The following is a 42,873-nucleotide window of genomic DNA, read 5'->3' as shown; positions in this document are numbered from 1 at the left end:
AAACGGTCAACTCTATTTAGGGAAGTACAATTCCTCAAGCTGAACTTGATGCAGCTTCACATAACAGTAAGAAATAACAAATACGTTTTAAACTATTTTAATTTAAAAACTGTCTGAAAAAACAAAAACTCCAACACTGAGTAGCATTGGAGTTTTGTATTTTGAGTACATTATTATTTTTTATGTTTCGCTAAAATTTCCTCTTCAAAAAACTCGCGTTGTTCTTTTGGGAGTTCATATAGTGCTTGCTTTTCTCCTTGTAAAATTACTTTTCGGTAGGTTTTAAGATAGAGATAGTTCGTCTTTAACTCCTCAGGTTTGCTTAAGTTTATAGATATTGCTTTTTCTAATTTTAAACATTTTTCAACATCTAAAAAGCTCTTACTAAATAACATCAATAAAATTGTAACATTGATAAAATCAAAATCTATAAAATTTCCTTTTTGCATTGAAATAAAATAATTTAAAAATAACTTTAAATATTTCACTTTTATTTTTTCAGATTTTTCAAACTTATTTGAAATTAGAATTGCAGTCGCTAGTCCTAATAAATAGTCAGGTTCATTAGGGGAGGTTTTTATTAAAAACTCAAATTTTTTGATAGCTATATCTAATGTGTTTTTGTCATTAGTCATATCTCCTAAAGTGATCAGAGCTACAGCTAATTCATAAATATAAAAATTATTTTCCGGGCTTATTTCAACTGCTTTTTTAAATTTTTCAATAGCTAAATTAATTAGTTTTTTACTATTATTTATTCTAGATAAGCCAACTAATGTTTTTCCCCAATAAGAAAATAAATATTCATCATTAGAGTTTATTTCAACTGCTTTTTCGAATTTTTCATTGGCTAACTTTAATATTTTTTCATTATTAGCAAATTTTACTGACTCTCCTAAAAGTTTACCCCAAAATATGTAGAATAACCAACTTTTCTTATATTGTTTTTCCTCTAATTCAAGAGTTTCTATTGCTTTTTCATAATTACCATTTTTTGTTAATTTATTGACTTTTTCAAATAAATTATCAGAATATTTATTTTTTGATTCGTTAACCAAATTCTTCTGAATCTCCAATGCCCGTTCTCTAGCATCAATTTCATATTGATATTTACGTAAATCAGCATCATTCACACATTTCAGCAACATCTCCGAAAAACGATTCTTTTGAATCTCTAATTCTTCATTTTCATAATACAAAGCCAAAAAGTCTATAAATAATGCATTGACTCCTTCTTTGTGTTCGCCAATTTCAATGCTTAAACGTAATAAAGGTTCGGAAATATCATAGAGTTTGTTGCGCTTATCGGTTACGTCAACAATAGCCTCTACAAGTTTCTTTTTGGTCAATTCACTAAGTTGTTTTGATAATGATTTTTGGTCAATAAAACATTGTCGTGCAATTTCTTTTCCGAGTTGCGGAATTTTCGCCATGGCAATAAAACGTAGAATTTTTTGCTGTTGTGGAGGCAAATAACGAATGTAGGTTTCGTAATAGGGTTTTAAATCATTCAATGTTTTTATGAATGTGACGGATAAGTCAGATAGTAAATCTGCTTTTAGGAATTCATAGAAAGTAACTAACAATCTGTGGTTTCCTTTTACCAAACGATGAATGGCTTTTACCTGTGCCAATCCTTTTGTATTTAAATGTTCTAAAACATCTTCACGTTTTTCAATATTGGCTAAAGACTTTAACAATTCATAGGATTGATCAAAGTCTAAACGTTGCAAATGTATTTCTTCAAAGAAACCGTAAAACGGACGATCTTCTCTTCCAATATCATCGCTTAACGCTTGTGCTGTGGCAATAATACTAGTGCGTTCGTTTCTATATAGCCAAGCCCTTAATTTAGATTGCCCTTTGTTTTTTAATGTTTCCAAAATATCATTGAAATTTTCGGCTAAAATTAATAAAGGTCTTCCTTCTAAATAGGATTTTATAATTCTCTCCACAGTTTCTTCTTGATGCGAACTAGGAGTTTCTTGTAGAATAGTCATTTGTTCTTTTAAGAAATCCGCATCTTCTTCATTCCAACGAATAAATGCATTGAGAATACGTACCATAAAGTCTAAGTAATCAGCGATTCCATATTCTTCTTCTGCAAAATAAGCAACGACAATTTTGTTCTTTTTTATATATGGTTGCGCTCTGTGATATAAAATTCGTAACAAATGTGTTTTTCCAGTTCCTCTAGCGCCAACGACAATTACTTGATGATTTAAACCATCTTTTGCTATATTTTTTACTTTCTTTTCGAGTGTTTTGGCAATTTTTTCTCGTCCAACTAAAAGTTTTTCTAAAATTTCTGGTTGTACACTTTTTGCTCCAAAGGATAAAAAAGAGCTTACGCCATGTTGATGTTCCACCATTTTTTTACAATTTGATATTTGAATGAGAATTGCTTTTTAGTACCATTTAATTCACGAATTAAATAGTTCTCTGAGAGTAATGTATGAAGGCATTCTTTTATAATATCTTCTTTAAAATTAATTTCTTTTAGGATCTTTTTTTGGGAAGTTTTCTTCTCTCTTTCAGAAATAAACGATAAGATTGCTTTCATGCAATTTGCTTCTTCTTCATGATAATAGGTTGTAATACGATCTTCTAATTGTTTTAAAACTTTACTTTCTTGTGGATCATTGAGTAGTATGTTATAGGATGACTCTATATTTTTTATACTTAATACATCATCAAATTTATTTCTAATTATACTAAACAAACGATTGATGTAGAAAGGAAGATTTTCAGCATAGTTACAAACGCTTTTTAGAAGTTCTTCTTTATTTTCTTCAGATTCAATTATAAAATCATCAAGAAATAAACATTCACATAAAAAACAAGCTTCTTCATCTGACATAGCTCCAATACTATAGCGAGCAGTATCATTAAAAGGTTCTCCGGTATATGAAAATTCGTCCTTTAATCTTTTCAAAACCACTCGCATTCCAATGGATCCACAAACAACAAAACGTACACTTCCAGTGCTTTCAAGTAACTGTCTATGTTTACGTAATACATCTAAAAACTCTTTGGCTTGTTCGGCTTTTCCATTCACAATCCAATTCCAAATCATAATAGGAAGCTCATCAAGAATAATGACAAGTGTTTCTTTATCTTTTTTCTTTCTGTGTGCTATATCTTGAAGACAAGCCGCAAGAGCATCTTTCCACTTTCGCTCAAATTCGGGTAATTTAAATGTAATGTCTCCAATATCAATATCAGGTTTTGTAGAATTGTATATTTTAAGAATTTTGTCCCAAGCAATTTTTAATCCTTTGTATGATTGTTCGTTTCTTAGTTCGGTAATGAGTATATCAATAAGTTCATTTACGCTTGTAACTCCTTGAAGTGTAAAATATAGTACATGTCGATTTTCTTTAGCTAAAGCACTATATTTTTGTAGAAATAATGTTTTTCCCATGCGTCGTATTTCTTCAATAACAACACTTTGTGACTCAAGCATTTTTTCCAATTTTTGAATATCTTTTTTTCTGCCAACGACTTTATCAGCAGGAATAGTGCCTTGTGTTGGAGATAACTTATACGTCTTCATTTCTTTAACAATTTCATCAAATATACGATAAATTTATCGTAAGATGAAAATGTCGCACGTTAAAAATATCTTACAAGGAGTTTTTTAAGTTTAAAATTGTTCATAAAAACAAAAACTCCAATACTTTGAAAGCATTGGAGTTTTTATATATTTTAAGAAAATTCTTTTTTTAGCGTTTAATAAATTTCTGCGTGTGTACTTTTCCATTAGATTCTAAACGTAAGATATAGTTTCCTTGGCGTAAGTTTGATACATCAATGGTATGTTCTTTTAGCTTTAAGTTCATCACACGTTTTCCTTCAATATTGAAAATGGTTGCAATTTTCCCAGATAAATTCACAGGACTGTTAATCGTCATAATATCTCCAACAGGATTTGGATGAATGACAATATTTTCAAATAAAGTTTCATCTTCTACACTTAACGCTTGTCCTTCTGTAATGATGTGGTGCGTGTTAATTGCTGGATTTTGAACATTGTCTACAGTTCCTGATGGCCAGTAAATCAAAATATTTGTAATTGCTGTATCCGAACCAATTCCAAAATGTGTGTTTAGTGTACTCATATATCGGAAACCTTCTCCACTACGAACATCGCGAATTTGAACTCCTGAAGCAGTGTAAATTTCTACTCGAGCGCCAATTCCGTTAATGTTACTTGCAACTCCAGTCGTTGTAATTTTGATCCAATTGTTGCTGTTGGTTGTGTTTGTATATAAGGTTGTTCCTGAAATTGCATCAATGAATCCATCATTATTTAAATCTCCAAAAGAACCATTGTTTCCAGAAAGTACATTGTCATAAACTGTAAACGTTAAATCGCCGTTTCCGAAAAGAATACTTCCGTTAGATGCAATATCTAAATTTCCGTCGTTATCAAAATCGTACGTAGCATTTTCAATTCCTGTATTTGTTAAGTTTGGCAATATTCCTGAAGCAGCCGTCACATCTGTAAATGTACTATTTCCATTGTTTCGCATGAGTTTGTGTGTTCCGTTAGCTGTAGAACTTGCGCCTACAAAAACGTCCATATCACCATCATTGTCAAAATCTCCCCAAGCAGATGACCATGTTTGTATCGGATCTGCCAAACCTAGTGCAGAAGCAACTTCGGTAAAGCTTCCTGTTCCATCATTTTCGTGCATTTCATTGATATTGATGGTTGATGATCCTCCACGACATTTTGCGATGAACATGTCCATATCTCTATCGTTATCATAATCAATCCAGATAGAACCGTAGTTTCCTCCACCAGCAATGTCTCCCAATCCACCTTGATTAAAGGTTAGGTTTCCGCTTCCATCGTTCATGTAATATACATTTGGATCTACATCGTGACATACAAAAGCATCTAAGTGTCCATCTTGATTTAAATCTACAAAGTTTGAACGTTGTGAGAATACATATTCTGGTCCTGAAATTTCTGTAAATCCTGTTCCTGTACCGTTTGCTCTCATAAAGGTAACTCCGTTTCCTCCACCGTATAATAAATCTGTAAATCCATTTCTATCATAATCTGCGGCGGCCAAACTCCAAGAAGGCGAATTGTCAGCACTTGTAGTGGTAATATTGGTCGCCGTGCTACCTAGTCCACCAGAAGCTTGTTGGTAAAATATATTGATATTGGTGTTTCCGATAGAAACGACATCATCTAAAAAGTCGCCATTCATATCAACAGCAGCTCTTTGGCTTCCTGTTGTTGAAACCGTAGACGTTGTAAAATCTGCAGGTGGCGGCGGTGCTAAAGTTGAGAAGGTTAAAGGTCCGCCCCAAATACTACTATCCAATCCGCAAATGGCACGAACGTATACTTCATAGCTAGCTCCAGCAGTTAAAGTAGTTGCGTTTATCGTTGTTGTGTTTGCAGCAGTTCCTGCGCCTGTAGGCGTTCCTGTTCCTGCTGGTTGTAAAACGTATTCCCAAGCAGTTTCTCCACTATTAGCTGTCCAAGAAATTGTTGCTGAGGTTTGTGTAATTGCAGATGCTGTGATACTTGAAGGTGCAATACAGAACGATCCGCATGTTTCTACGCGAACTAAATCTATAGACATATCGCCTTCAAAACCAGTTCCAGTTCCTGTATGACTAAATTCTAAATAGATAACTTGTCCTAAGTATGCATCTAAGTTAACTCCGACAGGAATCCAAGCTTCAGCACCACTCACTTGTAGTTCTCCTACTTGTGTAAATACTGTTGTGAAAGGTCCAGAAACTGAGGTACCGACATTTACGTTTAATGTTCCCATGTCTTCTCCATACGCATGCATGTAGAATGAAAGTTCAGCGCCATCTGTTGCTGTTGATAAATCGATTGCTGGACTTACCGCAGAAGCTGTAGCCGTTGTGTTTCCAGATGCTTCAAAGTTCATAAAGTTTGAACCACTAAAAGCAGCATCAGGTCCAGTTCCAGAAGATCCTGATGCATCAGGAATTTCCCAAGAACCATTTCCACTATTTAAATCTCCTGTCCAACCTGAAGCAAGATCAAATTCTTCTGTAAAGATAAAAGTTGACGAACCTGAACCACAGGTAACTCCAACGGGTGCTGGTGGTGGACAGATACTTTGTGTTAATGCACTACTACTTATATTACAATTTATATCTTGATCATTTAAAACAGAAATGACAACATTTGTTCCGTTGGTGAAAGGTCCAAATTGAACAGATCCTGCTGCAGTTAATGGTTGGCTTGCACTTCCCTGATTGTCAGAAATTGTCAGTGATGTAGCTGATCCTATATCGGAAACATTTACATCAACTAAAAAACCACCACTTGTTGCGCAGTCGTTTACAATGGCATAAGCAACTGTTGGATTTGTACATGTTGAACATGCTACATCAAAATCCCATGGTGTATATCCGTTAGCATTACAATTGACTGTGTTATCAGAATCAATAGAAACGGTAATGGTATCTCCAGTAGACACAAATGTAAGTCCTGTTAAATCTCCAGCATTTCCATATCCATTGTACATTTCCGTTCCGTCAGAATCGAGTACAATTAATTCGTCCCAAGTATTTTCTACTTGTCCTGCATTGAAGGTAACTTGTAAGCCTGATCCGTCAGAACTTACAAAAACGAAGCTCGTAGTATCATCATTGGAATAACAATAGGTTGTATTTACGGCTCCTGCAGTACAATCAACTGTAGTTTGTGCAGTTGCAAAAAAGCAGGAAGCAATAAGGCACATTAGTAAGGTAATTTTTTTCATAGGCTAGTTTTTTTTACTAAGAAGTATTAAAAAATAATTCAAAGTGTTGGTTGTGTTGTTAGTTTATTCACATTCGTTGGTCAATCCATCAATCCACTGTCCGATAAGATCTACAGCTTCTTCATGAATAATGCTTCTACCAAGTAATGGCATTCTAAATTCTTCGGCTTCTGTATTTATTCTGTAATACATTACGGAACGTTCTTTTAGTCCTGGTGTTACAACTTTGATCATTCCTGAAATTTCAGTATCAGGATCTACGCAAATTCCTAAATTTGTTTCGTCTGCTGATTCGTCAAAGGCAAAACGTACAGGTCTGTAATCACAATGCGATAATTCTTGATGGCAGTGTGCACAATTAATATCAATATATGAACGTACACGTAAATCGATTGGTTGTGTTTCATCGCTCCATTTTACAACAGTATTGATTGTTGCAGGCAAGTTGTCTTCTAAATAGCCTTCATCAATTAGTTTTTGTAGTTGATTTTCAGTTCCATCAACATAATCGTACATACTGTTTAAGTTTTGCGGCTTCATTCCGATAGGCACAGAAGCTGTTCCACTTTTGTGACAGGTAAAGCATTCTACTTCTGAAGGAATTCTGTAATTGGTACTTTTTGCCACACCATTTTCCATGAAATCGACATTTGTAAACGAACCGTCTAAGCTAAATGTAGCTTCTGTTTGCTCATCATTCCAAATGTAATCCGCAAAATACCAATCGTCCGCTTTTTTTAACATTAAGCGTGTTTCTATGATACGTGGTGTATTGCTTGGTTGTACACTTTCGTAATAAAATGTTTTTATTAAAAATGTTCCTACAGGCATATCAATCAATTCGGTATCGCCAGCATAGGTTGCTTGTACATCACTTGGCATCCAAATGAAACGCTTCTTTTTGGCGTAATCGGTAAATAATGTTGAAATTGGCTCGTAAGGAATAACACCTAATACAGGTGCTTGATCTTTTAGGTCTCCGTCAAAAAAATTGTATTCTGATAATGTATTAAAAGGAAAGTTGTCCATATCTAATACAACTGGTGACGTTGGAATTGGAATATAATCGTCATCTACAGAACTTGGCGGATTCGCAGGGTCATTATCGTCTGAACAAGAAAAGAAAATAGCAGAAAGCACTGCTAATATAGCAATTTTACGTAGTTTTTTGATCATGTTTTAGTTTAGTTAGAGCACTAATATAACAAAAATATCGCATGTAATAATTGATTATTAGTGAGTTACTCGTATAATAAAACAACTCAAAGTCTTTTTGTCCTACCTTTTGATATGAATTATTTTGATTTTAGATATAAGATTTACGAATTGTATGATCTAGTGTGAAAGAAAAGGAATTATTATTTAAAAATCTTCAACCCAATCTCAACTCCATTTTCTAACAATTCCAAACTCTCAAAAAACACTTCAAATTCATCATATTTCGCAACAACTAAATAATTATGTCCTTTGAAATAACTTTGTTGTACAATGACTTTAAAATCTGAGTTTTTAGAAACCTTCAATTGATGCGGATAGACTAAAATAGTTTCTTGTGAAGTTTCTATGTTTGGAAATAAGTTTGCAGGCAATTCGTTGACTTCACCAAATAATGAAGCCACATATTTGTTTGGTGGATTTTGATATAATTCCTTAGAATTGCTTTTCGCGATACATTTTCCGCGTTGCAATACAATGGTCGTATCTGCAAAGGAAAGTGCGTCCGTTTTGTCATGTGTCGCTACAATACACGTAATGTTTTCCTTTTTGAGATAGTTGAATAGGTTTCTGCGTAGTTTATTTTTTCGGAAGTTGTCAATATGACTAAATGGTTCATCCAGCAATAAAACTTCAGGTTCGCGTGCTAAAGCTTTTGCTAAAGCGACACGTTGCTGTTGTCCGCCACTTAGGAGTTTTGGTTTTACATTCGCAAATGCGGTCATTTCTACCATTGCTAACAATTCTTGGATGCGTGCTTTTTTCTCTTCAGGATAGAAATTAGACAAGTACGTTCCAATGTTTTCTGAAACAGTACTGAATGGCATTAAACCAAAATCTTGTGCGAGGTATTTCATGCGTTCATGACCTGGCACTAAGTTGTAGGCTGGTCCCAAAACTTGTTCTTCTTTCCAAAATATTTCGCCAGCATCCAAATCATGTAAACCATAAATGAGTTTCAGCAAGGTACTTTTTCCACAACCACTTTCGCCAATAATAGATACATGCGTTCCTTGTGGAATTTCAAAAGAAATATTGTCTAAAATCGGAGTGTTTTCTAGGTATGAAAAAGAAACGTTTTGAACGCGAAGCATAGTTGTTTTTTAGCGTTGTAAAAATACGGAGATAATTGAAAATTACTGCTATTGCGGTGTCTAAAATTGATTCTTTAGAGTTTAGGAAGGATAAAGCTATAAACTAGCAAACCGTCAAATTAATTGCAACTTGACGGTTTGTATATTGTTATTTTTTAAAAAATATGCTCTTGATATTGAATCAAGTTTAGCACAAGCTTTTCAAAATAAAATTTCACTAATCTTTAAACTTTTCTAAGATTGCTTTGTTTGGCAATTCTTTAAAGCCCATATTGTATAAGGTAAATCCAAACATATCAGCATATTGCTCAATAGTTTTTGTAATTGGCGTTCCAGCTCCGTGACCTGCGTCCGTTTCTATACGAATTAACGTAGGATTGTTTCCAGCTTGTTTTGCTTGCAGTTCGGCAGCAAATTTGAAACTATGCGCTGGCACCACTCGGTCGTCATGATCGCCTGTAGTAACCATTGTTGCAGGATATTCCACACCTTCTTTTACATTGTGCACTGGCGAATATCCTTTTAGGTATTCAAACATTTCTTTGCTGTCTTCGGCAGTTCCGTAGTCGTACGCCCAACCTGCACCTGCAGTAAATGTATGGTAACGTAACATGTCTAGTACACCAACAGCTGGCAAAGCAACTTTCATTAAGTCTGGACGTTGCGTCATGGTTGCACCAACTAACAATCCTCCATTTGATCCACCACGAATGGCTAAAAAGTCGCTCGATGTGTAGTTTTCCGCAATTAAATATTCTGCAGCAGCGATAAAATCATCAAATACATTTTGCTTTTGCATTTTTGTTCCAGCATTGTGCCACTTTTTACCATATTCGCCACCTCCACGAAGGTTTGGTACTGCGTAAATTCCGCCTTGTTCCATCCAAACGACATTTGCTACACTAAATGATGGACGTAATGAAACATTGAATCCACCATAACCATAAAGAATTGTTGGGTTTTTCCCGTTCATTTCGATTCCTTTTTTGTGCGTAATAATCATTGGAACTTTTGTACCATCTTTAGATGTGTAAAAAACTTGCTTACTTTCATACTCGTCAGGATTGAAGTCAATACCTGGTTTTCTGTATATTTTAGATGTTCCGTCTTTTGGATTGTATGCATGCGTTGTACTTGGCGTTTTGTAGTTGGAGAACGAATAGTATAATACTTCATCTTCCTTTTCGCCACCAAATCCGCCAGCAGTTCCAACACCTGGCAATTTTACTTCGCGTACTAGTTTTCCATCATAATCGTATTGCAAAACTTTTGAAACGGCATCTACCATGTAGGTTGCAAAGAAATAGTTGGAACCTGTGTTGATACTTAATACGTTTTCTGTTTCAGGAATAAAATCTACCCAGTTTTCTGGCGCAGGATTAGACGCATCAACCGTAACTACTTTTTGGTTTGGTGCGTTCATGTTAGTCATGATATACAGTTTAGAACCTTCATTTTCAATAACATATGAATCTGTATCTGTATGATCTAAAATGGTTACAATTTTACTATTTGGTTTCGATAAATCCTTCATTAATAATTTGCTACCAGAAGTAGAAATTCTAGGATAAATAAATAGGTATTTTCCATCTTCGGTAACGCCACCACCAACATAGCGATGTTTTTCTTCTGGTGTTCCACCAAAAACTAATGCATCATCTTTTTGCGATGTTCCTAATTTGTGGTAGTACAATTTGTGTTGATCTGTCTTTGCAGAAAGTTCACTTCCTTTTGGTTTGTCGTAACTAGAATAGTAGAATCCGTCATTTTCTTTCCAAGAAATTCCAGAAAATTTGATGTCTACCAATGTATCTTCAACAACTTGTTTTGAAGCAACATCCATGATAATTACTTTTCGCCAGTCGCTTCCACCAATGGAAATAGGATACGCAACAATTTTTTTATCTTTAGAAAAACTCAATCCACCACCAAGTGAAACGGTTCCATCTTCTGAGAATTTGTTTGGATCTAAGAATACTTCTGGTTCACCATTTCCTTTTTGTCTGTAGATTACAGATTGGTTTTGCAAACCATCGTTTTTATAGAAATATGTAAACTCTCCTTCTTTAAAAGGTGCGCTTATTTTTTCATAATTCATTAATTGTGTATAACGCTTTTTGATAGCATCGCGAAAAGGAATTTCGTCTAAATAACCAAATGTTGCCTTATTTTGTTCTTTTACCCAAGATTCCGTTTCTTCAGAACGATCATCTTCAAGCCAACGATATGGATCTTTAACTTCGGTATCAAAATAGGTATCTACAACTTCTTTTTGTTGCGTTTCAGGATATGTCACTTTAATTTCTGTTTTTTTAGATTCTTGTCCGCAAGAAAAGAAAAGTATTGCAAGACAACTCATTTTTAACAACTGTTTCATTTGTGCTTATAGGATTGGTTTTGTTCAAATTTAGGCTAAAAAAAAACCACTTCGGAAAATTAGAAGCGGTTTTAACATAATGATAAGATTTTTTATTAGTAAAACAAGGGTTTAAATTGTGACCAATGTTTGTATATTAAAATGATGTTTAACACGGTTACAATCAGGGCACCAATGATTCCACCAGAGAGATCGAGAAACATGTGAAATAGTAAAATGTTTACAGAAATTGGTGCTAATAAGGTAAGTGCAAACGGCACCCATTTTTTTAAGATTAGTAGAATTCCGATATATACTTCCAAAGCGCCAACAATAGGTAAAATATATCCTGTGGCACCTAAAGACGTCATAAAACTGCTTGCTTCTGTGGGCAATGATGGCGGCGGAATAAAGCCAGTTTCATTGATAATCATGACCAATTTGTTGGCTCCAAATACAATGAGAATTAATCCTAATGCGAAGCGAATAATTTTAGTAAATTTAGAGTTCATACACGAGGTTTTTTAGGTTAGTTTACTATCAAGGTATGAAAAAGATCGAAATTTTGCTAACTATTTTTAGAATAGAAATAATTCTTACGCAACAATAAGAGGTTGATTTATAGTATTTTGAAAATAAAAAAGGCGCTTCAATTGTGAGAAGCACCTTTTCCAAGTTATGATATGTTGCACTTTAAAAAAAGTGCTGTGTTTTTTGAAATCTATGTTGTTACACAAGATTATTTTGTACTAAGTGTTGTGCAATTTGAACTGCATTTGTTGCGGCTCCTTTGCGTAAATTATCAGACACAATCCACATATTTAGTGTGTTTCGTTGTGAACCATCTCGACGAATTCTTCCAACAAATACTTCATCTTTTCCTTCTGCATAAATTGGCATTGGATATACATTTGCATCAGGATTATCTTGTACAATAATTCCTGGCGATTCGTGTAATAGTTTGCGAACTTCGTCAACGTCAAAATCATTTTCAAACTCCACATTTACACTTTCCGAATGTCCACCAACAACAGGAATACGAATTGCAGTTGCAGTGATAGCAATAGTTTTATCGTTTAAAATTTTCTGCGTTTCACGAACCAATTTCATTTCTTCTTTGGTGTATCCGTTTTCTTCAAATACATCACAATGTGGCAATGCATTTCTGTGAATTGGATACGGATATGCCATTTCTCCTTTTTCACCAACATATTCACTTTCTAACTGTCGAACTGCTTTTACGCCAGTTCCTGTAATAGATTGATAGGTAGAAACTACGATACGTTTTATCTTGTATTTTTTGTGTAATGGTGCTAAGGCAACCACCATTTGTATGGTAGAACAATTTGGATTGGCAATAATTTTGTCTGTTGCAGTTAATTCGGTTGCATTGATTTCTGGAACCACTAATTTCTTAGATTGATCCATTCGCCACGCAGAAGAGTTGTCAATTACTGTTGTGCCAGCTGCTTCAAACTTTGGAGCCCATTCCAATGAAGTATTTCCTCCAGCAGAAAATAACGCAATGTCTGGTTTTGCGTCAATAGCATCTTGCATGCTTACAATGGGATATGCGTTTCCTTGATATGTGATTTCTTTTCCGATAGACCTTTCAGAAGCTACGGGAATTAATGTAGACACAGGAAATTGCTGTTCTGCTAATACTTTTAGCATGACAGTTCCTACCATTCCTGTTGCGCCAACGACTGCTACTTTCATGAGTTTTTTATCTTTTTAAGGACATTCAAGTTGTATTGATGAATGTATATGTTTACTTACAAACAAAATTAGGAATAATTATAGCGCGATGTATATAAAAAATGTGAATTATCAAAAATTTCACAAAAAGTTATATATAACACAAAAGCCATTCCGTTAAGAATGGCTTTTTGAGTATGTACTATATCAAAAAACTACTTTTTCAATAAGTCTCTGATTTGTATTAATAATTCTTCTTGTGTTGGTCCTGCTGGAGCAGCTGGCGCTTCTTCTTTTTTCTTTTTAGTTTTGTTATATGCTTTTACAATCATAAACATTACGAAACCTACAATAATTAAGTTTACAATAGTATTAATCCAACTTCCCCACATGATGGCATTTTCGGGAGTGGTTACATTTCCAGCAGCATCTACTACTGCTTCACTTAAAATTATTTTCTTATCAGCAAAGTCTGTTCCGCCTGAAAAATATCCGACAACAGGCATTACAATGTTGGTTACAAATCCTTTTACAACTGCGCCAATAGCACCAGCCATGATGACGGCAACAGCAAGATCTACGACATTGCCTGTCATGATAAATTCTTTAAATTCTTTCAACATAATATTTGATTGTTAGTTAGTATTTGAATCTAAATGTAGTAAAAAATAGTACAACTTTAACATTTATTAACATTATGCATCTGACTATTATCGAAGAAATACACGTTTTACTCGTTGAGAAACAGCGGTAAGCAATTCATACGAAATGGTATTTATTTTGGAAGCCAATTCTTCGGTGGTTTGTCCTTCTCCAAAAATGATGACTTCATCGCCTTCGTTGCAGCGAATTCCTGTAATATCAATCATAATCATATCCATACACACATTACCAATAATTGGTGCTAGTTTTCCGTTGACGACAACACTTCCAACACTATTTCCAAATTGTCGGCTAATTCCGTCAGCATGTCCTAGAGGAAGTGTAGCAATCGTTTTATAATCATCAGCAATATAGGCTCTGTTATAGCCAACGCTTTCTCCTTTTTCGATCCGATGAATTTGTGAGATAACAGATTTTAAGGAAGCTACAGGTTGTAATTGTTTGTCAAACTTTGTTTCGTTTCCAAAACCATACAAACCAATTCCTGTACGAACCATGTCAAAATGTGCTTCTGGATAGTTGAAAATTCCAGAAGTATTGGTCATGTGTAGCGTAGGTTTGTACTTCATTTCTTTTTCAAACGTAGTACAGATTTTTTTGAATGTATTGATTTGTGTTGTTGTAAATTCTTTTTCGTTAGGATCTTCCGAAGCTGCCATGTGTGAAAACAAAGAAACTGCTTTGAGTTGTTTCAAGGTTTTTAGTTTGCTCACAACGAAGTCAATATCAGATTCAAAGAACCCAAGTCGATTTAAACCTGTATTAAATTTTATATGCACAGGATATTCTTTTTTTCCTTGTTTTGCGGCTTCTTTCGCGAAAGCGGTAAAAATACGATCGTTGTACAAACTCGGTTCTAAATTGTAGGCAATAGCATGTTTTAGGTTGACAACTTGTGGATGCAATACTAAGATGGGTTTTGTAATGCCGCCGGCTCTTAAATATGCACCTTCGCGGATGTACGCCACGGCAAAATAATCAACATCGAGTTCGTCTTGAAGATATTTGGCAACTTCAACAGCATCACTACCATATCCAAATGCTTTGACAACGGCTAATATTTTAGTTCCTGCTTTTGTGTTAGATTTTATGAATGTGTAGTTGTGCGCTAATGCCTTAAAATTGATCTCTAAGACAGATTCTTGATTGTGTAACATTATGGTAGTTAATTGTCTGATTGTTCATTGGGAATGATTTCATGAGCATCATCAACTTCAATCTCTTTCACAGATTCTTTTAGCATTGCTTTGTAGTAAGCAGCGCGACTCAGTGGTTCGTATTCATCAGTTTCTCCAAGCAATACAAGATCATCACTTTTAGATTTTCTGAAACTATATTGTGCTAAATTTCCTGTACGTGTACATACAGCATGTACTTTGGTTACATATTCGGCAGTTGCCATAAGTGCGGGCATTGGACCAAAAGGATTTCCTTTAAAATCCATATCGAGTCCAGCAACAATAACGCGAATTCCTTTATTGGCAAGATCATTACAAACGGCAATAATTCCATCATCAAAAAACTGAGCTTCATCAATTCCGACAACATCACAATTATCAGCTAATAATCGAATATTTGCGGCTGCAGGCACTGGTGTAGAACGAATTTCATTCGCATCGTGCGATACTACTTTTTCATCATCATATCGAATGTCTACAGCAGGTTTGAAGATCTCTACTTTCTGCTTTGCAAATTGGGCTCTTTTGAGTCTGCGGATCAGTTCTTCGGTTTTTCCAGAGAACATTGAACCACAAATAACTTCAATCCAACCAAATTGTTCTTTATGATTTACTGTATTTTCGAGAAACATTTTGTAATTTTCAAGTCGAAAACGAATTTATACTCGTTTTTGTAAAGGTGGAACAAATTTACTAAAAAACCAAAGGTAAACAACGACATTTAGTTTAAAAATTATGAAGAAAAAATTAGAAGGAGATTTAATAAGTATCGCACATCGAATCCTAAAGTTAAAGGGCAAAGAAGATGTAGTTGCATTACATAAAGAAGCGAAGGAAGTTTTTGAAAAATTGTCAGTAATGTTATTTTTTGAAGAACAATTTAAAGATACGGTGCCCGATTATGCGGATTCTTCTTTCTTTCAAACCTTAGAAAATGTGTACAATCATGATAAGGTAGAAAAGAATGCCGAAGAAGATGATATTATTCGTCATCATTTGGTAGCCGAAGATCCTGAACAAGATGATTTAATAGAACCGTTGATGGAAACTATTAAAGATATGGTTGCCGAAATGCCTGAAGATAAAGAGCAAGAAACACTTGAAGATATTTTAGCAGATGTATTGCCACAACCTACATTTGTACAGCGTGAAGAAGTTGCTAAAGAAGTAGCAAAAGAAACCATTGCCAATGCGGTAGCTCCAAAAGTTGAGGTGGTTGCTAAAAAAGTAGAAGAGAAGCCAAAGTCGTTAAATGACCGATTGAACACAGGAATTTCTATTGGTTTAAATGACCGAATTGCGTTTACGAAACATTTGTTTGCCAATAATCAAGAAGATTATAATAGAGTGATTTCACAATTGAATACGAAAGTTTCTGAATCGGAAGCCAAAGATTTTATCCATAATATGATAAAGCCTGATTATAACAATTGGGAAGGAAAAGAAGAATACGAAACGCGTTTTATGGAGATTATTGAGCGTAAGTTCGCGTAGCTTGCTAGTGAGCGTTATGCTGAGCTTCATTTAGCACCTCACAAATACTTGTGATTGTCATTCCGCACTTGATGCGGAATCTCATCTGTTTTGATTGTGTTAATTTGGATTCCTGCCTACGCAGGAATGACAAAGAGATCTTGATTCAGCATCTTACAAATACTAATGATTGTCATTCCGCACTTGATGCGGAATCTCACATGTTTTGATTGTGTTAATTTGGATTCCTGCCTACGCAGGAATGACAAAGAGCGTCTAATGATCTAACAGCGCAGCGGTCAAAAATTCTAATAATTAATATACACCCAACCCGTTTTTTCAATAGTGTTTCCTTGTAATTTTAGGAGGTAAAAGTATGTACCAACAGGTAATTGCTGGTTTTTCTTAAAAATAACAGTTCCTTGATTGGAAGTTCCGTTCCAGTCATTTGCGTAGTTTCTAGCTTTGTAAATTACCGTTCCCCAACGGTTAAAAATGATTAGTTCATTGTCTGAGAAATTGTCTATACATGCAATTTCCCAAACATCATTCACACTGTCGTCATTTGGCGAAAAACCACTCGGAATTTGTAAACAATCAGGAAGTGTAATGGCTTGTGCAGTGTTATTTGCCGTGTTCAAGTCAATTTCAGCTTGACTGATAACCTGAACAATATTTGCATAATCGTCTCCTTCAATAACAGTTACCGTTAGACTTAATGTTGCCGAACTTCCGCCAGAAAGCGTTGAAATTGTCCATAATTGTGATATTGCATCATAAAGTCCCAAACTTGTACTATGCGAAAGGTATTCGTACCCATTTGGAAGCAATTCTTCAATGACAATATTGGTGGCGTCATCTGCGCTGTTATTGGTTATTGTAATGGTAAATGTAACTGTTTCGTCAATGGAAGGCATTTCAGTATCTACCGTTTTTTCTAAGCTTAGATCAACACAGTTTACCGTAGTAATATTTACAAGAGCTCTGCTAATTCCAGGACAGTTATTTTGGTTGATGACTTCTATTTCATAGGAAGTATTTGTACTTAAATCTGGTGTTTCAAATGCAGTTCCTGTAAAGATAATTTGCGTAGGGTTTGAAGTTTCATACCAATTGTAAGTATAGGCAACATTTGGATTGTTAATAGTTACTATTGTGGAGCTTCCATTACAAATTTCAACATCATCAACGGCAATATTTACATCGTTGTGAATTTCAAAAACGGTAACTTGTAATGTCGTTTCATCGTCATCGGCAAGTCCGTCACCTAAATCATCAATGTTAAAACTTGTAGTAACATCGCTATCTAAATCTGTAATATTTGTAGCGGTAATTTCTGCGGTACTTTCATGCTGATTTGGCAATGTTGCATCTACATTTAGAATAGTAGCGACCACTTCTGCGGAGAACGTGTTGTTTCCCGCTGTAGCGGAAATAGAAATGTTAGAAAGTTCTAAAATTCCAGTTGTAGTATCAAACATTCCGCTTGCATTGTCAGACATATAGGTAAAACCATCAGGATTTATGTAGTGTGCAATGGTAACATTTGCAACAGCATCAGGTCCGTTATTGGTAACTGTTAACGTGAATGTAATTTCATCGCCTTCACAATAATCAGTTTGATTTGGCATAAGCGAAATTTCTAAATCAGCGCTTGGTGGTAATGGCAATACATTTAAGGTTGCAAAAGCATTCGTTGCATCAATGTTATTGAGGTTTGAAAAGTTTGTAAACTCGTTTGTATATAAATCGTTCGTTGCTGAAGTGACCAAGACGGCAAAGGTACATTCGGCAACGCCATTTGGGAATATCAAATTGGTAATTCCGACAAAATCATCATTTGTCAAACCAACAAAATCTGCGGTACAACCATTGCTATTTACCCAATAAGGATCGCCCGCTAAGCTAATGCCGTTTGGTAAATTGTCAGTAAACGAAATTCCTGTTTGCGCGGCATTTCCAGGAATATTGGTAATGGTAAACGTAAGTAATGATGTTTGTGTGGCAAGAATTTCGTCGGGCACAAAACTTTTTTCCACGCGTGGAGAAATTACTTGAATACTCGATATTGAAATATTGGTACTTGGATCAAATTCTCCATTATTTGCAGGATCGGGTTGCACTTCGGCAATATTATTAAATGAGCCACCATAATTTGGAGCACTTACAGGAACGCGAATTTGTATGGTAGCATCTGCGTCTATTAATGGAATGATTCCGTCAATTGTATTTCCATTTACGTTAAATGTAGTGATACACGTTGCATTTCCACTGGTTACGGTACATGTTGGTGTTCCTGTGATGGTAAATGCGTTATTTATTGCTGTTGTAAATGCGGCATCTGTTGCGGTAGAACTGATAACACTGTTTGTGATGTCAATAACCCATTCAAAATTATCATTAATTGGAATGGTTGGTACTGAAGGAAATGTTTGTATAATTAGATCAACGCAAGGTGTTAGGTAGCTTGTTTGAGAAGCGGTTCGTTCAATATTTTCATTAGCTACAAAACAACTTACCACATTGGATACTCTGGTTGCTTCAATGGAACATTCAGGTGTCCAGTTGACCACAACTTCAAATGTAATAGAACTTTCAGCGGCTAACTCCCAGTTTTCAGCAGTGGTAATTTCCCAGAAAATATCACTTTCATTCGTAAGCGGAATACCAATATTGGCGTTTGTAATAGTGATACAATCTGCAGTTCCGGTAGTTCCAATACAATTAATAGATTGCAAAATAGCCGTTACAGTATTTGTTTGCGTTGATGGAGTTGGTCCATAAAAGTCTATCATCGTAAACGGAACAGCAACTAAATTTTCATTTGTAAGTGTAATATGATAGGTAATATCGCCCCAAGGAATTGGTTGATTGGCAGAACTTCCAAGTGGAAGTACAGGATCTACTTGTGTTTTGGTAATAATAATATCTTCATCATTTACACAATTGCTATTTCCTACCGATTGCGGCACAAAAATACTTCCAAACTGATTGTTATCATCAGGAAAACAATCGAGATGTTGTAGCATATTTACCGTACTTCTATACGCAGCAGGAATGATACTATCTGATGGACAATCGGGTTCAATATACCGAACTACTGTCCGTGTTATAAATTGCGCTCCAACAGGAATCATAAAGTTTGGTATTTCCCAAAACTGTCCTGAAGCCCCAATTTCATAGGTAAAATCTCCACAGTTAAGTCCGCCAGTAGCGCCAATACATTCTACGGAAATAATTTCCCATGGCGGACCAAGATTTTGAAAAAACACTAAAATATTCGTGTCTAAAGGACCATTATTGATTACTGTAGTTTCGTAAGTTACTGTTTGACTGTAATCTGTAATAATGGCACCACCAGCAGGATCGGTTTGAATGGTAGAAATACTCACATCAGTACACGGACATTGTGTAGAAAAAAGTAAATCGGTCAATACTATGTTAGAAGTAATAGGTGGAACATTGGCATTTTCAAAATCTATAGAAGCAAAACTTCTTCCAATAATTAAATCTGAAATTTCCCCACAACTTCCTTCAAAATACGCATAGGTAACACTGAACGTAATACTTGATTGCGACGGAAATACAATTTCTCCGATGTTATACAAGGTTTGTGTAGGAACTACAGGTGTTGGGTTTCCGCTGGTTAGTCCTAAATCTGTTGGACATTGCGCACCATTGGTACTTGCGATACATGCTACCGAAATTAATTGTACTTGAGGAACACCATTCAGCGAACTTGATTGAATTCCTTGTAATAAATTCAAATTACTTGTGGGATATTCAATGGTGCTATTATTGGTAATGGTCACTTCAAAAGTAACTTGATCGCCCCAAGCGGAAATTCCCGTTCCAGCTGTTGGAGTAACTTGTTGATAATCTATAGAAAAATTCAACGGAACATCATTTACATCCATAGATACAATAGCAATATTACTATCGAGCATTGTATCGGTTGTTCCAGTTGGTGGAAATACTTCAGCGGTTGTTGAAATGCCGCCTAATTCTGTTGGCGCTCGTAAATTTATACGTATTTGCACACTAGCATTGTTGGGCATGTTTGGCAAAACGCCAGTTACGGTATTGGAAACTGCATCGTATATTAAATTTGTAGCCAAGTCTGCGCCACCTAGTGGATTGATGCTTTCCACAGAAACAAACGTTACATCAGGAGCTACTTGTTGTGAAAATGTAGCATTGCTTACTGCATTTCCTGAATTACTTATAGTTGTTATGTAACTAAATTCTTGAAATAAAAATACATTTGAAACGGTACTTCCAGCATCATCTACAACTTCAATACTTACGGATAAGTCTGTAGTTTGACTCCATAACGGAGAAAATATTAATAAGAAAAATAGGTAAAAAAAGTGGTTCATATATTATAAATGATACACAAATCGGTAAAAGGTTGCGTATGTACAACAATAAAGATAAGGTAATTATGACTTATATGTTTTAATAGTTACTTTTGAACTCAGAAATAAAGACGATTTTTCAACCTCTAAATACAGTATTGATGAAACTTTATATTGTTCCCACACCTATCGGAAATCTTCAAGATATGACTTTTAGAGCTGTTGAGGTTTTAAAAAGTGTGGATGTAATTTTGGCAGAAGATACGCGTACAAGTGGAAAATTATTGAAGCATTTTGAAATTGGTACACATATGCAAAGTCATCACATGCACAACGAACATAAAACAACGGAAACGTTGATAAAACGGATGCAAGCAGGCGAAACTTTTGCATTAATTAGTGATGCAGGAACGCCCGCAATTTCAGATCCAGGGTTTTTATTAACACGTGCATGTATTGCAAATGATATTCCTGTAGAATGTTTGCCAGGCGCAACGGCTTTTGTGCCAGCTCTAGTGAATAGCGGATTGCCAAATGATAAATTTGTCTTTGAAGGTTTTTTGCCTGTGAAGAAAGGAAGACAAACCCGTTTTAAAATTTTAGCAGAAGAAACGCGCACGATGATTTTTTACGAATCGCCACACAAGTTGGTAAAAACATTGGGACATTTCTGTGAATATTTCGGCGAAGACCGACAAGTCTCCGTTTCCAGAGAATTGACAAAACTCTACGAAGAAACCATTCGTGGAACGGCAAAAGAAGTCTTAGCATATTATCAAAACAAACCACCAAAAGGCGAAATTGTGGTTGTTGTTGATGGAAGGAAATAGTGGCGTTTACGTCATGCTGAACTTGATTCAGCATCTCATAACAGTAAGTGCTCATTTTGTGAGATTCCTGCCTTCGCAGGAATGACAATGACATTTGAATCTTCCAATAATCTAAAACCCAACACCCAAAAGCAAAGGAATACGCTAGCGCAGTTTATAACTCGTGCTTAAAAACTCAACTCGCTTTCTCCAAAATGCCACGCAACGAAAACACATTCTTGTGAACCATTCGTTTGGGTTTTTTTAGCAAACTTTTCAGGATATCTTTTTCTTGTTGTATTGTATGAAATACCTTTTCAAGTATTTTAAAATCGTTAGCAGTATACTTAGGCAAGCATAAAATATACGGTAACTCATTTACACTTGTCAAATACCGAACACCAGCTTTTATAGCCGCATGATGTCCACGATCTTTTTTTACATCAATGATTGAAATTTGAATACTTGCTTCTTCTTGAATTTCTTTCAACAATTCAAATGTCTTATCCGTACTTCCGTTATTTACAAAGCACACATTTAGCTTTGTTTTTTCGGCAAATAAATCAATAAATTGCTGTACTTCAACTTTTCTTTCGGCATTACGGAACACAATTAAAATTCCAATCTTCATATATAGTAGGTTTAGGGGAATATAGTTAACAATTAAGTATTTTAAGTTTCATAGGTTTTCATTCCGCATTTATTGCGGAGTCTAATTTGAAGCGTTATAAATTCCTGCCTGCGCAGGAACGACAATAGAAATCGAATTATCCTAAATAACAACTTTTGCTTCTATAGTAGCTAAAGCTTTATTTTTACCTCGATACGACCAAGCAATTTGACCTAACTGACCAATAATTTTGATAGAATCTTTCATAGACAATTTTGAACCATCTGCATGAATCCAACGTTTCAAAGGCTTTTCACACATCATTGCTCTTGCTTTGTCCAATCCGAAATGTCTACGCATGCGCATGAAAATTTCCACATCAAACAACCACTTTGTGATAAATTTTTGATCAAAAGCCAAATTGATCACATCTTTATGGAAAATCTTTGCACCACATTGTGTGTCTTTAAAGTTCATTGATAAAATATTACGAATAATCAAATTGATCGTTAAACTAATAATTTTACGAGCAGATTCTTTCGTAATATTTGCGCCCATTCGGCTAATTCTTGAACCACTTACAATCTTAAAATCAGAACCTTCAATCGTGGAAACTAAATCGTCAAAATCAGCTAAATCGGTTGATAAATCAGCATCTAAAAAACCTATATAATCTAAATCGTCTTGTTGTGCCATATGTAACATTCCAAGTCGAACAGCTTCTGCTTTTCCACCATTTTGTTCACAATCATATACGGTAATAAAATCTTCTCTACCGTTCTGTAAATTGTGTAAAACTTCCAACGTTGCATCGGTACTTCCGTCATTTACAAAACACAAATGATATCCTGAATTACGATCAATAAAATCTGTAAACTCTGTACTCAACAAACGTTCTGCTTCGTTATAACAAGGAATCACCACACCAACACATCGTTGCTGAATCATCACAGTATGTGTAGTGGCAATTGTGGTCGTTTTTGGCACACCAATCAATCGTTTTACGCGCGCACAAACTTCATTTAAACTCAACGGTTTCTTCATATAATCATTCACACCTAAATCAAAACCTTTTGTAATCATTTTATCATCGGTATTTCCAGATAATATCATAATTGGCGTGTCATCTTTCTTATCTCTGCGAATATGTTGTACGATTTCCATTCCTGAAACCGTTGGCATATTCATATCTACAATGACCAAATCTGGTTGAAACGAATCGTATACTTCCATTCCTTTCAAAGCGTTTGTTTCGGTTAACACTTCATATCCTAATTCAGCCAATCTGCTTTCTAAAGGAATCAAAACTAATTTTTGGTCGTCAATAGCTAAAATTTTCATCGTATCGTATTTTTAATTAGAGTATTTTTTAAGTGGCATTCATGTGATTTTCTGAATGACTTACAGGTCAAAAGTAGGTTGGATTCGCTGAGAATTTTGCCAGAAGGACTCAAAACGGAACTATCTTTAGACGAAATGCAATTTCCTTTAGTCCAATTAAAAATTACACCGTTTATCTTTAACATAATGAAATTCAATAACGAAAAGTTATATGAAAGCGTCATTCTGAATTTGATTTGGTTTGACGAAGGAGTATTATATATGTCACACTAAAAAAGATGAAACAAACCACAAATAAACTATTACTATTAGCACTACTTCTTGGAGTCGTGTTTCACGGTACGGCTATCTTTTTTACGTTGGAAACTACCTATGATGCATTAATTCATTTGTTCTTTGCCGATCATTACGCCAACAGTTGGTTTGAACCATGGAACTATAAATGGTACACAGGATTTACCGTAATGAGTTATCCGCCATTAGTACATCAATCAATTGGCGCATTGTCTTTATTGGGCGGATTAAAATTTGGATTGTTTACGGTTGCTATTATTGCCATCATACTATTCATTACAGGTACGTATCGTTTCTCATTACTCATGTCAGGAAACAAAAGAGTTGCGGGTTATGCGGCAATTCTGGCGGTTTTTTCATCATCGTTTGTAGAAACCTTACACATCTTTGGTCAATTGCCAAGTATTGTTGGAATTTCAGTGTTGATGCATGCCCTTCCGGAGATTTACCTCTGGTTAAAAACTGGCAAATACAAATACCTTCTTACGTCGCTTTCGCTGATTGCCGTTACGGTAACTTCACATCATGTGACGCCAATTTTTGGAATGATCTTTTTCATATTTCCATTAATCGGAATGGTCATTATGGATGCTTCTCGCGAAAGTGTACACTCGATGAAAGAAGTTACATTTTTAGTATTTTGGAAAAACTTTTGGAAGCTTTTTAAGCGTATTGTTGGTTTCGGAATATTGTCGTTGGTCATCATTGTTGGATGTATTTTACCATATTGGATCAACTCCAAAAACAATCCAATCACGCAAGTGCCAATTCCACATGGCTCACGTGATCATTTCTTAGAAATCACATCATCAGGATTGGTGTTTTTTCTAATTCCTTGGGGAATATTACTATTCTTGTTACCATACATATTTTACAGATATTATAGCAAACGCTACTTATTTTTTGGCTTGTCCATCACACTATTATTCATCTTAGGAACTGGTGGCACAACGCCAATTCCACGTATGATTTTGGGCGAAACCGCTTTCAATATTTTAACTTTAGACCGTTTCACATTGTGGGCTTCCATTATGTCATTGCCATTATTTGGAGAATTTGTCTATCGCTTTTCAGAAGCAGATTTAAAAACATTTTTTCAAGAAAAATTTGGCGCCATGTATCACCGAATCATTGGTGGCGGATTGGCAATTTTATTTGTTTTCATGACTATTTTCACAATGAGTTTGGGATATTTCAGACCTTCGCAACCGCAAAAAATAAACATGTTGCCCATTGTGAACTTTCTCAACCAAGATCAACACGATCAATGGCGCTATTTAACCTTAGGTTTTGGCGATCAAATGGCTTGGTTATCAGCACAAACAAATGCACTAACCGTTGATGGAAACTATCATTCTGCACGTCGTTTGCCAGAACTCACCACACGACCAATAGAGCGTTTGGAAAACTCTAAATTCAAAGGAGTTGCCGGAATAGGTTCATTGCAACAATTCTTGACAACTCCAGAAAAATATAATTTAAAATACATCTTTTCCAACGATAAATTCTACGATCCAATTCTCTATTTCTGTGGTTGGCAACGATTGTCACCATTGGAAAATGGTATCATGGTTTGGGAAAAACTAAATGTGCCGCCACTTTCTTCTATTTTACCAAAAGATGAAGTATCAACTTGGCAAAAACTCTTATGGGGAATCATGCCGTTTCTTACCGTAATTCTAGCATTTTTATGCAACATTCAACCTATATTTCTGAGGTACATTCGGCGAAAGCGAACTGACGCAAATCAATATTTACAATTCAATACCAACTACACGAAATTCTCAAAAAATCTTGTAAAAGCAAGTCACGTTTGGGCAATGATCTTGATTGGAATTTTAGCCTTTGGAACGTATCAATTCTATATTAAAAATGATGCACAACGTTCGCCAGAAAATGTCGTAAAAGCCTATTATGATGCACTCGATTTCAAGCAGTTTGAAACTGCACATAGTTTCATCAATCCAGAAAGTAACCTAACAATTGCGCAATACATGTTAGAAATTTCATCAACAGATGGATTGTTGAGTTCATACGCAAAACTAGATGCAATTACGACCGAAATCACAACGGAAACAGACAGTTTAGCAACACTAAAAATTAGCACAAAGTGGATTACACCATTAGAAAAAATTGAAAAAACAGACTATAAAACAGTCGTAAAACGCAACGAAAAATGGTTTTTAGAAGCCGAAAAAGTTACTGCCGATTTACCGCCAGATCAACTATTTTCTAATAACAAAACCGCCTATTTCAATCACGGAAGAAGACGCATTACTACGGAACAAACCTATCATGAAGATGTATTAAAACAACCCGTTTTAGAAATTATTTCTGCAAAATTGGTACAACGAAATGGACATTACGCGTTGGTAGGCGAAGTGCAAAATATTGACAATGTGCCAGCCGATGTTGTCCTCAAAGGAACGTTATACAATGATGAAAATGTAGCATTGGCAACCTACAACGCAAAATATCATATGAAGCACAAACTCATGCCAAAAGAAGTGACTTCATTCCGAATCAACTTTGAAGGTATTGCGTGGTCCAAAACACAAGATTCCATTCCAGAAACCTTCAATCCTGATGAATTTACGCCCGTAGAATTGACAGACATTCCAACGAAATTCAACTTGCAAGCCGCAGGAAATGTTTCAGGTTCCGATTTATACAAAAACATCGTGTTGAGCGATCTCAATATCAATTCAAAAAACATTAGCGGAAACCTCTTTAATAGTGGATTGCAAGAAATTACAGTTCCACAGTTATTGATTTCGTATTATGATGAAAACAAGCAATTAGTATGGGTAGATCATCAGTTTTTAAACAAAGGAATTCGACAACAACGAAAACAATCGTTTACCTATGAAATCTTGCAAAATGAAGCTATAAAAATCATCAATTCTAACATGAAAAACTGTTACGTAAACGGTTTGCCAAATGAAGATATCTCTAGTAAAATTATCCCAAATAGAAAAAATTACAACGTGTTGCAGCAAATTTCACATCCAATTTATAGTTATGTAAAAATTGAAATGAACGCCTATATCGGAAATCCAAAATGATGAACTTACACTACATATTCTACTTTTTATTAGTTGCGTCAAGCGCGGATGGATTCAGCATGAATGTTACCGAAACGATTCAGTTGGAAACTTCTAAACGTGAATTCACGGCTGGCGAAATAATTGTGTTGACATTCTCGGGAACGCAAGATGCTTCCATTCAACTATATTGTGCCAACAGTTACGGGACGACTTTAGTGTCTCCAAAACTTGAAAAAAATCAACTGCAATACACAATTCCAACGCAGCTTTGTAGCAAAATTGGTGTGGTAAACTGGAAACTTTTACACAAAAACAACTCGCTTTCAGGAACCTTCAACATAGTTGCGCAAAAAACGCCTGTTGCTATGGAAACCTATGTTGGACCACCAAGTATTGCGGCTGGCGAAAACGATTATACAATGTTGGTTGTCATTCCAACAGACGCTTTGGACAATCCAATACAGGAAAACACGGAAGTTGCGTTGAAACGTCAATTTTTGGCAAACGAACAACAAGAAACAATATTGACAAAAAACTTAATCGCGTATCAAAATATCTATTCGCCTTCAGAAAGTGGTAGAATGTTATTGGCAACCGAATGTTTAGGCTTGAATTCTAAAGAATATACCGTAAATGTTTTGCCTGCAATTTCCACAGATTTTGAAATATTTGCGAAACGACCACATGAATATGCGGATGGAAATCAAATCACAACGTTTACGACTTCCATTTTAAAAGATAAAAACGATAACATTATTAGCGATGGTACTTTCGTAGCATTCTTCATCACAAACATCAACGGAAATCTACTCAAAACTTCAGGAATGACGATTGATGGCGTTGCCACAGCAAAAATGATACATCCAGATCATCAAGAAACCTGGAGTGTAAAAGCCATTGTTGCTGGAATTTCAGAAAGCAATAAGATCTCTTTACGCTATAAAAAAGTTATTGAAGATTTTACAATTACATTCTCAGAAAAGAATAGAAATATTGAAGTTGGACCTTTAAAAAGCTTTATGAATCAATTAATTCCAGATGGCTTGCAAGTCAAATTGATTGTTTCTCAAAGCGGAAAAATTATTGAAACCGCTATCAAAGAATCGCGTGATGGTTTTGTGAATTTTGAATTAAACCCGAACATTTTAAGCAATGGAAATTATGATTTAGAAATTACTACCGCAGGAATAACAAAAACAATTCAAGCAAAAAAACTATGGTAAAAGCAGACAAAAATATCATGCGTGGATTTTTGGTACTAACTTATATCATCATCATTTCGATGCTGATTTTCGTCATTGGAAGTTCGTTTAGTTACCTAAATACAGGCGCTGACAGAAGTAGCATGTTGCATACAGAAGTGAAAAAAGCGACAGTATATTTACCAAAACTAACTTGGACAACTGATGGAAATGAAGGTAGAAAGCTCGATGCACAAACCTTGGCAAAAATTGAATCTGATTATTTGGACGCTTGGTATGTAAAACAAGTTGTGTACAAAACCAATCAAACGACAGGAATTGATGATTTTTATACGGAAAGCGCACGTAAAAATATCGTTGCGTTTATCACGCAAAATAAAGCAGAAAACATTTCAATACAGGCAACAACACTTTCGCATCAACCAAATATTGAATTCTTTAGTGAAGATGGACAACTCATCGTGTTGAAAGACGAAAATGTAGTGGAATACAAGCAACTCTATAAAGATGAAAAGTTTGTCATGGAAACTACGGAAACAGCAACTTACAAAGTGATATTATTGTTGGAAGATGGTTTTTGGCGTGTGCGTCATTTGGTAAAAGAACGTGTGAAATCAGTTGAAACTGCTACGGAAAAACAAGCAGTTCCTAACTTAAACATGAAAGGAATCAATTACTATCCGCAAGCAACGCCTTGGGACATGTTTGGCGATCAATTTGATATTGAAATCATCAAAAATGATTTTGACATCATCAAAGATGCAGGTTTAAATACCATTCGAATCTTTGTACAATATGAAGATTTCGGCAAAGCGAATGTAAACGAAGAAAAACTTGAAAAATTGCAACAGGTTTTAGACGCTGCTGCAACTAAAAAACTCCAAGTGGTGTTGACACTTTTCGACTTTTATGGAAACTATGAAATCTTAGACTGGACATTGACGCAACGACATGCAGAAACGATTGTTTCTCGATTTAAAAATCATACTGCAATTGTAGCTTGGGACATTAAAAACGAACCAAATTTAGACTTTGAATCGCGTGGCAAACAAAACGTATTGGCTTGGTTGGAAAGTATGATTTCGCTAATAAAATCAATTGATTCTACACATTTGGTGACCATTGGATGGTCCAATACGGAAAGCGCACATTTACTGCAAGACAAGGTAGATTTTGTGTCTTTTCACTATTATAACGCTGCCGCAGATTTTATGCGGCACTATGCGAATCTGAAAGCAAAAATAACAGACAAACCTATTGTTTTGGGCGAATTTGGACAATCGTCTTACGGTGGATTTTGGAAGCCATTTTCAGGTTCGGAACAAAAACAAGCAACTTATTTCAAAGAAATGCAAGCCATGCTAAAAGCGGAAAACATCTCATTCTTATCCTGGACATTATACGATTTTGAAGAGATTCCAAGTTCAGTTGTCGGAAATCGTCCATGGCGTACAAATCCTCAGAAAAAGTTTGGTTTTATTGATAAAGATGGGAAGCGGAAATTGGCTTTTGAGTTTATGGTGGAGTGATTGAAAGTTAACATGCTAAAAATCTAACTTCCTGTGTGCGTATTTATTTCGTTTATAGTTTTAATTAGTAACTTTATAGCTTTTAAGCTTAATGAATGGGGAAAATAGCGATAAGTATAGAAGATCAGATAAGTAAATTGAAAGATCGAGGAATGATAATGGATTTAGATAATGAAAAAGTCAAAGAAATCTTATTAGATATTGGATATTATCGTTTGGATTTTTATTGGAATCCCTTTGAAATTGACGAAAATCATACTTTAAAAGAAGGAACTAAATTTTCAGATGTGGTCAAATTGTATTATTTAGATACAGATTTAAAACATATTCTGTCAAAAGCGATCAATAGAATTGAGATTAATTTTAAAACGCAACTCATTTATTTTGCTTCTATGAAATATAATAATAATCCTACATGGTTTGCAAACGATAAGATAGTTGCTAAAAAATATGTGGATAATTTTCCAAAATATTATGATAGAAAATTTAAATCAGATAACAAGCCTATCAAGAGCCACCATAAAAAATACCCTAATGAAATATATGCTCCAGCATGGAAAACATTAGAGTTTTTAACTTTCGGAAGTGTTATAACACTATATATTTCTCTACAAAATAGGGCGTTAAAAGAAACTATAGCAAATCGGTATAACATTAAAAGTATCGCCGTATTTGAAAACTTCTTACTAACGATTCTTTTCATTCGAAATATATGTGCACATAGTGATTTATTATTTGATTCTAATACTCCGAAAGAAATACGAACTACACCTTTAATACAATTTAATAACAACAATCGTCATTGTTTAGATTCTTCTGTAAAAGTGATACTATTTTTTCTAAAACAAATATCAACAAATAGACATAATATTATTTATAATGAAATTAAAGAATTATTTAGTCAGTTTGATAGTAATAGGGTTATCAAGGATATAATATCCAATAAAATAGGATATTTAAATACTCAAGAATAAACATATTATATTATCATTGGTATAATTTTTGTATATTTGTACATGTACAGTGCCCAACCAATCATTATGCATTGGTGCTGCACTTAAAAATATTGAAAAATATAGAAACCTAGACAAGCTCTAGGTTTTTTTATACAGAATGTTTTTAGGCACTAAAAATCCACCAACTCCTTCAAAGAAACTTCTAAAGCAATAGCAATTTCCAACAATGAATAAATTGTAGGATTCACCTTTCCGTTTTCTAGTTTTTCCATTGCTTGTCTGTCTTTATTACAAGCGCGAGCCAAATCAGATTGATTCCAACCTTTCTGACTTCGTAATTCAACAATACGTTGACCGATTTTCTTTTTAAGCTCTTCTTTATTCACAAAACAAATGTCAACTAATTATACGACAATTTTGTCATATAAAAGTTTGACAATTCAGTAATTCATATTATATTCGTCATATAATAATATGACAAAACTATGAAGAAGCATCGAATTTTAAAAATACATAACAAGTTTCAGTTAAGAGCTTGGAACAATTCCAAAATTGTACCTGAAATTAGATTGGAAGGAAAATGGTTGGAGGAATTAGGTTTTACATCAGGAAATAAAGTAGTGATTGAGCAACAACAAAAGAAGTTAGTCATTACGTTATAGAAGTGATTTTAGTTTTCTGACGTCATTCCTGTGTAGACAGGAATCCATAATATTTCAAAGTGGATTCCGCATCAAGTGCGGAATGACAAAATTTCGTTGTAATTAACCAGAATGCTAGCGCGAGTTTCCGAACTCGTGCCGACAAACAAGCTAAAACATTCGTGAATTCGTGACAGAAAAAATCTTGAAGTATTTTTAAATGGATTTCGCATCAAGTGTGGAATGACAAACTTAAAAATATGAACCTTTCGTCATACTGAACTTGATTCAGTATCACATATCAGTGAGATTACTGTTTTCTCAGGAATGACAAAATACACAAGTAATATTTGTGAAATTGATCTTAAAAGATGTAAAAAATCAAAAATAATTTGTAAATTACAATCAATTGATAAAGTATATTATCAAATGAAAGAAAAAGAACGAGTAAAAGATCATTTAAACGAACTACAGGAAGTTTTGGGAAAGGAATATCTCAAAGAAAATGTAGCAAGTCCGTATGATTATATTTCTATCGCAACCGAAGGACTTAATGCAAATGTGATTAAAAATTTTAGAGGATATTTTGATCTTTCCCTAAATGAAACGGCTGATATGCTCAATGTTTCCGAACCTTCTATTTACAGATGGACAAAAGCCAATAAAACTTTAGAACGAAATGTATCTATCAAATTATTTGAAATTTCAGAATTATTTTTGCTAGGAACAGAAATTTTTGGAAGTAAAGACAACTTTTTCAAATGGCTAAATTTGCCAAACACCGCTTTGGGCGGCATGGAACCGCAAGAACTGATCGAAATTCCTGAAGGTGTTTCTAAAGTTCGTGATATTTTGGGCAGAATAGAACATGGAGTTTACAGCTAGTTTCCGATGAAAGTGTATCGAATTACAAGCAAAAAATTTGCACACGATATCTCTGGAACTGGCGCAGCAATTTACGGTGGTCGTTGGAATAAAAAAGGAAGTGCAGTTTTATATACAGGAGAAAGTAAGGAAATTGCATTGCTTGAAACCATTGTTCACATACCGCCAATGTTGATTCCAGACTTGGATATTTTGACATTTGAAATCCCAGACGATTCTATTACAACGTTAAATAGAAGTGATTTACCTTCCAATTGGAAAGATTATCCAGCACCAACAATTTTAGCACAATTAGGAGAATATTGGTTTTTAAATCAAGAAACGATTGCGCTTAAAGTCCCAAGTTGTATTATTCAAACGTCACACAATTACATTCTGAATTGTCAACATAAAGAGTATAACAAAGTAAAATTGATTTCACATGAAGATTTTCACTTTGATGCACGATTGAATTCGTAATACTATAGATTTTAGTATTTAGAATTGAGTACTTTCTAAGAAATGTATTATTAATATTGAAATCGAAGAGTAATTCAGTATCACATAAGAGTGAGATTTCTGCTTGCGCAGGAACAAGTCTAACATCTAACAGCAGAGCGATCTAATAGCTTTCTTTCAATAATCGCTTCAAATTCTTCCAAATACATATCCGTAATGCGTTCCATAGGAAAAGCCGTAGCAGCTTTGTAATTGGTCTTTCCAAGTGAAATTCTATACGCATCATTCGTTACAATCGCTTCAATAGCATTTGCCAAACTGTCTACATTTGTAGGTTCAAAAAATTCGCCTCTATAGCCTTCATCTTTTACCAACAACGCTAAATCGCCCAAATCTGGCATCACAACAGCTTTTCCATAACTTCCTGCTTGGTGCAACACACCTGAACTTCCAGTAGTAGACGTATATGGAAAAACCACAACCGCACTTTCGTTAAATAACGGTGCCACATCAGCTTCTTCCACATAACCTGTAAATGTCAATTGTGGAACATGTTTGTATTGTTCTTGTACAGTTGCTAAATACTCAGGCACATTTGGATTGTCCGTTCCTGCAATAACGATTTCCAAATCGAGATCTGAAGTCTTTCGAACTTTCTCAACGGCTTCTATCATGCTTTCTACTTTTTTGTAGGTTCCAAACTTACCAAACGTCATTATTTTAAACGCGCCATTTGGTAAATCATACGAAGGACTTTCCGCAATTTCAAAAGTTCCGTGTGGAATCACGGTGATGTTATCGGCTAGATATTTTTGTTCTAAAACAGTCACATATTTTTGCATCGTAACGGCAACTTTATCTGCTTTCAGTAACAATTTCGTCAAACTCGTTCCGATGAAATTATAAGCTTTTTGTAAGAGTTTATTTGAGGTAAATCCTGCGCTTTTTAAATCAACTTCTTCTAGGATATTGTGTAATAAAACAATGTTTGGAATATTCTTCATAGAACAAATCCAAGGAAGCATCAAACCTAACGCGGCAGCCACTTTTTTATCGCCAAACTTCATGAATTGCAAATTGAATAAAACAGCATCAGGTTTTGTTTGATTGATGGCTTTGGCTACCGAAAAAATATTTTTATAACTGTTAAACTTCCAGCATTCCTTTACGGTAATTTTGCAACCAGCTTCCGAAAAATTCAAGTCTTTTGCTTCAGGAGTTTCGTCCGTTAACAAAATGATTTCCGTAATATTTTCCTTCTGGCGAAAGCTTTTCACTAAGTGATATGCGTATTCGTTTAAAGTGACTTTGCTTGGTGGATAGGCAGTTACAATTGCGAGTTTCATAAGAGTTGATTTTTAATTACAAGACAAATTTGCACTTTACACCTCTGAAAAATAGACGCCTTGTGCCGAAATGCAAGTATGTTTAGATGAAAGGAAAAAAGGTTTAGATTTGTTTTTTTAAGAGTGAAGAATATAGAATCAAGAATTAAGATTTTTTCTGATGGCACTCTTTTCTTTAGAAGAATATATAGTGTCTCGAAGTAGATCTCGATACAATTTTTTATTGATCTCGACTGCGTTCGATATGACAGAAAATCACTCGATCGGACGATTTGGGAATACAACAATTTACGTCATACCGAACCATGTACTGAACTTGATTCAGTATCACATAAGGATGAGATTCCTGCCTTCGCAGGAATGAAAAACTAGTTGTTTTTCAAGAAAAAAGACAACTGAACAATCAATAGCAAAACCATCGCAATGATTTGTACATGAACAACTTGTGCTAAGCTCTCATGAAAGAATACAACCAATACAATTTGCAGCATTCCGAAAATTCCAGAAAGGACTACGGGAATGTATTTGTCTAAGGATAAATAGTAATATGCGAAGATATTTGAGATGGCAAAAATTCCGGTTGCCAACGCATATTTCCATAGTAATGGAGCAATTTCTAAATAGCTTTCGCCGAATAAAATATGTATAATTTGTGTTGGAAAGAAAACACAACTAATGATAATTACTGCAGCAATTCCTCCAATATATGTTACGTATTTTAATAAGATAGGAACCGTATTTTTTCCTTCTTTTTGGAGTTTTACAACGGTTGGTAATAGCAACATGACAAACATCCAAGCAATGAAATATACCACACGACCAATTAACGCCAACGAAGCATACAAACCTGCATCGTAGGATTCAAAATAGTGTTTAACAAGTAAAATATCACTGTTGTTTATGATGATTTGCGTGAGTTCATAAAAAGCAGTAATGATAAAAAAATTGCGAACCAACTTACTTTGTGTTTTGCTTAATACGTTTGTACTTTTCCAAGCTATATTTTTGAAGTCAAAAGGAAGCAATCCGCACAAAAAGGAAGCTAATATTCCGAAAGAAATGATCAAAGAAGATTCAATTTGTAAAAAGTATAACAACGCTAAAGTGATGAGTAATCGACTGATCATTTCGGCTTGATACGTTACCGAAAGTGATACCAATTGTTGTTTTCCTTGAAAAATTCCTCGGTTGACACTCATGATGAAATAGAGTGGAATTCCAATTCCAAACGCAACAAACATACTTGATGTTGAGGTTTTGAAAAATAATTGTAATTCTGTTGCGAAGAAAATAATGAAACAACCTAAAACGATTCCTGTCAACACGGATTTCTTATACATATTGGAAGCAAATGCTTTGAAAACACTCGTTTCAAATAGTACTGAGAATTTGGCAGTAACCAATTGAAATGTCATCGCCACAAAGGATAACACCAATAAAAAAGTAACCAATACGGCAGCATCTGCAAACTTTTCAGGCCCTAAAAATCGACCTAAGAGTAAGTTATAGACATAGTTTCCACCATTTACCAATAGTCCACTGAGCATAAATACATGTGTTGTAGTAAGGTTACTTTTTATTTTTTTTGTGATTGCGATCATCATGATTTCTTTTAATGTATACGTATGTTTTTATCTCAATACTTATGACTCAATACACACTACTTTTAATACGTTTTTGTGATTATATCTGCTACAAATATCTCTGAAATGCTACCAAAAAAGGGTCGTTGTCGGCGAGATTCAGTTTTCTTACGATGAATGAAGCGTAGTTGATGCTTACCTTACAATTGTCTAAAATCAAGGATTATGAACACAAAATATATACTACTTTTCGCGTTTCTATTTATAGGTGTTTTTTGTTATTCTCAGAATATGAAGGAAGGATTTTCATATTTGGAAAACGGAAAGTATCAAGAAGCAGAAACATTTTTTAAAACGATTTTACAAGAATATCCAAACAGTAAAACAGCTCGTTTGTGTTACGGTCGTGCAGTTGGTTTGAATGGCAAATCTGCGGAAGCGAAAACAATCTTTTCAAGTTTATTAAATGATTTTCCAAACGATTTTGAAGTGCAATTAAATTATGGCGAATCGTTGTTATGGAACCAAGAGTTCAATCTCGCGAAAGCGTACTACCAAAAATTAGTCAATACAAACGCTAAAAGTTTCCCAGCGTTGTTAGGCTTTGCCAATACCTTATCCAATATACAAGAATATGACGAAGCGTTACTATATGTAAATAAAGCATTGGAAGTTTCACCCGAAAATCCGAATGCGTTGACGTCTAAAAAATATATCTACCTAGGTTTTGCGTATCAAAAACAGCAATTACAACAATATATTGAAGCAGAAAAATTGCTCAAAAAATGTTTGTCGCTTTTCGCGAATGATACAAATGCGCTGTTAAATTTGGCGAATTTGTATTTAATCATGAATGAATTTGAAAAAGCGGAAGAAACGTATGTGATGTTAGCAAAAAATGTTTCCAATGCATTGGAATCGCTCAATGGTTTATCGTTGGTTGCACATTTAAAAGGAAAGGAAAAGCAGGCATTACAGACAAGTCAAAAAGCATACGATCTTTTGTTTGGTGTGAATGATGCAGCTCGAAAACAACAAACGACAGAACGTTATATTCAAGCTTTGATTTGGAATAAAAAGTACGCAAAAGCAACACGTTTGATTGATGAAATCATCATAAAAGAGCCAAATAAAAATTGGATTTTAGCCTTACGCGCAACCTTGAATGTGTACAAAAGTAATTTTAAACAGAGTTTGGCAGATTACGATCAGATTTTAGTCAATGATTCTACGTCTTTCGATGGAAATTTAGGAAAAGCCAATGTTTTAAAAGCGTTGGGAAAATATGACGAAGCATTCGCTGCCGCAGAAAAGACGCTGACGCTTTACAATAATCAGAAAGATGCGACCAACTTTATTAAAGAATTGAAAACGAAATTTACACCTTTTTACGAAGGAAAAGCGTCGTACAGTTTTGATAATGGCGATAACGAAGCGTTTTCGGTTCAAAATACAGTTGCGTTTCCGTTTTCAACACGTTTGAAATTGCTTGGAAATTATAATTACCGAACGACAAACAATACGGTTACGAATAATAAAGCGACTTCACATGCACTTTCGGCTGGTTTGAAATATCAATTGTTGCCAACGGTAACCTTTAAAGGAACTTTCGGTGTGACAGCTGCCACAGCAGAAACCAACGATTTTACGCAGGTAATAGCGGATGTTTCATTGAATATAAAATCTTTTAAACTACAAACCTTGGATATTGGTTACAACCGTGAAATACAGAGTTTCAATGCGGATTTGTTAGATCGTGAAATTGTTCAAAACAACTTTTATGCGAATTATAATGTGAGTACTAATTTTAATTTGGGTTGGTTTACACAATACTATTACACGTCGCAGAATGATGATAATTCCAGACATTTATTATTTACATCTTTGTATTATAACATTTTGAGCAAACCTTCTTTAAAAGTAGGGTTTAATTACCAATATATAACCTTTGAAAAGCAAGTACCAAGCATTTATTTCAGTCCTTCTAATTTCAATGCAGGTGAAGTTTTCTTAAACTTGATTAAAGATGAAAACGTGACCAAACCAAAGGAATGGTTTTACGAATTGACGGCGGCTACAGGTTTGCAATATATTGAAAATCAAGAAAGTCAAAGTACGTATCGTTTTCAAGGAAAGTTAGGCTATAAATTCTCGGATCGCTGTTTGGCAAATGTATTTGGAACACGCAGTAATATTGCTTCTGCCACTGCTGCAGGATTTACCTTTACGGAAGTTGGTGTGCGATTGAAGTGGGTTTTTGGTGGGAAAAGTATTCTAAAGACAGGAAATTAAGAATCATTTATAATTTCGTTTCGTTTATTTCGTTTATATTTGTATTGTACTGCAATACAATACAAATGGAATATCTCAACGACATAAAAAAACCTTCTAAGAAAGAACAGCGTATAGCAATGGAATCCTACAGTGCGCTTGCTGCAACGTTGCAAGAGTTGCATTCTGAAAATCCAGAAATTGAAATTGAAGAAACGACAGAGAAAATTAAAATTCCTCTAAAAGCACTTAAACTTCTAGCTAAAATATTAAAAGCAACAAGTCAAGGAAAACCAATTTCTGTAGTTCCTATTGCCACAGAGATGACTACACAAGCTGCTGCAGAATTGTTAGGTTGCTCACGTCCGCATTTAGTAAAACTACTAGAAAGTGGCGAAATTCCATTTACCAAAGTTGGAAGACATCGAAGAGTGATGTTTGAAGATGTCATGAATTATAAGAACGCTAAAAAGCAAGAGCAAGAGCAATTGCTTATTGACATGATGAAGTCTGATGAAGAATTAGGTTTATATGATTCATAGTGTTCGTTTTACGGCGGTTTTAGATACCAATGTTATCTATCCTATTGAAATTAGAGATTTACTTTTTTGGTTTGCACATTTTGATTTATTTACTGTGAAATGGAGTCAACACATTTTTGACGAATGGAAAAGTGTGATGGAGCGTAAAAATATCCCTAAATCAGAGATTATAAAGCGTACTCGTTTTGCTGACTTAGCTTTTCCCGATGCTTTGGTCACAAATTACGAATCATTAATTGATGCTTTATCATTACCAGATGAAAAGGATCGTCATGTACTTGCCGCAGCTATTAAAACAAATGCGAATGTGATTGTTACTAATAACTTGAGAGATTTTCCTAATGATTATTTAGCAACTTTTGGATTGTCTGCAAAATCTGCTGATGATTTTATTGCAGATATAATTGACTTAAATCACAAAAAAGCGGTTAAAGCTTTTAGAAAACTAGTATTAAACAGAACGAATCCTGACTTAGACGAATATCAAGTTTTAGATAACCTACGAAAAAACGGTTTAATAAAATCAGCTGATTATTTACATTCCTTGATTTAAACAAACAAAAAGACAAAAGAATCCAATCTTTTGCCTTTTCTAATCAACCAATTTTAAAAATTACTATGAAGAAAAACTATTTACTATTTCACTATGAGTTTTAAGGTTTTATAGGTTTGGGTTTTGCTTTGTATTTTACAGAAATACAATCCAGGACGCAGGTTATTTCGGTTTAGGGGGATTTTATTCTGACCGTTTTCAGTGCTAACCTTCATTGTATAAACTACTTTACCTACTTGGTCATAAACAGATAACTGTGCGTCCTCAGATTGCTTTGCAGTAAATAGGATGTTTGTATGTGATGTCATCGGATTTGGAATTGCCGATATGCTTTTTATTTCGTTTTCAAGCTCAACAACACTCAATGTACTTTCATTTGAGAAATGTACATGTGATATATTCATTGTCTTTGTCACCACTTGCCCGTTTTCTGAAGTCATTGTAAATACAATGGTAACGACATCATTTAATTGAATTTCTTCGCCTGATGTTGAACTAAAACTAGCCAATGGAATGTTGAATTCTTGTTCAGTTTCCGTAAGTGTAATTGTTGTTTTGTATTGTGCTTCCCAATCGCTAATACTTTGTTTTACGAAGGTAATTTCTAACGTTCCATTTCCGCTTGCCAACAGATTAAATGTATTGTATCCTGTAAGATCAACAGCTTTAAATCGTGGAGTTAAGGCTCTGTACGCTGCAACATATGTACTTGTTGTTGCTTGAAGTGAAACGTTTCTTTCTATCGGAAATACATCTGAATCGTACGAAAAATCATTTGGAGAAACGTTATAGTTTACAATTGTTGTACTTGCTTCCGAATCGTCAATTCCCCATGGGCCATCAGACATAAATAAATCATCAGGTGTGGCAATTCCATCGCCAATTCTGAATCCGATATCAAATAAGTTTCCTGTTGGGACTTGTAAATTTGTGATATAGTTACCGTTTAAATCCAATGTTGAGGTTGTATTGTCAAAATCACTGGTTTCTGTGGTTCTAAAACCTGCATCAAAAGCTACGTTTCCAGTTGCATTTGTGTTTACGATTTGCAACTCTAACGCGCCGTTTTCATACATTCCTTTTCGTACAAAAACTGTTGGTGGTGTTGATATATCATATGCTGAAATTGGTTTTTGAACGTTCAATAATCGTACGACTTCTTCTCCTAAAAGGTATAAATCGTCTAAAGAATTTGACCAAATTTGAAAGTTGTAAAACGTCATATTTTCTTCATATTTATCTAAATTCCAGTGACTTTCAATTTCAAAATTTGCATCGTTATTGATTGTTTTCGCCGAAAGGCTTAATACAAATTCTACGGTATTGTCTGTATTTCTAATTAATGATTTTATAAATTGTTGTCCGTTGATATCAATCGTTGAAACTGAAATTAATTCTGCGCCCAACAAACGATCACAAATGTATTTTGTGTGTTCGTATACGCCATTTTCAGTTTTGAGTGCTAAAATTGAAGCGACAGCATTGTTATTTCGCATATAATCAACCGAATAAATTTCAGTAGCATTTGTAATGGACACCAAATCTGACGGCGTCGATTCTATAGCAGCTTCTTCGTTGATAATGTCTAAAGGAATAAAATCTTGCAATGTGAAACCATTCTCACTTGTTTCTGCATAAAATTGTGAACGTGTTACACGTGGCGCACTGTTTTTATCGAATGTAAAATTTGTTTTTGCACGATTGTAATTACGTTTGTTGATTGCATCAGATAATCGTCCGTTACTTTCCAATCCGCCTTCGTTTCCGCTTGACGATTCTGGATCAATCACATCACATTCGCCATAACCTGAACAAGAAGGATCTTGACAGTCTATCAAACCATCGCCATCATCATCAATGCCATTGTCACAAATTTCTTGTAATACTGGCGCCGTAGGACAACGCGCTCCGTCATTACTCGCACTTGAAGGTCCAAACGCAAACAGATTGGAAACCATTCCATTACTACCATTTAAATCTTGTACCGCTTGAATGACATAAATGGTTCCCGTTTGATTGGCAGACACATAAAAACGACCTGAAAGATCAAAATATACGGCACCGTAGGTATAATTTAACCCAGATAGAATTGGAACAACACCAAGCGATTGCACACTGTTCGTCGTAGGATCTATTCGATATAATCGATTTGTGCCTTTTTCAACCGTATATAGTTTGTTATCAACGGCATTAAACGCCCAATCGTGAATGTTTATATTTTGAGATAAATTCTCAGTTCCTATATGTTGTGTATACGTTGCAGAATTAGGATTTACGTCTATTTTATAATATGTGGTTCCGCCACCTTTTAAATGATAAATTCCGTTAGCACTGATATCGCCCACATACCTGTTGGAAGAAGGCAATTCGTCCACATAAAAAGAAGTTGTTTGAAAATCTTGCCCAATACGCACAATTGTTTTTGCTGGAGTGCTTAATGATCCCCAAATAAAACCATCTGCAGGATTGTAAGCGGCTGCATTAATGCTTCCTGGCGTGACATCTTCCGCCACTAAATATGAATTTCCAGAAGCCAAATCAATAGAGTAGACATCATTGTATTGAAACAAATAGGCATCATACACACAATTGAATGGGTCGTTTTGAGCGCTGGCAATTATCGTAGTACAGATGCTTAAAATTAGTAGTATTTTCTTCATGACATTTATTATTTATGTCACAAATCTAGGAAGTGAAAAAAGGTAAAATCGCCATCGTCGGCACGATCAGTTTAACTGTAGACGAAATGCAATTTTCTGTTGACAAACATATTTTATCGAACAGCAACATTTGATGCTTTTCCGTATATTTATCAAGTATGAAACAGCAACATTCAGATAAAAAAGTAAAGAAACCTTGGGCTACAAAAGCTGTAATGGAACAGATTTACGAGTTAAATTTTTGGGGAACTAATGATACAGATTTTTATTCTGGAGATGGATCACATCATGCAGAAATTGTAAATCCGTATGTGGCAATTGTTCGTTCGTTTTTGACATCTTTTGATAAAAAATTGACGGTTTGCGATTTGGGTTGTGGCGATTTTAATGTTGGAAAGCAATTGACAGCATATGCTCAAAAGTATATTGCAGTTGATATTGTGGAAGCTTTAATTGCGAGGAATAGGAAGAAATTTCAAGTAGAGAATTTAGAATTTCATTGTTTGAATCTTACAGAAGATAGTTTGCCTGTGGGCGATTGTGCTTTGGTGCGTCAAGTATTGCAACATTTATCAAATGCAGAGATAGAACGCATTGTGCGAAAGTTAGAAAAGTACCACTATGTGATTCTTACCGAACATCTTCCTGTTGGAGATTTTATCCCGAACAAAGACATTATTTCTGGACGCGGTATCCGATTGAAACAACAGAGTGGAATTGACTTGTTGGCCGCGCCGTTTTATTTGAAGGTAAAAGAAGCAACACCATTCTTGTCCGTTGTGCCAAACGATGGAAAAGGTGTGATTGTGACAACCTTATATAAGACGCTTTAGACTTGCTCCGCGCTTAGATTTTTAGATAGTTGGATTTCTTATCAAGCAAGGAATGACGTAGAAGTGCAAGAGTTATAAATTTGCGTTAGCTGTGTGAACCGTGTTTTATTTTTTCCACTTTCAATTTTAAACTCACAGCTTGCGCATATTCCAATTAGTATGAATAGTAGTATTTTTATTATAGTATGTTTCTACCGTCATTAGTAATTTGTACTTTGTCATTTTGTGACAATAGACAGCCAACTTCTACCAATCTTTGAATTACTTTCTGAACTTCATTTTCAGAAATAACATTATTGTAATTTTCGATTACTTTATTGATGTCACACTTGCCCTTACATTTGTAATTGATATATCTAAGAATTGAATCATCTCTTTTGGTAATATCTTTTAGACCAAATAGTTTATATGGATCTCCTTTAGTTATTGCTTTTTGATAAGCATTATAATTGGATATTAAGTGTATTAAATCGCTATCAAAGTGAATGTATAATTCATAGTTGACTTCTTTATAATTAACAGTAGTCGTGC

Annotated in this window: 32 protein-coding genes; 13 read left to right on the top strand and 19 right to left on the bottom strand. The window is 34.7% G+C overall.

Annotated features, from left to right (window positions below):
• Nucleotides 1–173: 173 nt before the first annotated feature.
• The 11 genes from AA089_RS19215 to AA089_RS19165 all read right to left on the bottom strand — a co-directional run bounded on the left by AA089_RS19215 (nucleotide 174) and on the right by AA089_RS19165 (nucleotide 15,603).
• Nucleotides 174–2,372 (bottom strand): AAA family ATPase, encoded by a 2,199-nt coding sequence (locus AA089_RS19215; protein ID WP_046758624.1) that lies wholly within the window; start codon nucleotides 2,370–2,372, stop codon nucleotides 174–176.
• Nucleotides 2,348–3,556 (bottom strand): ATP-binding protein, encoded by a 1,209-nt coding sequence (locus tag AA089_RS19210; RefSeq protein WP_046758623.1) that lies wholly within the window; start codon nucleotides 3,554–3,556, stop codon nucleotides 2,348–2,350. Before AA089_RS19210 ends, AA089_RS19215 begins: the two co-directional genes overlap by 25 nt.
• Nucleotides 3,557–3,725: 169 nt before the next feature.
• Nucleotides 3,726–6,767, bottom strand: coding sequence for an FG-GAP-like repeat-containing protein (locus AA089_RS23910; RefSeq protein WP_053002589.1), 3,042 nt, complete (start codon nucleotides 6,765–6,767; stop codon nucleotides 3,726–3,728).
• A 63-nt stretch (nucleotides 6,768–6,830) separates the two neighbouring features.
• Nucleotides 6,831–7,943, bottom strand: a complete 1,113-nt coding sequence (locus AA089_RS19200; RefSeq protein ID WP_046758622.1) for a hypothetical protein — start codon at nucleotides 7,941–7,943, stop codon at nucleotides 6,831–6,833.
• Between the two features lie 182 nt (nucleotides 7,944–8,125).
• Nucleotides 8,126–9,076: an ABC transporter ATP-binding protein gene (locus AA089_RS19195; RefSeq protein WP_046758621.1), complete on the bottom strand. Its 951-nt coding sequence runs from the start codon at nucleotides 9,074–9,076 to the stop codon at nucleotides 8,126–8,128.
• A 217-nt stretch (nucleotides 9,077–9,293) separates the two neighbouring features.
• Entirely contained in the window at nucleotides 9,294–11,453 is a 2,160-nt protein-coding gene (locus tag AA089_RS19190; RefSeq protein WP_046758620.1) for a prolyl oligopeptidase family serine peptidase, read from the bottom strand.
• A gap of 95 nt (nucleotides 11,454–11,548) precedes the next feature.
• Nucleotides 11,549–11,944, bottom strand: coding sequence for a DoxX family membrane protein (locus tag AA089_RS19185; RefSeq protein ID WP_046758619.1), 396 nt, complete (start codon nucleotides 11,942–11,944; stop codon nucleotides 11,549–11,551).
• A 217-nt stretch (nucleotides 11,945–12,161) separates the two neighbouring features.
• A complete protein-coding gene (locus tag AA089_RS19180) occupies nucleotides 12,162–13,151 on the bottom strand; it encodes an aspartate-semialdehyde dehydrogenase (RefSeq protein ID WP_046758618.1) in 990 nt (329 codons plus the stop codon).
• A gap of 194 nt (nucleotides 13,152–13,345) precedes the next feature.
• On the bottom strand, nucleotides 13,346–13,753 hold the full coding sequence (gene mscL / locus AA089_RS19175) for a large conductance mechanosensitive channel protein MscL (RefSeq protein WP_046758617.1): 408 nt from the start codon (nucleotides 13,751–13,753) through the stop codon (nucleotides 13,346–13,348).
• Between the two features lie 87 nt (nucleotides 13,754–13,840).
• Nucleotides 13,841–14,950 (bottom strand): alanine racemase, encoded by a 1,110-nt coding sequence (gene alr, locus AA089_RS19170; protein WP_046758616.1) that lies wholly within the window; start codon nucleotides 14,948–14,950, stop codon nucleotides 13,841–13,843.
• 8 nt (nucleotides 14,951–14,958) lie between these two features.
• Nucleotides 14,959–15,603, bottom strand: coding sequence for a thymidine kinase (locus tag AA089_RS19165; protein WP_046758615.1), 645 nt, complete (start codon nucleotides 15,601–15,603; stop codon nucleotides 14,959–14,961).
• A gap of 103 nt (nucleotides 15,604–15,706) precedes the next feature.
• Here AA089_RS19165 and AA089_RS19160 point away from each other — a divergent pair, with 103 nt between their 5' ends.
• Nucleotides 15,707–16,465 (top strand): hypothetical protein, encoded by a 759-nt coding sequence (locus tag AA089_RS19160; protein WP_046758614.1) that lies wholly within the window; start codon nucleotides 15,707–15,709, stop codon nucleotides 16,463–16,465.
• A 287-nt stretch (nucleotides 16,466–16,752) separates the two neighbouring features.
• Here the strand turns inward: AA089_RS19160 and AA089_RS19155 are convergent, their stop codons facing one another.
• A complete protein-coding gene (locus AA089_RS19155; protein WP_046758613.1) occupies nucleotides 16,753–20,823 on the bottom strand; it encodes a T9SS C-terminal target domain-containing protein in 4,071 nt (1,356 codons plus the stop codon).
• Nucleotides 20,824–20,960: 137 nt separating this feature from the next.
• On the opposite strand from AA089_RS19155, the gene rsmI reads away from it, so the two are divergent.
• Complete coding sequence (rsmI, locus tag AA089_RS19150) at nucleotides 20,961–21,632, top strand: 16S rRNA (cytidine(1402)-2'-O)-methyltransferase (protein ID WP_046758612.1); 672 nt, start codon at nucleotides 20,961–20,963, stop codon at nucleotides 21,630–21,632.
• A gap of 175 nt (nucleotides 21,633–21,807) precedes the next feature.
• Here the strand turns inward: rsmI and AA089_RS19145 are convergent, their stop codons facing one another.
• A complete protein-coding gene (locus AA089_RS19145; protein ID WP_046758611.1) occupies nucleotides 21,808–22,242 on the bottom strand; it encodes a glycosyltransferase in 435 nt (144 codons plus the stop codon).
• Between the two features lie 141 nt (nucleotides 22,243–22,383).
• Nucleotides 22,384–23,562 carry a response regulator gene (locus tag AA089_RS19140; protein WP_046758610.1) on the bottom strand — a complete coding sequence of 393 codons (1,179 nt, stop codon included), beginning with the start codon at nucleotides 23,560–23,562 and terminating at the stop codon, nucleotides 22,384–22,386.
• Nucleotides 23,563–23,840: 278 nt separating this feature from the next.
• On the opposite strand from AA089_RS19140, the gene AA089_RS19130 reads away from it, so the two are divergent.
• The 4 genes from AA089_RS19130 (at nucleotide 23,841) to AA089_RS19115 (ending at nucleotide 30,608) form a co-directional block, all read left to right on the top strand.
• The gene (locus AA089_RS19130; RefSeq protein ID WP_046758608.1) at nucleotides 23,841–26,921 is read left to right on the top strand and encodes a membrane protein; all 3,081 of its coding nucleotides are present in this window, start codon (nucleotides 23,841–23,843) and stop codon (nucleotides 26,919–26,921) included.
• Complete coding sequence (locus tag AA089_RS19125; protein WP_241480016.1) at nucleotides 26,918–28,126, top strand: hypothetical protein; 1,209 nt, start codon at nucleotides 26,918–26,920, stop codon at nucleotides 28,124–28,126. Before AA089_RS19130 ends, AA089_RS19125 begins: the two co-directional genes overlap by 4 nt.
• Nucleotides 28,120–29,634: a cellulase family glycosylhydrolase gene (locus AA089_RS19120; RefSeq protein WP_046758606.1), complete on the top strand. Its 1,515-nt coding sequence runs from the start codon at nucleotides 28,120–28,122 to the stop codon at nucleotides 29,632–29,634. The genes AA089_RS19125 and AA089_RS19120 overlap by 7 nt, the downstream gene beginning before the upstream one ends.
• Nucleotides 29,635–29,729: 95 nt before the next feature.
• Nucleotides 29,730–30,608, top strand: a complete 879-nt coding sequence (locus AA089_RS19115) for an Abi family protein (protein WP_046758605.1) — start codon at nucleotides 29,730–29,732, stop codon at nucleotides 30,606–30,608.
• Between the two features lie 152 nt (nucleotides 30,609–30,760).
• Here the strand turns inward: AA089_RS19115 and AA089_RS19110 are convergent, their stop codons facing one another.
• Nucleotides 30,761–30,976, bottom strand: a complete 216-nt coding sequence (locus AA089_RS19110) for a helix-turn-helix domain-containing protein (RefSeq protein ID WP_046758604.1) — start codon at nucleotides 30,974–30,976, stop codon at nucleotides 30,761–30,763.
• A 99-nt stretch (nucleotides 30,977–31,075) separates the two neighbouring features.
• On the opposite strand from AA089_RS19110, the gene AA089_RS24310 reads away from it, so the two are divergent.
• The 3 genes from AA089_RS24310 to AA089_RS19100 all read left to right on the top strand — a co-directional run bounded on the left by AA089_RS24310 (nucleotide 31,076) and on the right by AA089_RS19100 (nucleotide 32,575).
• Nucleotides 31,076–31,252, top strand: a complete 177-nt coding sequence (locus tag AA089_RS24310; RefSeq protein WP_082113351.1) for a SymE family type I addiction module toxin — start codon at nucleotides 31,076–31,078, stop codon at nucleotides 31,250–31,252.
• Between the two features lie 408 nt (nucleotides 31,253–31,660).
• Complete coding sequence (parS, locus tag AA089_RS19105) at nucleotides 31,661–32,116, top strand: type II RES/Xre toxin-antitoxin system antitoxin (RefSeq protein WP_046758603.1); 456 nt, start codon at nucleotides 31,661–31,663, stop codon at nucleotides 32,114–32,116.
• Nucleotides 32,117–32,122: 6 nt separating this feature from the next.
• On the top strand, nucleotides 32,123–32,575 hold the full coding sequence (locus AA089_RS19100; protein WP_046758602.1) for an RES family NAD+ phosphorylase: 453 nt from the start codon (nucleotides 32,123–32,125) through the stop codon (nucleotides 32,573–32,575).
• A 119-nt stretch (nucleotides 32,576–32,694) separates the two neighbouring features.
• On the opposite strand, the gene AA089_RS19095 is transcribed toward AA089_RS19100, so the two are convergent.
• Both AA089_RS19095 and AA089_RS19090 read right to left on the bottom strand, forming a co-directional pair.
• Nucleotides 32,695–33,900: a glycosyltransferase gene (locus AA089_RS19095; protein ID WP_046758601.1), complete on the bottom strand. Its 1,206-nt coding sequence runs from the start codon at nucleotides 33,898–33,900 to the stop codon at nucleotides 32,695–32,697.
• Between the two features lie 368 nt (nucleotides 33,901–34,268).
• Entirely contained in the window at nucleotides 34,269–35,501 is a 1,233-nt protein-coding gene (locus AA089_RS19090; protein ID WP_173427070.1) for an oligosaccharide flippase family protein, read from the bottom strand.
• A gap of 207 nt (nucleotides 35,502–35,708) precedes the next feature.
• Here AA089_RS19090 and AA089_RS19085 point away from each other — a divergent pair, with 207 nt between their 5' ends.
• From AA089_RS19085 to AA089_RS19075, 3 genes are all read left to right on the top strand, one after another.
• On the top strand, nucleotides 35,709–37,775 hold the full coding sequence (locus tag AA089_RS19085) for a tetratricopeptide repeat protein (protein ID WP_046758599.1): 2,067 nt from the start codon (nucleotides 35,709–35,711) through the stop codon (nucleotides 37,773–37,775).
• Between the two features lie 65 nt (nucleotides 37,776–37,840).
• Nucleotides 37,841–38,296, top strand: a complete 456-nt coding sequence (locus tag AA089_RS19080; protein WP_046758598.1) for a helix-turn-helix domain-containing protein — start codon at nucleotides 37,841–37,843, stop codon at nucleotides 38,294–38,296.
• On the top strand, nucleotides 38,286–38,849 hold the full coding sequence (locus tag AA089_RS19075) for a PIN domain-containing protein (protein ID WP_046758597.1): 564 nt from the start codon (nucleotides 38,286–38,288) through the stop codon (nucleotides 38,847–38,849). The genes AA089_RS19080 and AA089_RS19075 overlap by 11 nt, the downstream gene beginning before the upstream one ends.
• Before the next feature lie 83 nt (nucleotides 38,850–38,932).
• Here the strand turns inward: AA089_RS19075 and AA089_RS19070 are convergent, their stop codons facing one another.
• Nucleotides 38,933–41,509 carry a T9SS type A sorting domain-containing protein gene (locus AA089_RS19070; protein ID WP_046758596.1) on the bottom strand — a complete coding sequence of 859 codons (2,577 nt, stop codon included), beginning with the start codon at nucleotides 41,507–41,509 and terminating at the stop codon, nucleotides 38,933–38,935.
• A 158-nt stretch (nucleotides 41,510–41,667) separates the two neighbouring features.
• On the opposite strand from AA089_RS19070, the gene AA089_RS19065 reads away from it, so the two are divergent.
• Nucleotides 41,668–42,342: a class I SAM-dependent methyltransferase gene (locus tag AA089_RS19065; protein WP_046758595.1), complete on the top strand. Its 675-nt coding sequence runs from the start codon at nucleotides 41,668–41,670 to the stop codon at nucleotides 42,340–42,342.
• A 178-nt stretch (nucleotides 42,343–42,520) separates the two neighbouring features.
• Here AA089_RS19065 and AA089_RS25220 read toward each other — a convergent pair.
• Nucleotides 42,521–42,873, bottom strand: a 353-nt coding sequence (locus AA089_RS25220) for a hypothetical protein (RefSeq protein WP_046758594.1), incomplete at its 5' end; no start/stop codon positions are given.

Source organism: Kordia jejudonensis (assembly GCF_001005315.1).
Lineage (GTDB): Bacteria > Bacteroidota > Bacteroidia > Flavobacteriales > Flavobacteriaceae > Kordia > Kordia jejudonensis.
The sequence above is the reverse complement of the archived record's forward strand: the minus strand, read 5'-3'. Positions and strand labels throughout refer to the sequence as shown.

Coding starts and splice junctions, on each gene's coding strand:
- AA089_RS24310 (WP_082113351.1), top strand. CDS start 31,076: ATGAAGAAGCATCGAATTTTAAAAATACATAACAAGTTTCAGTTAAGA.
- AA089_RS19160 (WP_046758614.1), top strand. CDS start 15,707: ATGAAGAAAAAATTAGAAGGAGATTTAATAAGTATCGCACATCGAATC.
- AA089_RS19210 (WP_046758623.1), bottom strand. CDS start 3,556: ATGAAGACGTATAAGTTATCTCCAACACAAGGCACTATTCCTGCTGAT.
- mscL (WP_046758617.1), bottom strand. CDS start 13,753: ATGTTGAAAGAATTTAAAGAATTTATCATGACAGGCAATGTCGTAGAT.
- AA089_RS19120 (WP_046758606.1), top strand. CDS start 28,120: ATGGTAAAAGCAGACAAAAATATCATGCGTGGATTTTTGGTACTAACT.
- AA089_RS19065 (WP_046758595.1), top strand. CDS start 41,668: ATGAAACAGCAACATTCAGATAAAAAAGTAAAGAAACCTTGGGCTACA.
- AA089_RS19215 (WP_046758624.1), bottom strand. CDS start 2,372: ATGGTGGAACATCAACATGGCGTAAGCTCTTTTTTATCCTTTGGAGCA.
- AA089_RS19115 (WP_046758605.1), top strand. CDS start 29,730: ATGGGGAAAATAGCGATAAGTATAGAAGATCAGATAAGTAAATTGAAA.
- AA089_RS19095 (WP_046758601.1), bottom strand. CDS start 33,900: ATGAAACTCGCAATTGTAACTGCCTATCCACCAAGCAAAGTCACTTTA.
- AA089_RS19200 (WP_046758622.1), bottom strand. CDS start 7,943: ATGATCAAAAAACTACGTAAAATTGCTATATTAGCAGTGCTTTCTGCT.
- AA089_RS19140 (WP_046758610.1), bottom strand. CDS start 23,562: ATGAAAATTTTAGCTATTGACGACCAAAAATTAGTTTTGATTCCTTTA.
- AA089_RS19090 (WP_173427070.1), bottom strand. CDS start 35,501: ATGATCGCAATCACAAAAAAAATAAAAAGTAACCTTACTACAACACAT.
- AA089_RS19185 (WP_046758619.1), bottom strand. CDS start 11,944: ATGAACTCTAAATTTACTAAAATTATTCGCTTCGCATTAGGATTAATT.
- AA089_RS19195 (WP_046758621.1), bottom strand. CDS start 9,076: ATGCTTCGCGTTCAAAACGTTTCTTTTTCATACCTAGAAAACACTCCG.
- AA089_RS19085 (WP_046758599.1), top strand. CDS start 35,709: ATGAACACAAAATATATACTACTTTTCGCGTTTCTATTTATAGGTGTT.
- AA089_RS19145 (WP_046758611.1), bottom strand. CDS start 22,242: ATGAAGATTGGAATTTTAATTGTGTTCCGTAATGCCGAAAGAAAAGTT.
- AA089_RS19080 (WP_046758598.1), top strand. CDS start 37,841: ATGGAATATCTCAACGACATAAAAAAACCTTCTAAGAAAGAACAGCGT.
- parS (WP_046758603.1), top strand. CDS start 31,661: ATGAAAGAAAAAGAACGAGTAAAAGATCATTTAAACGAACTACAGGAA.
- AA089_RS19075 (WP_046758597.1), top strand. CDS start 38,286: ATGATTCATAGTGTTCGTTTTACGGCGGTTTTAGATACCAATGTTATC.
- AA089_RS19130 (WP_046758608.1), top strand. CDS start 23,841: ATGAAACAAACCACAAATAAACTATTACTATTAGCACTACTTCTTGGA.
- AA089_RS19155 (WP_046758613.1), bottom strand. CDS start 20,823: ATGAACCACTTTTTTTACCTATTTTTCTTATTAATATTTTCTCCGTTA.
- AA089_RS23910 (WP_053002589.1), bottom strand. CDS start 6,767: ATGAAAAAAATTACCTTACTAATGTGCCTTATTGCTTCCTGCTTTTTT.
- AA089_RS19100 (WP_046758602.1), top strand. CDS start 32,123: ATGAAAGTGTATCGAATTACAAGCAAAAAATTTGCACACGATATCTCT.
- AA089_RS19180 (WP_046758618.1), bottom strand. CDS start 13,151: ATGAAAGTAGCAGTCGTTGGCGCAACAGGAATGGTAGGAACTGTCATG.
- AA089_RS19190 (WP_046758620.1), bottom strand. CDS start 11,453: ATGAAACAGTTGTTAAAAATGAGTTGTCTTGCAATACTTTTCTTTTCT.
- alr (WP_046758616.1), bottom strand. CDS start 14,950: ATGTTACACAATCAAGAATCTGTCTTAGAGATCAATTTTAAGGCATTA.
- AA089_RS19070 (WP_046758596.1), bottom strand. CDS start 41,509: ATGAAGAAAATACTACTAATTTTAAGCATCTGTACTACGATAATTGCC.
- AA089_RS19125 (WP_241480016.1), top strand. CDS start 26,918: ATGATGAACTTACACTACATATTCTACTTTTTATTAGTTGCGTCAAGC.
- AA089_RS19165 (WP_046758615.1), bottom strand. CDS start 15,603: ATGTTTCTCGAAAATACAGTAAATCATAAAGAACAATTTGGTTGGATT.